Origin of the sequence: Coleofasciculus sp. H7-2, from assembly GCF_042747725.1 — a bacterium.
In the GTDB taxonomy this organism is placed as follows: Bacteria; Cyanobacteriota; Cyanobacteriia; order Cyanobacteriales; family FACHB-T130; genus FACHB-T130.
Genome location: NZ_JBHZGO010000018.1, coordinates 1 through 42,366 on the forward strand (window position 1 = coordinate 1; position 42,366 = coordinate 42,366).

A 42,366-nucleotide genomic window follows, 5' to 3' on the forward strand; every position below is an offset into this window, starting at 1 on the left:
TCACTCGCAAGACGATTTGTTTTTCCAAGTCCATTTGGCTACATGATGTGGTGATTGGACTGTTCATCAATCGCTATGAGTTTGGCTTGTTAATTTAACTATCGAGCCACACGTCTAGAACATTACCCCCACACTATGTGGTGATGTTGCCTAAGTCCTATTCATGTTTCAGGAGTTTTGGGAGTCAATCATCTGGGGAACTGTAACCGTAAGTCCTCCCTGTTGTAAAGATTCGCTCAGACATCTAAGAATCTGTACCAGCTGGGCACCCACCCATCCGGAAGAAATCTCTGAAGATTGGTTCTGGCGGATACAGCCCAAAAAGCGATCGCAAACTCGCCCTAAAGGTTCGCCCGGTTCTATGCTCAATACTTCCCGGCTTTGATTGACTGGCGTATAAGGGCCAGCACTGGTGTTTTCAAAGCGTCCATGCTGAATGGTTAGCGGTGCCTCTGCTTGTAACTCATCAAAAATCAAAGTTCCCTCACTCCCCACGACGCACAGGCGACGCTGTTTATCAGGATTCAACCAGCACAGGTGAATAAAGGCTTGAAAGCCACTGGGATAGGTGAGTGTCGCCCAAACAAGGTCTCTTAAAGGATGAAGAATCAGGGATGAGGGATGAGTGTGAGAATTTACTTCATCTTTCATCTTTCCGGCTTCTTCCGGCAAAAAGACGGTACCGCCCGCTTGCACCTGAGTTGGCGTTGCCTGAAGCCAATTGTTGAAAATATTAATGTCGTGGATGGCTAAGTCCCAGAGTGCATCTACATCCTGGCGCACAGGACCTAAATGGGTACGGGCGGCGTAGCCATAGCGCAAATCTCCGAGAATTCCTGATTGGATTGCGGTTTTGCCTCGTTCAACCGCTGGGTGAAACAAATAGGTGTGGTCTACGAAGAGTTGCCGGTGCTGTTGTTCTGCTAATCGGCACAGTTCCAAGGATTCAGACGGATCGAGGGTTAGTGGTTTTTCTGCTAAGACGTGATAGCCTTGCCGGAGGGCGTCGGCGATCAGGGTGTAGTGGGTAGTGGCTGGGGTAGCGATCGCAACTGCCTCGACTTCCGGCATCTGTCGCACCTGGGACCATTCGGTTGTTAGAAGCACGCACTCATCTAGCTTAAACCGCTCTCGAAGTGCCTCTAATCGCTCAAGGTTAGGGTCTAATACCGCGACTAGACGGGATTGAGGATGCTCTAGAAAATTCCGCACTAGGTGTACACCCCAGCGCCCAGCCCCCAACACAGCAATTCCAGTTTTCATCGTCGTTTGTTGTTCGTTGTTCATTGAAGACTGGCTAATTATTCTTTGTCATTCGCAATTAGCCAGCCTTCAATTAGCCATAAACTAGGCTAATTCCTAATCGCTAAAAAAGCTTCCCTAGCAGCAGCTTGTTCGGCAGCTTTTTTAGAATGTCCCTTGCCTTGACCCAATCGACGCCCTTGCAGCCAAACCTCGGCGGTGAAACGCTCTGGATCGCCGTGAAGTCGTCTGGTTTCCTTGACGCGATATTCTGGCAGTATTTGGTAATGACCTTGCGTCCATTCTTGGAGGGCGTCCTTGTAGTTTTGGTAGGCTGGGTCAGTCCGAATTTCGGACGCCAGTTGTTTAAAGTGAGAATCTAGCCAGGGGCGCACCAGTTCCAATGTATGCGTACTCAAGTATAAGGCACCCAACACCGCTTCAAAGGCGTCTGCCAACCGCGAGGTAAGACCTGCTTTGTCACCAGCGGCACTATCAGAAATTAACAGGTAGCGATCCAGTCCATAACTATCTGCAATCCGCGCCAGAGTGCGATCGCTCACCAGTACCTTCCGAATTGCCGAAAATTCACCCACGGAACAATCAGGATAAACTTCCCATAAAAATTCAGACGCCGCCATCCGCACTACCGCATCCCCCAAAAACTCCAATTGCTCATAGTTCGCCGTTGTCGAAATTGTGGAGTGGGTGAGCGCTAAGTCGAGGAGCGACCACTGCACTGGTACCTGCTGTGGAAGCCCTAACTTTTGGATCAGATTTTGCAGCTGATGCTGGCGAGGAGGATAGCTGAGATTCATTGAAATGTGCTGGGCTTAGGGGAACCCCAATCATTTTTGCCACATCACTGAACAGCGCCTCGACCTGGGGCATCAGGGGTTCCATCAAACCATTTTGGCGCACATCCTCAACATAAATCAATCTACTCTCACCGATTGCTTTGCCGATAACGTTCATCGTTGCGCTCGTGTGAATACCTCGCAATTCTTGGTATTGGTTCGCAATCGAGCGGAACAATGATCTGTCCACTAAGCCACCCTGATTAACAAGAGTTCAAAATCGTGTAAATATCGCTTCTGGCAGACAGATTATCGTTAAATGTTACGGGTGGCTATCCGAAATTTCTTGAAGTCTTGACTTTTGTGACTGCATCAAGAGAAAAACGAGTTCATTATTAGATGAACTCGCTGCACTGAATTTATAAATTAGATTGATTTATCCTTAGCAAATGATTACTTTTCCGGCTGCTCATCCTTGCAGAGAATGCTTTGCTCGTACTCTTTTGCCGGGGAGACTTGATAAGCGATCGCTCAATTTACACAATTTTTTCAGACGCCAGTTGAAGAGGGTTTCTCCACCTAGACTTACCCTCGCCTCTCTAGCTCCTGTTAACAACACTTAAGCAAATTAAGGGAGAGAGTCGGTCATAAGCCGGGTTCTGTTCTCCACAGCAGCAGTGCCGCTGGGAGGGCGGTTATCTATCTGGGACGCCTGTTACCAGACGCCTCAAGCGGTTTTAAAACGGAACCGGAAAAAGACCAACCATGATTCCCTACCTTGCTCCCAACCGGGGTTTACCGAGCCAGCGCCTCTCGACGCTGCTGGTGCGCTCTTACCGCACCTTTGCACCCTTACCGGGACAATTAAAAATTATTCATTTTGCATTTTTAATTTTTAATTGTCCCGGCGGTATCTTTCTGTGGCACTATCCTCACGGTCGCCCGCACTGGGCGTTACCCAGCAAGTTTGGTCTTTCGGGAGCCCGGACTTTCCTCAGACTCGCACGAACGGCAAATCTGCAACCACCTGCGCCTACTCTCTCCCGTTCTTTAGTGTGGCATATTCAAGAGCCGAAGAATAGCTAATTCTAGCTTTTGAATTCTCACTTTGCCGATGCGGTTTTTCAGGAAAAATTCGAGACCCAAGCTGAAAATTAGATTATCCTAAATATAAGGTAATGATTTACGTAACTTAATAATTCTGCTGGTTACTGGACTTATGAGATGCATCATCAACCGCCGCGCTCAGTTTTCGGCGAGCCACCGTTATTGGCTGCCAGAACTGAGTCAAGCGGAGAATATACAAGCGTTTGGTCGCTGCACTCAGTCGCCTGGACACGGACACAACTACGTTTTGTTTGTCTCCCTTGCCGGGGATTTGGATGAGTATGGCATGGTGCAAAACTTGTCTGAAGTCAAACGGGTGATTAAACAGGAAGTGACCAGCCAGCTAGACTTCGGTTATCTAAACGATGTTTGGTCAGAATTTCAACAAACCCTGCCTACCACAGAAAACATCGCGCGGGTGATTTGGCAGCGTCTAGCACCGCACTTACCGCTGGTAAATATTCAATTATTTGAACATCCCGAACTCTGGGCCGACTATCAAGGAAACGGAATGGAAGCGTATCTGACGATTAGTACCCACTTTAGCGCCGCTCACAGACTGGCTCATCCTAACCTCAGTTACGAAGAGAACTGCGAGATTTATGGTAAATGCGCTCGTCCCAACGGTCACGGGCACAACTACCACTTGGAAGTGACAGTTCAAGGCGAAATTGATCCGCGCACGGGCATGATTGTGGATTTAGGAGCTTTAAACAAGGTAGTGGAAGATTATGTGCTTGAGCCGTTTGACCATACTTTTCTGAACAAGGATATCGCCTATTTTGCCCAAGTTGTTCCCACGGCTGAGAATATTGCCATTCATATCCGGAATCTTCTGCAAGAGCCTATCCGGGAACTGGGAGCAAAGTTGCATAAGGTAAAACTGGTTGAAAGTCCGAATAATTCGTGTGAAGTATACTGTACCGAAACAGCTTTAAATGCAGTGGGAATTCAAGATAGCGATCGCGCTCTAACGCCTGTATCTACTTGAAGTTTTAGCCGGGAGGCGTGAATTTTCAGAAAATGTCGGGAACAAACCCGCTATCGATTTTCGTCTACCGAGTCCCAAGCAGCGTTAGTCAAGTGGCAAGCAGGGGTAGCATTCCAACGCTTGGATCGATAACTTGTAAAATTTTTTGAAAAATTTGTTCAAAGCATAGAAGGTTAACAAGCCGATCCGGGAACACTAAAAAGAGACGACCTAGCCTCATACTGCAAGTCGGTGCTAAGCGAATCAAGGTGTTGAGAAAAATATATGGATCGCCGCGTTAACCATCACAACAGCCAGCAAAAGGGCGACCTACCTGAGGAGGAACGCATCACTGTTGTTCCTCCCACAGAGATTAGCGCTCATAGCCAACATCTGCCGACAACCGATAATTACACGAAGAGAGAAGCTGACCGACTGCTGGAGCAAGGTGCCCAGCAGCACCAAAACGGTCAATTTGAGGCGTCACGAATATCTTTTCAACAAGCACTCACGGTCTACTACGAACTTCAAGACCAGCGAGGAGCAGGAAGAACTCTTGGCAATTTGGGGCTAGTTTACTATGCCTTGGGAAATTTTGCCAAAGCGGTAGAGTATTCTGGGCAAAGTTTAGCGATCGCCCAAAGTATCAAAGACCAGCGATTGCAAAGTCAGGCGCTGGGAAATATCGGCAATGCCTACCGTCACTTAGGCAACCATGCCAAAGCCATTGAGTTTCAGCAACAAAGTCTGCTAGTCGTGCGGGAACTGAAAGACTTGAGTGCAGAAGTGGCGGCGCTGAACAATCTCGGACTGGCTTACAAGGCACTGGGAGACTACTCAGCAGCGATTGAGTACCAGCATCAGAGTTTGATAGTAGCGCGGGATCTCCAAGACCGTGAGGCAGAAGGTCAGATCCTGAGAAATTTGGGAAATGCTTGCTACGCTCTGGGAGATTACTCAGCAGCGATTGACTACTATAAGCAGCGTTTAGCACTCGTGCAGCAGACTGGAGACCACCGCATTGAGGTACAGATTCTCAGAAATCTGGGGAATGCTTGCTACGCAGTCGGGGACTACTCTGCGGCGATTGACTACGGAGAGCAACGCCTAGCGATCGCTTCGGCAACTGATGACCTCCGCTCCCAAGAGCAGGCACTTTCGCATTTAGGAGTGGCTTCCGAGGCATTGGGCAACTATGCTAAAGCAATTGAGTATTACGAGCAACGCTTGAGGATAGCGCGAATCCTCCAAGACAGTCGAGTAGAAGGGCAGGCTTTGGGAAGTCTCCGAGTGGCTTGCTATGCTTTGGGCGATTACGCCAAAGTGATGGAGTACGACCAGTAGCGTTTAATTAAAAATAAAAATAAAAAATTCATTAAGGCAATCTATGGATTGCCGAAAGCTTATTGAGCTTAATTACTCCCGAAAGGCTTGCTAATTATGTTTTTCAGCTTTTGTTTCTAATCTATATCCGTATAGCGTAGATTCAGCTAAAAACTTTTTTAATTTTTAATTTTTAATTTTCTCTAGCTACGTCCCGCTTTTGGGAGATGCATAGAGACCGTTCGCCCGATTATCACTAAGTCTTAACAGAAAAATGCTGGACTCAATCAAGTCGTCTTGGGGTGTCTGATAATATGGGCAAGAGGAATTCACCCCGCAATTGTACCCAGCTATCTTGCCTAAACGATACACAATTGTACTAAAACAACGATATGGAGGATATGGACACCATGCAAACTGACTATTCCGCCCCAGACACCGAAAAAACCCAGGTAGAGGTGAGAGTTGACGCGCCAGGGGAATTGGCAGCGCTACCCCCAGCCACGGAATCAACGGAAAAGTGGCAGCAAATTGGAGAACAAATTTCCGCATTTTTCGCAGAACTGCCAGATTACTTGGGTGAGTTCTTCTCGGAGTACCAGCGCCCGCTGACCACTGTGGGTCTAATATTAGCTGGCATCATCACCGTGAAGGTGACGCTGGCGGTTCTGGATGCGCTCAATGATATTCCCCTGCTAGCGCCTACCTTTGAACTGGTGGGAATTGGTTACTCAGCCTGGTTTGTTTACCGTTACTTACTCCGAGCCTCTAATCGTCAGGAGTTGTCCGAGGAGTTTAAAACTCTCAAAGGGCAAGTTGTTGGTGGGGATTCGATCAACCCGTAAGTTTCTCATTCTCCTGTTTTCGTGACATTCTGACTTAGGGGTAGCACTTCGTGCCTGCCCCTATTGGTTTTCATTTGTTTACCTTGTGAATGCTGGGTAGACAGTGCGTGCGCCCCTAACTTGATATTTTCAAGCGAGTCGAATCCAAAATGATATTTTGGATTTTAGATTATGGAAGACTTGCGGTGATTGCGTCTCTACCACTTGGTTTGGTAGTTAAATATACCAGCAATGAGGGATCATTCAAGCTCGCTGGGTGTAAAGTGTTCCACCGACAAGATTGCCCCGCTCAAGTCGGCTCCACTTAAATCGGCTCCGCTCAAGTCGGTTTCACTTAAGTCAGCTTGAGTCAAATTCGCCTTAATCAAGTCGGTTCTATTCAGATTTACGCCAATGAGTAGGGCGCTACTTAGGTTAGCTTCACACAAGATTGCATCGCTGAGGTTGGCATAGCTCAGATTTGCCCTTCTCATATCTGCGCCAGTCAGATTTGCCCCAGTTAAGTTAGCTCCAGTCAGCTCAGCTCCAATCGGTTCAGTCTTAACTAGCCTTGTACCAATCAGTCTGGCTTTATCAAAATTCGTCCCGATCAAGTCAGCACCCGTTAGGTCAGCACCCGTCAGGTCAGCACGACTCAAGTTTGCCCCACTCAGGTCAGCACCTGATAGGTTTACCCCCCGCAGGTTGGCTCCTGCCAGGTTAACTCCTTCCAGAATCGTCTCGCTGAAATCGACCTGACCCAGGTTGGCTCCTTCCAGGTTTGCCGCCTTCAAATCTAACTTCCGGAAATCGCGTTCTCCAGCGGCATATCGTTTTAAAACCTCATCCCCATCCATTTCTATTGCCTCTAAATTGCTTCCGGTTAGCGTGGACTTAGGAATTTTGGATTTTAGATTTATTTTCGATGAATTGCCAATCTAAAATCTTGCTAGCGATCGCGAAGCGCTCCAAAAAGTCAGTTCGCTACTCGTGCGTGGCTGCATTTGGCATAATGGCACCAGTCATATCGGCGTCACGGAAATTGACTCGATTTAGGTTAGCGTCAATTAGAACTGCTTCAATGAGAATCGCCCCAGTCAGGTTTGACCAGCAGAGTTTTGACCTGTACAAGTTAGCTCCTGTGAGATTAGCTCCTCGCAGAGTCGCCCAACTCACATTTGCTCCCCTCAGATTGGCCTTAATCAAGATGACATTTGTCAGATTGGTTCCGCTCATCTTGGCTCGACTCAAATCTGCTTGAGTGAGATTCGCTCCAATTGCACTGGCTCCATTTAAAATAGCGTTTGCTAAGTTGGCTTTCTCCAGGTTGGCTCCAATTAGGATGGCATTCGTTAAGTTAGCACCTTCCAGCACAGCTCCAATCAAGGTAGCATTCGTCAAGTTGCTTCGACTCAGGGGTGCATCAATCAGTTTGGCTCCCGTCAGATTGGCATCGCGGAGAATTGCCTCGCTCAAAAGAGCGTGACTCAGGTTAGCTCCGGCGAGGTTGGCTCCGCTGAGATTGGCAGCGCGCAAACTCGCTTCAGTCAGAATCGCTTCGCTCAGGTTGGCGTCAATCAGGCTAGCGCCGATCAGATTTGCCTCACTGAGGTTAGCGCGGAGAATCGCTCCATTTAGATTTGCCTCGCGTAGGTTCACTCCCATTAGGTATGCCCCAATTAGATTTGCTTCGCGCAGGTCTGCTCCCCGCAGGTTCGCTTCGCTGAGGTCAATTCCCATCAGGTCTGCTTTCCGCAGATTTACCTCTCGAAAATCTCGTTCACCTGCTGCGTAGAGCCGTTTCAGTTCATCAGCATCCATCTCAGACCTCCCTTCAGGGTACTGCCGCTACAGTCGTTAGGGATGGGGTTCAAACCCTCTTTTAGAGAGGCAAGAAAATAGCGATCGCAGTCTATGCCAAGAGCTGCCCAATGGTGGGATGACAGACGCTCAAAGCCAAAAATAAAGGTTGTAATCGACGATTTGGCTCGACACAGAACCATGACACGTTGAGGCAGGAGGTTACACTCCCTAACCCTTGAGTGTGTAAAACCTCCTGGGTACACAGGTAGAGCGAACATTTGTTTAGATCCTTCACTTCGAGCGGGACTCAAAAACGGTGGAACTCGCGTTTGGAGCCTGGTTCAGCTAAATGGTTGGACATTCGGTGTAGATGCTTGAGCGAGTTTGCCTGTTAAATACTAGAACCAGTAGCCGTGAGGTTGAGAAAGCTTACACTATAACCGTAAGGTTAAGTGTGGGATAAAGTCACTAGGCTTCATCGCGCCTGGAATTTCCTCGGAGGCGTTGCGATCGCGAAGCGCTCCAAAAAATCAGTTCGCGCGTTTTCTATCAAAGATTTACAAGGCTGGAAACTCCTAGATCATCATTAGAGCTAGCGGTTAAAATCTAGCTACTGAATCTTATTCCTAACTTGAGGGATCAACTCCGCCCAATTAAATCTAATTGTTACAAAATAGCTGCCAGCTGGTAGCTGTCAGCAGGTAGCTCTTTGACAGGAAGATTCCTGTAATCTAGTTATATGGAGAGACCTTGTCTCAAACGCCAAACCTGCAAAGAGAATAGCCGATCCAAGGAAAAGCAATCTTAAGGACAGAGAATGCCGGAGAATTTGAGAAGCCAAGTCGTAACCCAAGGCGTACAGCGATCGCCCAACCGGGCTATGTTACGTGCTGTTGGTTTTGGAGATGAAGATTTTACGAAACCCATTGTGGGAATTGCCAATGGGTACAGCACCATTACCCCCTGCAATATGGGGTTAAATGAGTTGGCGAAACGGGCTGAAGCTGGGGCTAAGGTGGCTGGGGCGATGCCTCAGATGTTCGGCACGATTACCATCAGCGACGGCATTTCAATGGGCACCGAAGGAATGAAGTATTCCCTGGTGTCGCGGGAGGTGATTGCCGACTCGATTGAGACTGTCTGCAACGGGCAGAGTATGGATGGAGTGCTGGCCGTTGGAGGCTGCGATAAGAATATGCCGGGAGCGATGATTGCGATCGCTCGGATGAATATTCCGGCTATTTTCGTGTATGGCGGTACGATTAAACCCGGAAATCACAACGGGCGCGATTTGACGGTTGTGAGTGCCTTTGAAGCGGTGGGGCAACACAGCGCCGGGAAAATTGACACGAATGAGTTGCTGCAAGTAGAACGCAAGGCTTGTCCGGGTGCCGGTTCTTGCGGCGGGATGTATACCGCTAATACGATGTCTTCTGCTTTTGAAGCGATGGGAATGAGCTTGCCTTATTCTTCCACAATGGCAGCAGAAGATGCTGAAAAAGCAGAAAGTGCTGAGAAATCTGCTTTTGTGCTGGTAGAGGCAATTCAAAAACAACTTTTGCCGCGACAGATTGTTACCCGAAAAGCGTTTGAGAATGCGATTTCGGTGATTATGGCAGTGGGTGGTTCTACGAATGCTGTGCTGCACTTACTAGCGATCGCTCATTCCATTGGCGTCGAATTATGCTTGGATGATTTTGAAACAATTAGAGCCAGAGTGCCCGTTTTATGCGACCTGAAGCCTAGCGGTAAGTATGTCGCCACTGACCTACACAAAGCCGGTGGAATTCCCCAGGTGATGAAGATGCTCCTGGTACGCGATTTGCTACATGGGGACGCCCTGACCATCACCGGACAAACCATTGCTGAAGTCTTGGCAGATGTCCCAGAACAGCCCCGCGCTGACCAAGATGTTATCCGTCCCTGGAATAACCCGATGTATGCCCAAGGACACCTAGCCATCCTGAGAGGCAATCTGGCAACAGAAGGGGCTGTCGCCAAAATTACCGGCGTGAAAACCCCTTCAATCACAGGTCCAGCGCGGGTGTTTGAATCTGAAGAAGCTTCTTTAGCAGCAATTTTGGCTGGCAAGATCAACCGTGGAGATGTCTTGGTGATTCGCTACGAAGGTCCCAAGGGGGGTCCGGGAATGCGAGAAATGCTGGCTCCTACTTCTGCCCTGATTGGTGCAGGATTAGGGGATGCTGTCGGCTTGATTACCGATGGACGCTTCTCTGGCGGGACTTATGGGATGGTTGTCGGTCACGTAGCACCAGAGGCGGCTGTAGGAGGCGCGATCGCTCTCGTTGAAGAAGGCGATACGATTACAATTGATGCACGCGATCGTCTGTTACACCTTCATGTACCTGATGAAGAATTAGAACGTCGTCGCGCCGCTTGGCAACCGCCTAAACCCCGTTATACAACTGGCGTACTGGCAAAATATGCCAAGTTAGTCTCTTCTAGTAGTGTCGGAGCCGTGACGGATTTAGACTTGGGTTGACAACAGTCTTTAGCGGTTAGACAAACAAAAAAATGAAGTATAAAAGAAAGATAAAATTTCTATTTATACTTCATTTTTTATAACTTTTAACAAAGATTAACAATTAATGAACAGCGATAAACTTCCTCCTGGCAGGATGGGGTTGCCGATGCTGGGCGAAACACTCGCGTTTGTGTTCGACCCCAAATTTATCGAAAAGCGCTATCAGCAGTATGGCTCTATCTTTAAGAGTCATGTTATTGGCAAACCTACAGTTTTTATGGTGGGGCCAGAGGCAGCTGAATTTGTCCTCTCCAGCCACATGGATTGTTTCTCGTGGCGCGAGGGGTGGCCCAACAATTTTAAAATGCTGCTGGGCGAATCCCTGTTTGTGCAAGATGGCGAGGAGCATCGCAGAAATCGCCGCCTGATGATGCCAGCTTTGCATGGCGCAGCGCTAGGAAACTACGTCGCCACAATGGAGTCGATTACGCAAAGCTATCTCCAAAAATGGCAGCAGAAACAGGAATTTACCTGGTTTGATGAGTTCAAACAGCTAACATTTGATATTGCTAGTCAATTATTGCTGGGTACAAATCCGGGGCCAGAAGCGGTTCGTTTGAGCCTATTGTTTACAAGGCTAACAAATGGGCTGTTTGCCATCAACCCGCTGCCTTTACCGTTTACGCAGTTTGGGAAAGCGATCGCTGCTCGTAACGAAATTTTAGAACATTTGAGCAAAGTGGTGCGCGATCGCCAGCAACATCCGACTAAAGACGTTCTCAGCCTTTTATTACAAGCCAAGGATGAAGACGGTAACGGCATGAGCGAGAAAGAAATTCGCGCCCAAGCGATGCTGTTACTATTCGCTGGGCATGAAACGACCACTTCAATGCTGACTTGGTTGTGCCTGGAGTTAGCCCGTCACCCAGAGGTGCTGCAACGCGCCAGGGAAGAACAGCAGCAGCTTGCCGCTACAGGAGGGGTGAATTTAGAACAATTGGGGCAAATGCCCTATCTAGACCAAATTCTCTCTGAGATTGAAAGACTACATCAGCCTGTCGGCGGCGGATTTCGCGGCGTCGTCAAACCATTTGAATTTAATGGCTTTCATGTTCCAACTGGATGGCAGGTGGTGTATTCGATTATCGGGACTCACCGACTACCAACGGTTTACCCCGAACCAGAGCGTTTCGATCCAGACCGCTTCAGCCCCCAACGGCAAGAACACAAGCAACGTCCCTTTAGTTTAATTGGTTTCGGCGGTGGGCCGCGAATTTGTATTGGGATAGCATTTGCGAAAATGGAGATGAAAATTGTAGCCGCCCACTTACTACGCAGTTATCAGTGGGAACTCTTGCCGAATCAACGCCTTGATTCAGTAGAAATTCCCACCAGCCACCCAAGAGATAGGCTGCGCGTGCGGTTTCAAGCCTTGCAAGTGCTGTGTGAAAAATAGGTATGAGAGAGCGATCGCGCTGGTTCGGGAAAGCGATAATATCACGATTGAGGAACCAAAGACTATATAAGAACAAACGTAGCAAAAAGCGTTTTCCTCTAGTAGTGCTATGTCTAATCCCATTCAAACAGCGATCGCTTCTTCTATCAATGAGTGGCTGCAAGCTCACCCCTCCGTCTTGCGGCTACTTCAGATATTCATCTGGGCGACGAATCACCCAATTGTCAGCTTAGTTATTTTATTGTTTGCAGTAGCGATCGCTGGGAGCTTAATCAAAGCTGTCGGTCGCTTAATTGAAACAACTAGCTTATCAATATTAAAAGCTCCTTTTAAGTTAATTCAGCTCTTGTTTGGAGTTAGTTTTCAATCAATGGGCAAATTTGGGGGCTTAGCATTTAAACATCTGACAAGTGCTAAAAATGCCGAACTTCCAGCTTTACCAGATTCAATTTCTCAACCTACTCAGAAGGATAAACAGCAAAGGCTGGCAGAGATTTCTTCTAGGCTAGAAACAATTCAAAAAGAGCAGAACGAGCTTTTACAAGAAGTGGCAGCAATCCTCACTTCAGACAAAATTGATATAGAAGTTTGAAAAGTGAAGGGATATCAAGTAATTTATGAGCGCAACTCTAATCGAGACAAAATTAATCTCCTCTATAAAAATATGTTTTTGACTACATGACTCTCTTTAAAAATAAGTATCGGATTGAATCTACTCGTTTGAAAGGTTGGGATTATGCTAATGATGGATGGTATTTTGTCACCATCTGTATTCGCGATCGCAAATGTTTTTTCGGTGATCTAGCGGCTGGGGAAATGCAACTATCAGCAGAAGGTAAAGTTGCAAAAAATAATTGGTGTGAAATTACTAATTATTTCCCAAATTTCCAATTAGACGAATTTATTATAATGCCAAATCACATTCATGGCATTCTGGTTGTTCATCAAAATAGAGACGCGATTAATCGTAGAGACGCGATTAATCGCGTCTCTACAGATGACAATATGGGCGGAAGAGGTGGAGTTACCAAACAACATAATCCAATGTTGTCGAAAGATTCACTTTCCAGAGTTATCCGGTGGTACAAAGGACGATGCAAATACGAAATTGGAAAAATTAACCCAGCCTTTTCTTGGCAACCGCGATTTGATGACCGCATTATCCGTGATGAAAATTCTTTGAGTCAGGTGAGACATTATATCGTCAACAACCCTCTGAGATGGCAAGATGACTCTGAAAACCCAGCAAATTTACCGCCCAAAGAATCTAAAAACAGATTTTAAACCATGTCATAAATCTCTGTAGAGACGCGATTAATCGCGTCTCTACAGAGATTTGGCGATCGCGCATATTCTTTGAAGGAATATTTAAAACTATGCCATGTAAAGTAAGAGCGCGTTTTTCCTATCTAGTGCATGTCCAAGATAATTCAAGAATTACTTAAAAAAATTTATAAAATTATCTTTACCTGAATCTGGAAGCTCAAATGTATCTACAAGAGACCCGATATCTTTTCAACTTTCCGAGTACGTGAGGCGATATCTCAGGACTTACGCAAAGCTTATACATATAGCGTTTTTGTAGGGGCAATCCCCTGTGGTTGCCCTCAGATGTCGCGCAAGTTGCGTAAGTCCTGATCTGATGAATCCAGCAGTCTATAGACATACTTCACTTTCCTATCTACTAGACTGTCAAGACAATTTTGATGGTTTGTTCTAGACGCGATCAATCGTAGAGACGCGATTAATCGCGTCTCTACCCTCTTATCTAAAGCCAGAATAGTAAAGCTGTGCTACTCCTAAAAAAATGGGAGCAGTTTGCAAGCTGCTCCCAAAGTTTACTCAATAACTATGGCGATTAGTAGTCGAAATCGCCGCCCATGCCAGCGCCAGCGCCAGCAGGAGCGCCATCCTTCGGCTCAGGCTTGTCAACCACAATGCACTCAGTTGTCAGCACCATGCCAGCGATAGAAGCGGCATTTTGCAGAGCGGAACGAGTCACCTTAGCGGGGTCAACGATACCAGCTTCAAACATATCGACGAACTCATTCGTCGCCGCGTTGAAACCAACGTTGAAGGGCTTCTCTTTGACACGCTCGGCGATGACAGCGCCATTCTGACCAGCATTTTCAGCAATCCGCTTCAGAGGAGCAGCCAAAGCACGAGCGACAATCATCGCACCCGTCAACTCTTCATTCTTCAGGTTGGCGCTAGCCCACTCTTCCAACTGAGGAGTTAGGTGAGCCAGAGTTGTACCGCCGCCAGGAACGATACCTTCTTCCACAGCAGCTTTGGTAGCGTTGATGGCATCTTCCAGACGCAGCTTCTTGTCCTTCATTTCGGTTTCGGTAGCAGCGCCCACTTTGACGACGGCGACGCCACCAGCCAGCTTAGCTAGACGCTCTTGCAGCTTCTCGCGGTCGTAGGAAGAATCGGTTTCGTCCATTTGACGGCGGATTTGTTCGCAACGAGACTTCACAGCGGCTTCGTTGCCTTCGGCGACAATTGTGGTGTTGTCCTTGGTGATGTTGACGCGGCGAGCTTTGCCCAGCATCTCTAAGCGGGTGCTTTCCAGCTTCAGACCAGCGTCTTCGGTGATCAGCTGACCGCCAGTGAGAACGGCAATGTCTTCCAGCATTGCTTTACGGCGATCGCCAAAACCAGGAGCCTTGACAGCAGCCACATTCAGCACGCCCCGCAGGCGGTTAACCACCAGGGTTGCCAGAGCTTCTTTCTCGATGTCCTCAGCGATAATGATCAGAGGACGACCGGCACGAGCGACTTGCTCTAGAACGGGCACTAAGTCTTGGACAAGCGTGATTTTCTTGTCGGTCAGCAGGATGAAAGGCTCTTCTAGAACTGCTTCCATCCGCTCCATGTCGGTAGCGAAGTAGGGAGAGATGTAGCCTTTGTCAAAGCGCATCCCTTCGGTGATTTCCAGTTCGGTGGTCATGGACTTCCCTTCTTCCAGGGAAATGACGCCTTCTTTACCCACCTTATCCATCGCTTCGGCGATCATCCGACCAACTTCTTCGTCGTTACCAGCAGAGATAGTACCAACTTGAGCGATCGCTTTGGAATCTTCTACTTGTTTGGCGTGTTCGGCAATCTTTTCCACCAGGAAGCCGGTGGCTTTGTCAATCCCGCGCTTCAGAGAAATTGCATTCGCACCTGCAGCAACGTTTCTCAAGCCCTCTTTCACGATTGCGTGAGCGAGAACGGTTGCAGTCGTGGTGCCATCACCAGCAGCATCATTGGTCTTAGAGGCGGCTTGACGAATTAAGGCGACACCCGTGTTTTCAACGTGATCTTCTAATTCAATTTCTTTGGCAATGGTGACACCATCATTCACGATTTGTGGTGCGCCAAACTTCTTCTCTAGTACCACGTTGCGGCCTTTAGGACCGAGAGTAACAGCCACAGCTTCAGCTAGGATGTCCATCCCTTTTTCCAGGGCGCGACGAGCGTTTTCGTTGTAAATAATGCGCTTAGCCATAGTTCCTCAGTTGTTTTGAGTTTTGAGTTTTGAGTTTTGAATGAGTGTTGAGCGTTGAGTTTTGAGTGTTGAGTTAAGCAGATGTTTTAACTCGGAACTCTCAACTCAGAACTCAGAACTTTATGAAACGACTGCTAAAATGTCCTTCTCTGAGAGCAGAACGTACTCTTCTGTGCCGAGTTTGATGTCTGTGCCAGCGTACTTGGAGTAGAGAACCTTGTCGCCAACAGCGACTTCTAACTCAACACGAGTGCCTTTGTCATCGCGCTTGCCAGGTCCCACAGCGACGACTTCGCCTACTTGAGGCTTTTCTTTAGCATTATCAGGAAGAAGAATTCCACCAGCGGTTTTCTCTTCAGCAGCGCTCACTTTCACAAATACGCGCTCGCCCAGCGGCTTAACAGTGGATACGCTTAGAGATACAGCTGCCATACAAACTTCGCTCCTATTACAGGTTTGACTCAAGAGACACAATTAGTTCGTTGAGAATTAGCACTCTCAACCTCTGAGTGCTAATTTAGCCCAACCAGTGTGCGATCGCAACCAAATTCTTTGTACGGGTTCCCGAACTTGTCCGGTTGCAGCAGTACTTTAGTAGAAATACTCAAGACAAAGGATGGCTAAAGCCATTGGGATGGCATAGCGCGATCGCACTCTATCTGCTAAAAAAAAATTGGAACCGCTAAAATCTCGTAAAAACGGGATATCTCGCCTCTTCCCAGGAAATAAAATAAATAATGACTGAAAACCCAGTGGCTGAGTCTAGCCCTGAAATTCCGGAAACTTGTCAAGCACCAGACCAAGATGCTCTCTTTGCTTGCGTGCAGACCTTAGGACTCAATCAAATTCAGCGCCACATCTTCATCTGTGCCGATCCAACCCTACCCCAGTGCTGCTCCAAGGAAACCAGTTTAGAATCTTGGAACTACTTGAAAAAGCGACTTAAAGAGTTAAAACTAGACAAGCCTTCCGACAAAAGCCCCTTTTGCATTTTCCGCACCAAAGCTAACTGTCTGCGAGTTTGCTCCTCTGGCCCAATTCTAGTAGTTTACCCAGATGGCGTTTGGTATCGTGGAGCGACTCCTGAAGTCATTGAGCGGATTATCCAAGAACATCTGATTGGCAACAGAATTGTTCAAGAATACGCTTTCTTAGTTCATCCACTACCAAAACCCTATACAGTAACATAGTAGCTACGTTATATTCTTCCGTGTACCTACTAGATTTTCGTCGTTGTGACCCATGTCAGTGACTATAATTTCTAAAAACAGATTATAGTAATTGCCTAGACTTAGTAGGAATCGGTGCAGCAGGGTGCTGAAAAAAACGTAAACTATACGTAGAAAACGGTTTAAATTTTCACAATTCCAGGTTTGGCGAGTGGCACAGCATGAAAGACACCAGTATCAGAGATAACAAACGACTGTTGCTGATTGATGACGACCCCAACCTGATTTTGCTGGTCAAGGACTACCTGGAATTTCGGGGGTACGAAGTCATCACCGCTGAAAATGGTCGGGAAGCACTGGAAGTTCTAGAGCATGATATTCCAGACATGATTATCTGTGATGTCATGATGCCAGAGATGGACGGCATTGCCCTCGTCCAACACGTGAGAGAAGATCCCCGCATCAGCTGGATTCCAGTTCTGTTCCTCTCAGCGAAAGGTCAAAGCCAAGACCGGGTGAAGGGTCTCAATACTGGGGCAGATGTCTACATGGTCAAGCCCTTTGAGCCAGAAGAACTGGTGGCGCAAGTGGAATCCTCCCTCAAGCAGGCCACTCGCCTAATTCATCATCCAGCCAGAGGAACCGAAGGAGGATCGAAACTCCAGGTACCCGACTCTGTAGAATTAACCCCGACCGAGCTGAAAGTGGTTCAGTTTGTGGCAAGAGGTATGGCAAATCGAGAAATTGCCGAGCAGATGAATGTCTCTCAGCGCACAATTGAAAGCCACGTTTCCAATATGTTAGGTAAAACGAATCTCCATAACCGCACGGAGTTAGCTCGTTGGGCGATTGAGAGTAATATGGCTTAACAATTAAAAATGCAAAATTAAAAATTAAAAATGAATAATTTCTATTTTTAATTTTGCATTTTTAACTCTTCGTTACCACCCATCTTGTTCGCTGTCTGATTTGCTCCAGAGTTCTAGATCCAGTTCATTCAAATAAGTTAAGGCGCTTTGAAGTTGGCGAGTCGATCCTGAGAGTTCCAGGTCAAACCAGCCATCGTCTCTGGCGTTGGCTCCCAGTAGGGCAGCGGCGATATTGACTGTGACACCGTGGTGAGAGACCAGTCGCGAGATGATTGGCTCTTCCTGGTACTCTTTGGGAATGCGGATTCTGACACGCATTTTAGTGGTTCTATTATCTTCTTGCCCAGTCGTAGATTGGGCTAGTTGAGCTGAATTCACAGGCAAGTTATTTGTACTGTACATAGCCCTCAATTCCTCCTATTCAACATCTTTAATACGGGTTTTACGCTCTAGAATTTCTTTCAAAACGAGGGTGACTAACGCGAGTGCCCCAAGCAAAACGGCGGCTGAGAAAGATGCTTGAGTCTGGTATTGCTTATAAGCTTCCTCCACAAACAACGGCAGGGTTTGAGTTTTGCCCGCAATATTGCCAGATACAACCGAGACGGCACCAAACTCGCCCATGACTCTGGCGTTGGTCAAAATGACGCCGTAGAGGAGACCCCAACGAATATTCGGCAGGGTGACGCGCCAGAAGATTTGCCAGTCATTAGCACCCAAAGTTTTAGCCGCTTCTTCTTGATCTGAACCGGCTTCTTCCAAAACGGGAATCACTTCACGGGCGACAAAGGGCATCGTAATAAATGCACTCGCCAATATCATTGCAGGGGTGGCGAAAATAATTTTTATGTTTGCTGCCGCTAGCAGTGGACCAAACCAGCCATTGCGTCCATAGAGCAGCACGATCATCAGTCCAGCGACGACCGGGGATACGGCAAAGGGGATGTCTAAAAGGCTGATGAGAAAGGTTCGACCCCGAAATCGATGCCGTGCGACCACCCAGGCTGCACATAGCCCAAACACGACATTCAGCGGTACGACAATTAGGGCGATCAAGATAGTCAGCTTTACGGCATGGAGAAAATTGGGTTCCGTCAGATTTTGTATAAAAGGACCAACCCCTCCCTTAAATGCTTGCACAAAGACGTTGATGGCTGGAATGAACAGAATCACAGCCAAGTAAGCGATCGCTACCCCAATTAAAGCAACTTTTACCCAGCTTTTTTCCTTCTCGATTGAGGAGACTTGAGGAGTTTTTGACTCTGGATTAAAAGACTTCCCTGCTAAATTAGAGTTCATACCGTCGTCCCCACGCTTGCAAGAGATTAATTACTATTAGAACTAACAGCGAAATTGCTAATAAAACGGTGCCAATCACCGTTGCTCCTGAATAGTCATACTGTTCCAATCGCTGAATAATCAACACTGATGCGATTAAGTCTTTAAAGGGTACGTTGGCAGCCACAATTACGATCGAGCCATATTCTCCAACAGCACGCGCAAACCCCAACGCTACACCCGTTAAAATTGCTGGCATTAAAGGTGGCAAAACAACTCGCCAAAACGTCTGAAATTTAGAGGCTCCCAAAGACCAAGCAGCTTCTTCGATTTCATGCTCCATTTCTTGCAATACAGGCTGCAAGGTTCGCACGACAAAGGGCAAGGAGATAAACACCATCGCTACCCCCACCCCCAAGCGCGTGAATGCCACTTTAATTCCCAAAGGTGCTAGCAGGGAACCAATCCAGCCGTTATCGCTGTAGACCGTTGCCAGTGTCAAACCCGCGACTGAGGTAGGCAGTGCAAAAGGCAAATCAATGGCGGCATCAATCAACCGTTTGAATGGGAACTCATAGCGAACCAAAACCCAAGCAATTAAAACGCCAAACACCCCATTGAGCAGTGCCGCAATAAAGGCTGTGATAAAGGTGACATCATAGGTGGCAAGAGCGATGGGACTGGTGGCAATTCTCCAGAAATCAATCGGTTTCTCTGTACTTGCTTTCAACAGAAGCGCAGACACGGGCAGGAGGAGCATGATGGTCATATACCCCAAAGTAATCCGCCAAGGCCACGACATACTGCTTATCTTGAGAAAGGGGTTTTTCCAAACAGAAGTTCGTTGAGGAGGAGCCGATACAGCCATAGGAAAGTATCCAGTATTAAAGGATGAAGAATTTCGGGAATCGTTCTTGGTTTTTACTGGTGGCTAATTGCTAATGAGTCTTGGTCTTTTGTTGGTTGATAATGACGCAATTAGCAATTAGTAAGTCTTTATGTGCTGCCAGCCTGAATTTTGTCAAAAATTGCTCCGTCATCAAAAAACTTCTTCTGGATCTCGTCCCAACCCCCCAAATCTTGAGCGGTGAAGAGAGTTTTTACTGGGGTATACTGCTTCGCTACTTCTTCCCCCACTGTAGGATCAACGGGTCGGAATCCCACCTTGGCAAATTCTCGTTGGGCTTCTGGGGTATACAGAAACTTGACAAACGCTTCGGCAATTTCTCTAGTGCCGTGTTTGTCAACGTTTTTGTCTACAACGGCGACAGGGCTGTCGATGGAGATGTTCGCATCGGGCACGACATAAGGAAGTTTCTGACCGTTTTGCCCAGCCAATACTACTTCGTTTTCATAGTTGATTAAGACATCTCCCTGCCCTTGCTTGAAAAAGACATCACTGGCTTCGCGGGCGTCTTTAGGTAGCACGGGGACATTCTTGTAAACTTTGGTGACTAATTCTTGGGCTTTGGCATCGTCACCGCCCGTTCTGGTCACCGATCCCCATAAACCTAAGAAATTCCAGCGAGCGCCACCAGAAGTTTTGGGGTTAGCTGTAATGACTTTCACGTCATCTTTCGCTAAGTCTGCCCAGGTTTTAATTCCTTTGGGATTGCCGTCGCGAGTAACCAGTGCTGCAACAGATTTGCTGACAATTGCACCATTAGGAGCTTCTTTCTCCCAACCGGCTTCAATCAACCCCGCTTTCTCAATCTTCTCGGTATCAAGAGCGAGAGCCAGGTTTACAACGTCCGCATCTAGACCATCGATTACGGCACGGGTTTGGGAGCCAGAGCCACCATAGCTTTGGTTGAAGGTAACGTTTTGGTTGTGTTCCTGTTTCCACTTAGCGGTGAACTGGGGAATAATTTTTTCGTAGGCGGCGCGAGTCACCGCGTAGGAGACGAGGGTTACTTGTGCATCGCCGGTTTTCGCCGCTGGACTGGAACCACCTGAGGCAGTCGTTGTCGGGGAATTAGAGTTATTGGGGGCGCAAGATGCGATCGCTACACTTAAACTCATCCCCAATAGGAACAGAGACACAAAACCCTTCCGGGAAGTGACCTTCAGCCATCTGGCTGTCTGTTGTTTCCACGGATGAAATGCCTTAAGCCGAGTAATTTGCCACAAACGCATGAACGCTCTCCTTTAATCCCCGGTACATCGATCGGGATACCGTAATTTTGAGTACGAACATAAATTTTACAGCAACTAAGAACGTTTGTGTCTGGTTCCGCGAAATTTCAGCCAGAGGTTTGGTGGAGAGGAAGGCGAGGGCGATCTCTACTCCAACCCAAATTAGCTTGATGATTTGGCTCAGTTTCCTGGGAAAAAATTAAGTATTAATACTGGAAGGACTGGATATTTAATTCAAAAATTGCTATTCTATACGTTGGTTGCTGGTGTAGCTCAGGGGTAGAGCAGCTGATTTGTAATCAGCCGGTCGCAAGTTCAAATCTTGTCACCAGCTTTTTTGGTGAGGTTGTGTCTTTTAGAAAAACGCGGATCTAACGAAGGCGTTATGAGTGTTGGGTTTAAAAGACTTTTTAACTAACCTAACCCCACGGCGTGAAACACAAACGAAAGATTTCTACTTTTCGTAGTTTTACTATCCGTCGTTTAGACTAACACTTCATAAAAGCTTCACATTTTTAGCGAAAACCGGCTGCTAATTAAAGAATTGGTAAAGATAGACTGTGACGGAAAACTGTAGTGATAGTTCCTCCGTACAACACACAGTCATAGTCAATTACCAGTTAAAACTAAGCATATTTGCGTAGTTTTACATAGTTGTTGAATTTGGCTGATAAAACTAGAAAAAATTAGCAGTCGGAGAACTACCCATGAAACTAAATAAGCTCGGTACAGCGATCGCTGCATTAGCCGTAATTACGACGTTCGATCTGTTCGGCGTTGCCAAATCTGTAGATGCAGCTACCATCAAGCTGATTGGTCTGAATGACGATAACAGTCTGGTTTTCTTTAACCGCAAACTTTCCAAGATTTCTAGCACAGTGAAGATCGCAGGGGTTGATGGTACTTTGCTAGGTATTGACTTTCGACCAGCCAATGGTCTGCTCTACGGTGTCACAGACAAGAACGGCATTTATACCATTGACACCACCACAGGTGCTGCGACTTTGGTAAGTAACCTCAGCGTTCCTTTCACTGGAGGAGTCATGTCAGGATTTGACTTCAACCCGGTACCTGACCGCCTGCGGCTTGTCGGTAGCAACGACCAAAACCTTCGTACCAACGTGAATAGTGGTGCGGTGATTACTGATGGAACCTTAGCCTATGCGGCTGGCGATCCCAACTTCGGAACTAACCCCAATATTACCGCTGCGGCCTACACTAATTCGTTTGCTGGGGCGATCGCAACTACACTATACGGCATCGACTCCGCTCTCGACATATTAGTTACGCAGGCTCCGCCTAATGCTGGCACCCTGAACACCGTAGGTTCCCTCGGCATCGATTTCGGCGAGACAGGAGGGTTTGACATCTTCACGACTAAACAGGGAGGTAGCATCGTCAATACTGCCTTCGCAGCTTCCGACTCGAAACTCTACAGCATCAACTTAGGCACGGGTGCTGCTACGACACTGAGCAGTTTCAGTAGCGGGAGCGGTAATATTATCGGTCTTGCTGCCACTTCCGTCCCTGAGCCTGGTACTGTAGGTTCTTTGATCGGTTTCGGTGCGCTTGCCCTACTAAGTCGCCGCCGTCGCGTCAAGTCGGCTAATTAATTATAGTTTTGAGAGTTCATACTGTGCCCTTGTGCTTTTTGGGCTTTCAGTAGGGTGGGCATTGCCACTCTACTAGCTAACTCGCCCCTAAATTGCCAGAGATTTTTTGTTTGAAGGGGAAAATTTCAGACTGTGTGAAGCAGATTGCCCCTCCACTAACCAGATCGGGAATGGGCGATCGCTTCCCCAATTTGCTTTAGCACCCGCAGTACATCGTACAATTCATTGCGACGACGGTAGAGTGAAAAATCGTCAGATAAAGCATATTCAGGAAAGTTACCTTTGACCAGCTTAATGAACATGAAGTAACTGCCATTGGTCACCATACCAAAGGTAGGTTTATCTGGGTTAGGATTAGCCATCATATAAGTCAAAGCTTGTGGAATGGCAATATCTACGTTGAAGTTTGTACGCTTTGACTCAACTACCAAAATCCAAAATTGGTCTTGCAATACCAGAACATCAATGCGTCCCCGATAGATTTCATCTCTGTCTTCAACGGCAATTTGTACGGTTGGTTCAGCACTAATTTTAAAGGGAAAATCGTAGAAACCTGCTAGTTCCAATAGTGGAGATAATACCACCAAATTAACCGCACCTTCCGCCAAAAGACCATCTTCCCTATGATAGTGGTATCTTCTTTTAATCCGATCCAAAGTTTCTTTTTCCCGATCGGTAATTTCAGGCAAACCCTCGAACCATTCATTGAAGAAGTGGTCGTCTGCGGCAAGTATGAGATTGAATTTATCCCGCACTTGACGCAGTGTGCTGATGTTCTCGGCAATAGGAATTATCTTTACCATCGCTTAAAAATCCACGGTCAACGGCGCACGAGGGAAAGGAATAACATCTCGAATATTACCCATTCCAGTCATAAATTGCACTAAGCGCTCAAACCCCAAGCCAAAGCCAGCGTGAGGAACGGTGCCATAGCGCCGTAAATCTAGATACCACCAATAATCCGCTGGATTTAGCCCTTGAGCTTGAATGCGTCTTTCTAGCACATCCAGACGTTCTTCCCGCTGCGATCCCCCAATAATTTCGCCAATTTTAGGAGCGAGGATATCCATTGCGCGGACGGTTTTTTCATCGTCGCTTAAGCGCATATAGAAGGCTTTAATTTCTGTTGGGTAGTCGGTGAGGATGACGGGTTTTTTGAAGACTTCTTCAGCCAGATAGCGTTCGTGTTCTGACTGCAAATCCAAGCCCCATTTGACGGGATACTCGAATTGTTTATCGGCTTTTTCCAAAAGCGCGATCGCATCCGTATAAGTCAAGCGTTCAAACTGGTTGTTAATGATATTGTCTGCTGTAGCGAGAACGGAGTTATCAATTCGCTGGTTAAAAAACTCCATATCTTCAGGACAAGTATCTAGCACATACTTGAAGATATGCTTCAGGAAGGCTTCGGCTAAGTCCATATTGCCTTCTAAATCGCAGAAAGCCATTTCTGGTTCTACCATCCAAAATTCTGCCAAGTGGCGAGAAGTATTGGAATTTTCGGCTCGGAAGGTGGGACCAAAAGTATAAACGTTACTGAATGCCATCGCCATGACTTCAGCTTCCAGTTGTCCGCTGACGGTGAGGTAGGCAGGGCGTCCAAAAAAGTCTTTGCTGTAATCAATCTCCTGGGCGTTTGTGCGGGGGATGTCCTTCAGGTTGAGGCTGGTGACGGTAAACATCTCTCCCGCTCCTTCACAGTCACTAGCGCTGATAATGGGGGTATGAACCCAGAGGAATCCCCGCTCTTGAAAGAACTGGTGGATCGCATAGGAACAGGCATTGCGGACGCGGAAAACGGCACCAAAGGAATTGGTGCGCGATCGCAAATGCCCAATTGTTCGCAAAAACTCAAATGAGTGACGTTTCTTTTGCAGCGGATAGGTTTCGGGATCGGCTTCCCCGTAGACTTTCACCGTTTCCGCCTTCAGCTCAATTCGTTGTCCTTTTGCCGGAGACTCTACCAGCACACCCGCAACTTCTACAGAAGCACCTGTGTTCAGCTGTTTGATGATGTTCCCATAATCTGACAAATCTGGATTGAGTACAACTTGGAGGTTAGCCATTGATGAGCCATCGTTGACTTCAACAAAGGCACATTCTTTCAATTCTCGCTTCGTTCGTACCCAGCCTTTGATCGTCAGCTGCTCATCTGGCTGACTATTTCGCAATATGTCTGCAATCCGTCGAGTCACCATGTTGTTATCTGTTGTTATCTGCTAAGTGAAGGTTTTCGATAGTTAAAGGGTTGAAAGTTGAAGGTTGAAGGTTTATCTTTCAACTTGCCACCTTTTCAACCTGCTAACCCCTACCCAGCGCAGGACTTCAAGATCCAGCCTACAACAATGCCAAGTCCTGCAAAGCGGACAGCTTGCCAAAAAGGTTCTTTTAAACTGTCCCAAGAAAATAGACGGCTTTCTAAGTTAAGTTCTATAGTATCCAGCTGTTCTTTGATGCGCCGCAGCTCTACTTGCAGTTGTCGCTGCTGGGAAAGCCTTTGTTCCTTTTTTATCTCGTCTAATCGCTGCTGGAGTTCGGCTTGCCGCTGCTTGTCTTGCTGCACTTGGGCATAGCGTTCTTTGATCTCGGCAAGCGAAGTCTCAACTTCCAAGAGCGAAGTCTCAAATTGCTCTTGATCCCCAAGTGGGGAAGGCGATGGATCTGACCCTTTGGGACGGCGCGGCATACAGTAGAGTAGGATAAATGCGAGTCTATCTTCAGTATGTCTCAACCGACCCAGCTTTCTAAAACCTCTGACTTGAACGAACTGAGTACCCTGGAACTCGCTCAAGCTCTGGCAGAACGCTTGAGTATTCACCCGAATGATTGGCATCGGCTCAAGTCTAACCGCAAAGTTCGCGCTGGCGAACAAGCCATCGCCGCACTGGTATTTCTCCTGAAAGATCAACCGGAAGAAGCGTTGGTGCGCTTTCAGCAGGCTTCCGGCTGGCTGGACAAATCTATCTCAGCACCGCCTTGCCCAACTCATGGACACAGCCGTTAGAAAAGCAGGGGTTGCCGGAAACGACTTTTGACTTGCTTGCAGAGTCTGAGTTCCGTTCCCTGGTGGTTCCAGTGGACTTGATCGAAGATTTGGTGGAGGATACACATCCCTCTGCCGCTTTCTGCTTCGTCGTCAGGAAGATGTTGTTCGGGGTCAGAATGGCAATCACAGGGAGGAGAAAAGCCCGTTCCTTCGTCTGAAATCACCCACCAGTATTGTCCTTCTACCATCGAAAAGCGGACGGACACGGTCTTACCGGGATCTAGCTTATTGCCGTGTTTTGCCGCATTGACTAGCGCTTCTTGCAGTCCTAGTCGAATTTCCGCTTGCCACCGGACTGGAATCTGAGCTAACAGAAGATCCAGAACGGGACAAAGGTAGAGGGTAGAAGCGAAGCTAATCGTGCCCCAGGTTCGCCTCACCGGACGCTGTGAGATAGCAATCACTCAAAAAACCTCTAGACTTTCATTCAATAGAATTAACAGTCAGATGCCGAAGGGTATGCGCGTAGCGCTATACAGCTTTGATACGAGTAGTTTTGGACTCATCTTTTGCGTACATTTATGCGTACAATCGGGGGAATCACAGGTAGATTCGAGATGATGTCCAGGCTTAATACACCTATCCACAAGCGTTAATCATTGCGAATTGCGCGCGGTACTCTCTTTTTTAATAGAGGATACCAACTGCATTTTTCCGTTAGATTACTTGGCAAATTGCTAGCTTTCTGACGGATACGAATAATTTGCTAACTTCTGACCTCTAGAGGAGTGCTTTCTATCCCAAAATTTGTAGGATAAACCACTTTCTCTATTGTAACAAAATCTTCTAAAAAAGCCACCCCAAAGCTCAGCCAAGTACGCTACAAAGGGCTGTTATTGGCGGGCTGTTATTGGCGCACAAGAACGGCGGCACATTCAACGTGAGGCGTTTGGGGAAAGAAGTCAGCGGGTTGTACGCGGGTTAACTCATAGCTGCCCGATTGACACAAGAATTTCAGATCGCGGGCTAGGGTAGCGGGTTTACAACTAACGTAGACAATCCGACTCGGCTGAATTTCTAAGAGGGTTTCTAAGACAGCGCGACCGTCCTTCGGATGCCCTGCGCTAACGCATCCCTGACGCGGGGGATCGAGCAATACAATATCCGGCTTCACCTCCAGAGTGGGCAGCAACGTCTCCACCGTTCCCTCATAAAACTTTACATTTGTGATGTTATTCAATTGGGCATTGAGATTCGCTTGCTCTACTGCTTCTGGCTGCATCTCCAAACCAATCGCCTGCTTTACCTTCTGCGCCAACGGCAAGGTTAACGTGCCAATGCCGCAGTAGGCATCTACTAGCACCTCGTTGCCTTGCAGATTTAGTTCATCAGCGATCGCCTGTAACAACGCTTCAGCTTGCTCTGTATAGACTTGAAAAAAGGTGTCGGGACGCACTTGGAACTGTAAACCCGCGAATTCCTCGCGCAAGTAAGGTTGTCCGGCGATACAGCGGGTTTCCGTGCCAAAAATTGCATTAGTGCGATCGGGATTGCAGTTAAGCGAGACGCCCACTAGCTGGGGGTAGCGAGTTAACCACTCTTGAGCTTGAGCATCGATCCCGACGAGATTCCAATCTTTGACGACCAAGGTCAGCAATATTTCGCCCGTGCGTCGCCCAATCCGCAGCCCTAGGTGACGGACTTTCCCTCGGTAAAGTTTTTCGTCGTAAATTCCCCAACCCCGCTTCTGGATGTCTTGCTTGACTTCTGCCAGCAAGGGATTCAAACGCGAGTCTTGAACCGGGCATTGATTCAAGTTAATCAGGTGGTGGCTGCCTTTTTGGTAGTAACCTGCTTGTACTTGACCTGTTGATGACCGTTTTACTGGATAGGTCGCTTTGTTGCGATAGCCCAAAGGATCGGCAGCTGCCAGGACGGGATCGACGGTTGGCTGAGCGATCCCGCCAATGCGTTCTAAGGCTTGGATCACCTGGTTTCTCTTAGCTTCTAGCTGGTACTGGTAGTCAATATGCTGCCACTGACAGCCGCCGCACTTATCTGCCACGATGCAGGATGGACGGATGCGATTGCTAGATGCTTCTAATATCTCTTGCAATTTGCCGTGGGCATATTGAGGTTTGACTCGCACTAAGCGCACGAGAACGCGATCGCCCGGAACCGTATCTGGGACAAAAACCACCCGACCCCCCAAACGACCGACTCCGTCACCGCTGTCACTGAGATCGCTGATGAGCGCTTCCACCAGTTGACCTTGTTGCCAAAAGTCTTCACCCGCCTCGCTAGAACCTGTATTCAGTAATTTTGTTAGTGACATATTATCTCTGTCCCTTTATTTGTGTCCCACCGACTCGTTAAACTACGAATGATATTCTGAATCATCCCGATAATCATGAGTGTAGTTAGCCAAGTTATTCTCAAAGCAGACGACGAACTTCGTTACCCCAGTAGTGGCGAACTCAAGAGCATCAAAGATTATTTGCAAACTGGCGAACAGCGGGTGCGTATCGCCAACACGCTGGCTGAAAATGAGAAAAAAATTGTTCAAGAAGCCAGTAAGCAGCTCTGGCAGAAACGCCCTGACTTCATCGCGCCAGGGGGCAATGCCTACGGGGAGCGGCAACGGGCGCTGTGCCTGCGGGATTACGGCTGGTACTTGCGTCTAATTACCTACGGAGTTCTTTCCGGTGACAAGGAACCGATTGAAAAAATTGGTTTGATTGGCGTGCGGGAAATGTACAACTCTCTCGGCGTTCCTGTCCCAGGTATGGCTGAATCCATCCGTTGCTTGAAAAAAGCCTCCCTCGACTTACTCAGCGAGGACGATGCAATAGCAGCGGCTCCTTATTTCGACTACATCATTCAATCCATGTCCTGATTCTATCGCTATCAGTCAGAACACGCGATCGCAGGTGAAGAAGAGTCATTCTTCTTCACTTGCTGCCTTGATGCTTGCACCAAGCAACAAAAAACCGACAGTCTCTCTACAGAATCTGTCGGCTGGTCGTGTGTTCCCTATTGATGACTCGGCTAGAGTTCAGTCGTCTCTTAGTATGACCACTCAGCCACGGAGGGAGAGCGATATCGATCGTCATCTTCTGTGATTCCGATCACAGTGAAGAGCGCTTACGAATGAGTAGGACAAAGTTGCAGGCGAAGCAGTAGTATCTTGAGCGATAGTATCCTGAGCGATAGTATCCTGAGCGATAGTATCCTGAGCGATAGTATCCTGAGCGATCGCTTACAAGACTATAAACTGACATCTTGCACCAGTCGCATTACCCGCCTGGGGTTTAAACCCCAGGCTAACAGAATCAAGTCTTCTGAAGAAGACTGAGTAAGAATTTCAGTCCATTTCAATGGACTTGAGCTATGAGCCAAGAAAATTGAGTTCAAGGCGGACTTGGGGCAAACTTGAGAATGGTGCAAGATGTCAGTATAAAGCTCCCCAGCCTAGAAAAACCCGAAAAAAGATGCCGACAGTTTGCTAGCTCAGTGTAGACTCGTGGTACAAGATTTATACGCCAAAGGGAGCGCAATTAATGGAATGTCTTTCCTGAAAAGATTGCCTAGAGCCACCCTGGCGCTGCTTCTGGGTACTTATTGCGTATACGGCTGGTTGTTTTCCTCTAAATATACCTGGGAGATTTTGCTGTTAGAGATAGGAGTAGCCTTTTTGATAGCTTTGGTTTTAACGGCTCCGATCAGGCTTCTGAGAATCTTTTTTGCCCGTTGGATGAATTCCGATACCAGAGCGTTTATTTCAGTCATAAGCGCAGCTTTGGCTGGAGTCTTCATCCTGACCTGGATTAATATTTTTGCCAATATTTTTGTTTTACTCTCAGCAGGTGCCCTAGCTAGACTAGACCTTCAAACTGCTAAATTCAATGCAGTGCAAGCTTTTTGGATTCTCGTTGTCGTCTCGCTGAGTGGGATTGGTGTAGGTTTGACACTACATCATTTGATGCTGAATCAGCATTTTTAGCCAACGGCATGGTTAGCCTATCTTTTGAGTTTGATGAGCGCAACGGCGTACAATTGCAGCCTATTGCGTCTTTATTTTGTCTTAAGGGACACTGTAAATACCGTCACATAGAGCGAGTCGATGGGTGCTAGATTTCTGGAAACTAGAGTAAGCGTTTAACTGTCCTCTTGCTCTACAGCAGTTTTGCTGTGGGGCAATTTTGTTTTTAGCAGCAGAGGTACAAACAGAGCGATCGCTCCCTGCTATAAAATCTTAGATATTGCATCTGGAGACAACAACCGCCCGGAACTCAAGTTCCGGGCTAATAGCTTAAGTCCACTAAAGTGGACTCAATACTAATCTTTAGTCCACTTTAGTGGACTTGGGCTATTAGCCAGCTGGCTGGCTGGCGGATTATGAGGCTGGTGCAAGATGTGAGAAATCTACCCAATTATCCCCTTAATCTTTCTCCGGCAGCTTAACCTTCACCTCTCCTTCCGGCGTAACAACAACTTTGCCACCCAACGCTTCAATCCGACTGACGGCAATCTTGCGCGTGCGATCGTCAACTGCATTCTGTAAAACCATCGTCCAAGCACCCACCTGAGCAAACTTACTATTAGGGTTGCGGGCTAGAAATTGTGCAGTTTGACGAGAAATAGCTGCTACATTTTGGCTTTCTGGATCGGAATAAATACTTGCCCATTCTGCCGCCTTCTCAAAGGATTGCCTTGCCGCTTGAGCATCTCCTAGAAACAACAATTCATCAGTTCCTTTATAGCGCCAGACATAATAAGACTTTGGAAGCGGATTCTTGGCAATCGACTTTAGCCCTTTCTCCATAAGCGCAACAGACTTTTCTGGCATTCCTGCGTACATAGAAATACTGTTAGAAAGAAACAGATATGAATTTAAAAAATGCGGATCTCTGTCCACAATTATCTCGAAATATTCTGGACTGAGGCTATAACCAGTTTCTCCGCGTGCTGAATCATCACCGTAATACGTCAGAAATCCGAGAAATACCCAGTCTGCTAAAAGATTAGCAAAACCCAAAGAGGGAGTTTTTTGAAGTAGATTAAGGCGTAGTCTTTCTGACTCTTCTTCTCTTTCAAGATTTTGCATCGACGTGCTTTTAGCTCCGGTACGCAGTCGGTTTAAATGGGGTACCTGTAAAACTCCAATTACTAAAACACACATCAGAGCTACACAAAAGGTAACTATCGAACGACTTAAGTTTTTATGAAATTGGGAAAGCATTTGTATTCGCTGCCTCTCAAGCAAGATAAAGCCTATGAACGGTCAGCCTCTCAAACACCAGTTGTTTTTTTTGCTCCTGGCTGAGTTATAGTTGATGCTGTTGAAGTCGGTGATTGAGCGCTTGATGGGTTTTAGCCTCACTCATGCCTTCTAGACTGAAGGTTATACCCTTGAGAATCCTCATAGTTTGTTAAGTCTTGTTAAATTTTCTTAAAAACATCTGGTTGCCAAGTGAGAAAGTTTGAGCAGAGGCGATCGTTACCATAAAATGATTTAGTAACTACTACATAGCTCCTCTTCTACTTTTAGTCAGTACCCTTCAAGAAGAAGCTAAGAAAGACCTCTTTAACTAGGGTTTAGAGAACACTACTTCTTAACGAATCTTAAATTAATCTTGACTTTAGCTTAATTTAAAATAATTTGTCCCTCTCTAAGCATCCAGTGTAGACTAATCGAGAACATTACAATTATAATTATTAATTTGTAAGGTTAATACCTCAAAGAGTAAAAATTTTATTATGTCATTTTTTCTTTCCAGCTTAAAAAGCAGCGGTCATTTAGAGCAAGTTCATATGACTGTTGGGATTGTTGGCTCTCGCAAAATAGTAAGGGAGGATGATTATGCAAGTCAAGGTTGGCATATATTTGCGCCTCACCTTACTATTTATGGATTTGATGCTGATGCAGAAAGTTGTGATGCAATGAACTCGGAGCTTGAAGTTCGACAAGTAAATTGGACTGAAAAACATATTCCACAAGTGCTTTGGAATTCAGTTGGAGAGGCTACTCTTTACGTCACTAATTTTACTGGTAGTAGCTCATTATATCCTCCGAACGAATCTTACCTAAAGCGGTTTGCTGGCTATCTAGAGTGGCACCAATTAGTTACTACAGTGGAAGTTGACACAACCACTTTAGATGCTTTTTGCGAATCCGAACAAATTGAGGAAATTGATTTTTTGCAGGTTGATGTTCAGGGAGCCGATCTTCAGGTTTTAGAAGGAGCCAGTAGAATTATAGAAAGCAGCATATTGGGTATTTTAACTGAGGTTGAATTTATTCCTTTGTATAGGAATCAGCCTCTTTTTAGTGATATAGATATTTATTTAAAAAATAAAGATTTTACACTTTTCGATTTGGTTATTAGCACTGGACGTGGAGTTCGGACGGATTCACCAATTGTATCAGAAACTCATCCCGGTTCTTTGATTTGGGCAGATGCTTTTTACTTCCGTGACTTAATTCGAGAAGACTTGAATACACACTTAAAGACACCTGAGCGAATTTTAAAACTAGCTTGTATTGCTGATATTATGAATTTTGGTGATTATGCTTTAGAACTATTGGAGTATCTGACACTGAATTACGGCGAGGACGAAAAATATAACTTTGCTGACAATATCATAGAGAGTCTGGCTCAAGTTCCAGAGCTGGTAGCACAAGGACTAGATTCCCTGCCTCTTGTTGCTAGAATTAGAAAATATGCTAGTGGTAAACATCTTTAAAATAAAGAAATCTCGTTGTTTTAAAGAAAAATCAGTTTCATGATTTTATGAAATGCAAAATCTGTGAATCAGACTCAATAAATATCGCCAATACTAAAATCATGCAAAAGTATGACATTGATTATTTTCAATGTTCAAATTGCAGTTTTATTCAAACGGAGGAACCTTATTGGCTTGAGGAAGCATATTCTGAAGCTATAGCTAGTAGTGATGTTGGGCTGTTATTCAGAAACATCAACTTGTCCCAAGTATCAAGTAATATAATTATTAACCATTTTAACCATGAGAATAAATTTCTAGATTACGGAGGCGGATATGGTGTATTTGTTCGGTTAATGAGAGACTTAGGCATTGATTTTTATTGGTATGATAAATTTTGCCAGAATATATTTGCTCAAGGCTTTGAAGCTGAAGATAAAGAAAACACTCGCTATGAATTAGTCACAGCATTTGAAGTATTTGAGCATTTGGTAGAGCCTATTGCTGAAATAGAGCATATATTGAAATTCTCTAGAAATATTTTATTTAGCACTGAATTGTTGCCAGCAAGTAATCCTAAGCCTAACGAATGGTGGTACTATTCGCTTGACGAAGGTCAGCATATTTCTCTATACACGAGTAAAGCACTGTCTATAATTGCTGATAATTTCGGTTTGAATTTATATTCCGATGGCTCATCCTTGCATCTGCTAACTGAAAAAAGCTTGAGCCATAATTGGCTTAATAGCTTGGGCGGTGATGGGCAAGAAAATCTTCAAAAAACCTCCCTACTTCAGAGAGATTATTTAAAATCTATTGGTAAATTGGATGATGATAATAATGAGGTTAAAACTACTGAGGAAGACAATAATAATGCTGATTTTGCAGCAGGTACAAAAAAAGTAAAAGTTGCTATTGACGGGGTATTTTTCCAGTTGTATCAAACGGGGATTGCTCGCGTCTGGAAATCTTTGCTTGAAGAATGGGCAAAAAACGGTTTTGCAGAATATATTGTAGTTATTGACAGAGCTGGAACTGCTCCTAAAATTCCTGGTGTTCTATATCGCTCTGTACCAGCTTATAACTACAGTACAACGGATGCTGACCGGGCAATGTTGCAGCAAGTATGTGATGAGGAGGGTGCCGACTTATTTATTTCAACCTACTACACAACCCCATTGTCAACGCCCTCTGTCTTTATGGCGTATGACATGATTCCGGAAGTTATGGAATGGGATTTCAACAATCCCATGTGGCAAGAAAAGCATTATGCCATTCAACAGGCTTCTGCCTATATAGCTATTTCAGAAAATACAGCGCGTGACTTGGTAAAGTTTTTCCCGCATATTGCTAGAGAATCGATAACGGTAGCTCATTGTGGAGTTAATAAGACTTTTTTACCAGCAAGCATTGCAGAAGTTAATATTTTTAGAACAAAGTACGGCATCTCCAAGCCATACTTTATTCTGGTCGGTATAGGCGGTTATAAGAATACAATTTTGTTCTTAAAGGCTTTTGCTCTACTTTATAGTAAACAAGGCTTTGATATTGTTTGTACGGGTAGTGGAGCTTTACTGGACGATCAGTTTAGAGCCTATACTTCAGGCAGCGTTGTTCATATGCTGCAACTTAGTGATGAAGAGTTGATGGCGGCTTATTCCGGAGCTATTGCATTGGTTTATCCGTCGAAGTATGAAGGGTTCGGGCTACCTGTTGTGGAAGCAATGGCTTGTGGTTGTCCAGTTATTACTTGTGCCAATGCCTCTATTCCTGAAGTGGCTGGGAAAGCGGCATTATACGTAAATGATGAGGATATTAATGGGCTGGCGAATGCCCTTTGTGAGGTTCAAAAACCGGAAGTGCGCCGCTCATTAATGTCAGCGGGAATGGAACAAGCGAAAAAGTTTTCTTGGGAAACAATGGGGAGAACAGTTAGTTCTGCCTTAATTGAGGCTACGCTCTTGCTTTTAAAGCTGAAAGAGATCAATTTAATTGTTTTTCCAGATTGGTCTCAACCAGAAGAATCTCTAAGCATAGACTTAGAAAGAGTTATAAAGGCGATCGCAACCCACCCGCAAAAAAGTCAGATGGCGTTACTTGTAGAAACTGCGAATATTTCTGAGGAGGATGCCAATCTGGTTTTATCCAGTGTGGCGATGAATCTTATTATGCAAGAAGATTTAGATGTGACTGAGGGACCGGAAATTTCTCTAACTAGAAAATTAGAGGAAATACACTGGAAAGCTCTGTTGCCTCGCATTTATGCTCGAATTGTTATGCAAAACGAAAATCAACAGGCGATCGCAGTAGTGAAAGCAGAAAACATTCCCACCTGCAATCTCGATAGCTTCAGCGAGAAGCGAGTGGTTCAGCTCGAAATGGGCGAATGGAGCCTCCAGTAGAAAGCTTTGTGCTTTGTTGTCTTCAGACTATCGACCAGCTTCAACATATATTTGCCACATCTGCTCATATGCCTTCTCCATTTCGCGGGTAAACTGTTTGGCATTCCACAGGGGGGATGTCTGCCTTGATTGCCGCAGTTTCCAGGCGATTTGTTGCCGCAAAGCGGGGTCTTTACCCAAGCGAACACCCCACTCGACATACTCTTCATCAGTCCAAGCAATCCCTTCTGTCACACCCACATTCATCATCATGGTATAGCTGTTACGAGCCGCGAATTGCTGCCCAACTCGCGTTACCAAAGGAATACCCATCCACAGAGTTTCTAGAGTCGTGGTGGCTCCATTGTATGGATAAGTATCTAGAACCACATCAGCAATCCCCAGATTAGCTCGGTGAACAGATTCTAATGCCACTTCTGGTAAAAATCGCAGGCGATCGCTATCCACCCCCTCTTCTTCTGCAATCTGGTTAAAGAAGTTTTTAATTGACTCTTGGTCAGCCAAGCCTTTAATCAAGAAGTAGCTGTTTGGCACCTCTTTGATAATCTTCATTTGCAGTCGGGCTGTATCACGATGACGCTTATATCCACCTTGGGCCGTGAGATACACCACCGCATCGCTGGGAATATCTAGCTCTTCGCGGCGCAGAGTCGGCACACCCACCTCAAAACCATCTACTGCTATATATGTCTGTGGCAGCCGCCAGATTTTTTCAGTGTAGTAATCCTGAGCCGAGTCTGGTAAAACGTAGGGATCAGCAATAAAGTAATCAATAGCTGGTAAACCTGAAGCATCCCAGCCCAGCCAAGTGACTTGAACTGGTGCAGGCTTTAGTGCCATGACTTCACAGCTGATATCTAAGGTAATGCTATCAAGATCCACTAGGATATCTATTTCATCTTGATAAATTTGCTCAGCAATCTCTAGACCATCCATCCCTAATTTGTGAGCATGGGAAACCTGTTCGACGTACCATTCTTGTAAAAAGTCGTTTATCTGTCTATAGTTAACAAAATAAGCATTAATTTCAAAGCGATCGCGGTCGTGATGCTCAAAGAGCCATCGTGCCAGCCAACCAACTGAGTGCCTTCCTAAGCAATGAGATAAGTAGCCAATCTTAAGAGGTTTGTTAGTCGTACACCCCCCCCAGTTACGTAAGCGTTGTTGACCAAATTGCTCGGCTTGCTCTTTTGCATAATGTTGAACGTTAGACTGAAAAATCTGAGAAACTTGATTTTGAATCCAGCGATTATTTTTTAGAGCATCTCTGTAATAGGGCAGAAAAAAAGTGGGTGTAGACAGACGAAGGGTGGTGATTTGATCGAGCTGAATGGGTTGTTCTTTTATCAGTTCCAAAAGCAAGGATTCCTGCTGCTGGAATACAGAAATGGCTTCTTTCCAATATCCGCCTGCACCCATCAACCCTTGCAAAATCAGCTGGATGGCAAAAATTTTATCGGGCAACGTTTGCATTAAAGAGTAACAAAGTTTAGCAGTTTTTATACACTCATCATATTTACCAGCCTTATTATAAAAAGCGGTCAGATGCCTTAAAACCTCTTGATTTTCTCCATCTAAACGTAAACATAATTCTGCAAAGCGTGCTGCCAGTGCAGGTTGCTTTGTAGAGTAAGCAATTTTGATAGATGCAGGCAGTATTATATTGATAAAAGCATGAGACTCATGAATATAAAGAAGACTTGCTTCCGCAAATTCCAGTAATGATGGTTCCAGCGGCGCGTAATCTAAGGAATTTTGCAATACTTGTAGCAATAAATCCGGGTTAACTTCTACTTCTTGACCTGACTTGAGTACATCAATGACTCTTAGGGAAGTTAAGTCTTCTCCAGTAAACCTCTCAATTTCAATAGAAAGTTGAATAATCTGCAACAGATTATTTACATCACCGGGACTTATTTCTTGTATATGCTGCCGGATTGCCCAAGCAGCAGGGTAGTCTGCAAAAGCTTCCCGTCGCTCAGCTTCTGATTGCAGAACTTGTATTAGTTCCCCTGTCCACAGCTCGACTTGTTCCGGCTCACCTTCTGCCATTGCTAGCAGCCAGGTCATTTGAGCTTCTGCTTCCTGCCCCTGCAACAGCAACAGCATACCTAAATACCAGTAATGCGACTTGATATCAGGTTCTATTTCAATTGCATCTTCGTATAAGCTTGCAGCTTTAGTATATTTTCCTTGAATTAAATACTGACAGGCTTGCTGCTGCCAGTTAGCCTGATTAAGAAAAGAGCCTTCAGTAGTCATAGGAAATGATTTTTGGTGTTATTTTAGGGCTAAAACCCATTCTTTCAGGCGTAGGTAGCTTAAAAAACAAAGTGGGTAGAATGCTCTACCCACTTTAGCCAAATGTTTAACTTGGCTCTATTAAAACCGCTACGACAAGAATTTCTTTTCTATTTAACCTAGAATTTACCTAAGTTGTCATAACCAGCACCGGGGCAGATTGGTTGAACGCCAGCAGCTACAGCAGCGACTACATCAGCAGGAGCAGCAGTAGGACCACCTTGGATAGCAGCCTTTTTGCCTTCGCACAATATTGCAAGCGTGGTTGCCTCACCTGTACCTTGCGTGGTTCCTACAACTACGCCACCTACATACGCTTTGATCGGAGCACCAGCTCCCACTACCTGGGCTGCTTGGTTCGTAACAGCTTTAGTTCCAACACCACCACCTTTAATTCGGTATATATAATTTGTCGTCTGAGTGGCGATGCCAAGACCTAAGTTAGCAAATTCTGTTGCCTGTTCACCAACAAAAGCATTTTTCTCCAGGTAGTAGGCTTGCTGAGACCGATTCATCGAACCAATATACTGCTTGGCTTCCGACTGCTTAGCTTTGTTAGCTTGGTTTAGGAAGGAAGGTAGGGCGATCGCAGCCAGAATACCAATGATGATGATAACAACGAGTAGTTCAATCAGGGTGAAACCTTCGTCCTGTCTTTTTTGGTTCAGGTGTTGCAGGAACTTAGCTTTTAGTTCAGTCTTCATGAGGGGTTTCTCCTTAAGGTGCGGGATGCTTAACTTCTATCTGTTGGATTTAACTTACCCACTTCCGCTTATTTTCATATCACCCTCCGCAAAAAAAATTTTAGGGATACATCCCAGCACTTTTAGGCACAGCACTCCAGCAGCACGTACCCAAGGCTCTCCAGCCGAGTCAGTAGCTGTTGGACTATCTCAAAAGCCTCTCCCTCATCTGTAGGCTCTAAGGTTACAGGATGAACAGGTCTGACTTGCTTCCAGCGCTCCACCAGAGACATCATCGACTGAGACTCGTCCAACAAAGGTAGCAGGCACACTGCACTTGAGCTATCTATATTGACAAACCCCTCATGAATGGGGAGATGCCGACTGATTTCAAACATTCTTAGCTCTGAAATACAGGCTACAAGGTCTTCTCTAAATTTCGGGGTTCTCAGTTGAGGATGCAGATACACCCGCGCTTCTTGCCAGTCAGCAGTTCTCCACTCAGAAATTGGTACAAAAGGCTTGGCTTGGTTTAAATGACCGCACCAGAGGTCAAGCAGACGATGGACAGGATGTAAAAGTTCAAACAGATGCAGTTGCTCTTCCACAGAAGTTTCCGGGAGAGCTAGTGCCAAAAATGCAGGCAAATCGTCTGGATTTTTAAACAAACTCATTAAGTCCCACTGTCGCCACTGCACCATACTGATGAACTCTAAATCCGTAGCTTTCAAAGCCGAGAACATTTCAGGAATAGTAGAGCCTTTATCACCCAGAAGTAAGTGATTTGCTAGAATCAGTTCGTCTTCTGTTTCATACTTAGGATGCCAGGTCTGCGACTTGAGAAGAACTTGATCTTTCAAAGCCCCCATAGTTTCTCGAACAAACCCGATCTCCATATCTTGGGGGTTTTCATCCATAAAACCCATCATTTGAAAGACTTCTTGAGACCGGAAAAAAATGCTCCGCTGTAGTGAACTATGGAGATTGGTACGGATGATTCCATCTGGTTTCAAAACTGCCTTCATTGCCTGCAATCCTGCAACTGGATCGGGTAGGAGATAAAGGACTTCATCATTGTTAATGTAGTCAAACTCTATACCTAAAGTTGGTAAATCCTCAATCAAGAGAGTATAGAATTCTGCATTCTCAAATCCGTGGTGTTGCAAGCGTTGACGGGATAGTTTTACAGACTCTTCTGATAAATCAATCCCTACAATTTTTGCGCCAGGATTGGCTTCTGCCAAAATTAAAGATTTGTAGCCACTGCCACATCCGGCATCTAAAATTATTTTTCCTTTAGTCTCTATAAATCTTTGGTTTCTCTTGTAGTAAGATGTTGCCAAGTTGTGAATATGAAGTACACTGGCGTTATCTTTTGGAGATTCATCTAGTGGGTTTCTAGGATAAGGAGAAGTATCAAATTGCTGGCGAATTTTTTCAAGTAATTCAGATGATTGGTCGTTCATAGGGAATACTTCCTGATACTGGAGTTTTGCACATCTGGGAAGTGGGGCAAAATTTAGTTAATGCCAGCACTCCCCTTCAAGGGTTCCCATTTTTAGGGCAAAACTATACTAGCGAGCAAAAGTTTCTGGCGCTCATCGCCTCCCTCACCAGCAGCTATACTATACTAAACGTAGTCGTTATGAGTTTGTATATAAAGCCATGACCAACCCAATCGTAGAAAACTTGGTGATTATCGGTTCTGGCCCTGCTGGATATACCGCTGCTATCTATGCGGCACGGGCGAACCTGAAACCATTTGTGTTTGAAGGCTTTGAAGCTGGAGGGCTACCTGGTGGGCAGCTGATGACCACGACAGAAGTGGAGAACTTTCCGGGGTTTCCAGAGGGGATTACGGGGCCGGAATTGATGGACAGGATGAAGGCGCAGGCTGAGAGATGGGGGGCTGAGTTAGTTACCGAGGATGTAATATCGGTGGATTTGAGTCAGCGTCCTTTTTCTGTGCATTCTGAGGAACGGGAAGTTAGAACTCATAGTATTGTAATTGCTACTGGGGCGACGGCGAAAAGGTTAGGACTGCCTAGCGAGCATGAATTTTGGAGTCGAGGGATCTCGGCTTGTGCTATCTGTGATGGTGCCACGCCTATCTTTCACGGTGCGGAACTGGCTGTGGTTGGGGGTGGTGATTCTGCTGCTGAGGAATCAGTTTACCTGACTAAGTATGGCGATCGCGTTCATATGTTGGTTCGTGGCGACAAGATGCGCGCAAGTAAAGCGATGCAGGATCGGGTGCTGAATAACCCCAGAATTACCGTTCACTGGAACTCTCAGCCAGTGGATGTTGTCGGTGAAGAGGGTCGGATGACAGGGATTAAGCTGAAACATACTCAGACTGGGGAAGAGAGTGTTCTCCCTGTTAAAGGATTGTTCTACGCGGTTGGACATAAGCCCAACACATCCCTATTTAAGGGGCAGATGGAATTGGATGAGGTTGGTTACGTTGTGACGAAGCCTGGTTCCGTGGAGACGAGTGTAGAGGGCGTCTTTGCTGCGGGTGATGTCCAGGATCGTGAATATCGTCAGGCGATTACTGCGGCGGGTACTGGCTGTATGGCGGCAATGTTGGCTGAACGATGGCTATCTGTTAATGGTTTACTCCACGAGTATCGTCAGCAGATACATACGTCTGAAGAGCCAGATACGCCAGCAGATGAGCCTGGTGATAAAGTAGCTGAACTGAATCCAGAGGAGGCGTTTAACCCTCAGGCGACGAGACATGAGGGTAGCTATGCGCTGCGGAAGCTATTCCATAATAGCGATCGCCTGCTGATGGTCAAATATGTCTCGCCCAATTGCGGTCCTTGCCATACGCTGAAGCCGATCTTAAATAAGGTGGTGGATGAGTTCGATGGCAAAATTCACTTTGTAGAAATTGACATCGCGGAAGATAGAGACATTGCCGAGAATGCTGGTGTTACCGGAACGCCTACGGTGCAGTTCTTCAAAAATAAGGAATTAGTGGGTGAGATGAAGGGCGTGAAGCAAAAGAGCCAGTTCCGCCAAATGATTGAGCAATATCTGTAATGCCCGCAGGCTCTCATCCTGGGGCTACACAAACAAAGATCGCCTTCGCGGACTAATAACGTCAGGACTCGCCGCACATCACCACATCTGAGGGCAACCACAGAGGGATTGCCCCTACAAAACGCTATATGTATAAGCTTTGCGTAAGTCCTGAACGTTTTTCGAGTGTCAGACAACAAATTCCTACCTTAGGGGATGTGCAACTTTAAATTTCCGGTTCCCCCTTTTTAAGGGGGTTAGGGGGATCTAACGAACAGAGCAATTCACGATTTGATCCCTGCTGGTATCTCTGCTTTTGCTGGTATCTCTACTGGATCTAACGAACAGAGCAATATCACAATTTGATCCCCCCAACCCCCCTTTTTAAGGGGGGCTTTCTAAAAGGTGCAGCGTTGCGTAACCTTCTGTTTTTATGCTCTGTTGGGGGAGTAAATAGTTAGGATTGTAGGGCAAATTGGTATAACTTCTTGTTTGGGAGCCTGTGCGTTGGCAGGCTTCGTCTGTGTAGCCCCAGGATGAGAGCCTGCGGGCGTTGATATGCCAAGTTGAACAAGAAACCATGACCCTTACCAAACTTCCTTTTTTGCGTTTATCTGGGCGTCCCAGTCTCTCCATGCAGATGATGCGGGTGGGAATTGTTATCACCTTGATGTTCGTGCTGATAGCCTTCCTCACTCCCGCATTTCAGGCTTGGGGATGGCTGCAAAATCCTTTGGAATCCCTGGCTAACCCCATTCACGAGCCGCCCTCGTGGCGTCATTGGTTTGGTACCAGTCGCCAAGGGTACGATGTTTTCTCGCGCACGCTGTTTGGGAGTCAAGCGGCGCTGCAAGTGGTTATCTTGGCAACCGTCTTGAGCCTTGTCATCGGGGTGCCGTTGGGTTTAGTCAGCGGTTATTTGGGCGGCAGGTTGGATCGGGTGCTGCTATTTTTGATGGATACAATTTATACGTTGCCGGGGCTGCTGCTGTCGGTGACGCTGGCGTTTGTGGTGGGACGAGGGGTGTTAAATGCCGCGATCGCGCTCAGCATATCTTACATTCCCCAATATTATCGAGTCGTTCGCAACCATACAGTTAGTGTTAAAACAGAACTGTTTATTGAAGCCGCTCAAGCAATGGGGGCGGATACTTGGAGGGTTCTCTCTCGCTACCTGTTTCTCAACGTGATTCAGAGCGTGCCTGTATTATTCACCCTGAATGCTGCCGATGCGATTTTGATTTTGGGCAGTTTGGGATTTCTAGGATTAGGGCTTGCCGATCAGGTTCCAGAATGGGGCTACGATCTCCGTCAGGCGCTGGATGCTCTGCCTACTGGAATTTGGTGGACAGCGCTTTTCCCTGGCTTAGCGATGACGCTGATGGTGGTAGGGTTGTCTTTAGTGGGAGAAGGATTAAGCGAGTTTGTCAATCCCCGGTTGCGGAGAGAAAATTGGAACCAAAAATCCCCTGAGTAGAGTCAAATACTCATGAGTAATCGGTAATCGGAACCCTGTTACGCAACGACTAATTAGCAACTTTGGTGAGGTAATGTTCTAGACGTGTGGCTCGATAGTTAAATTAACAAGCCAAACTCATAGCGATTGATGAACAGTCCAATCACCACATCATGTAGCCAAATGGACTTGGAAAAACAAATCGTCTTGCGAGTGA

The 42,366-nt window shown here is 46.3% G+C and carries 40 protein-coding genes, 1 tRNA gene and 1 other RNA gene; 20 read left to right on the forward strand and 22 right to left on the reverse strand.

Annotated features, from left to right (window positions below; all coding sequences use genetic code 11):
• Window positions 1-14: 14 nt before the first annotated feature.
• Window positions 15-98 (forward strand): hypothetical protein, encoded by an 84-nt coding sequence (locus ACFW2W_RS03065; protein WP_378173273.1) that lies wholly within the window; start codon window positions 15-17, stop codon window positions 96-98.
• A 70-nt stretch (window positions 99-168) separates the two neighbouring features.
• On the opposite strand, the gene ACFW2W_RS03070 is transcribed toward ACFW2W_RS03065, so the two are convergent.
• The 3 genes from ACFW2W_RS03070 to rnpB all read right to left on the reverse strand — a co-directional run bounded on the left by ACFW2W_RS03070 (window position 169) and on the right by rnpB (window position 3,080).
• Complete coding sequence (locus ACFW2W_RS03070; RefSeq protein ID WP_378173172.1) at window positions 169-1,287, reverse strand: Gfo/Idh/MocA family protein; 1,119 nt, start codon at window positions 1,285-1,287, stop codon at window positions 169-171.
• A 65-nt stretch (window positions 1,288-1,352) separates the two neighbouring features.
• Entirely contained in the window at window positions 1,353-2,060 is a 708-nt protein-coding gene (rnc, locus tag ACFW2W_RS03075; RefSeq protein ID WP_378173175.1) for a ribonuclease III, read from the reverse strand.
• A gap of 611 nt (window positions 2,061-2,671) precedes the next feature.
• Window positions 2,672-3,080, reverse strand: an RNA gene (gene rnpB / locus ACFW2W_RS03080) — RNase P RNA component class A.
• 178 nt (window positions 3,081-3,258) lie between these two features.
• Here rnpB and ACFW2W_RS03085 point away from each other — a divergent pair.
• From ACFW2W_RS03085 to ACFW2W_RS03095, 3 genes are all read left to right on the forward strand, one after another.
• Window positions 3,259-4,137 carry a 6-carboxytetrahydropterin synthase gene (locus ACFW2W_RS03085; RefSeq protein ID WP_378173178.1) on the forward strand — a complete coding sequence of 293 codons (879 nt, stop codon included), beginning with the start codon at window positions 3,259-3,261 and terminating at the stop codon, window positions 4,135-4,137.
• 264 nt (window positions 4,138-4,401) lie between these two features.
• Entirely contained in the window at window positions 4,402-5,460 is a 1,059-nt protein-coding gene (locus ACFW2W_RS03090) for a tetratricopeptide repeat protein (RefSeq protein ID WP_378173181.1), read from the forward strand.
• 389 nt (window positions 5,461-5,849) lie between these two features.
• Window positions 5,850-6,284, forward strand: a complete 435-nt coding sequence (locus tag ACFW2W_RS03095) for a CAAD domain-containing protein (RefSeq protein WP_378173183.1) — start codon at window positions 5,850-5,852, stop codon at window positions 6,282-6,284.
• A 239-nt stretch (window positions 6,285-6,523) separates the two neighbouring features.
• On the opposite strand, the gene ACFW2W_RS03100 is transcribed toward ACFW2W_RS03095, so the two are convergent.
• The 3 genes from ACFW2W_RS03100 to ACFW2W_RS03110 form a co-directional block, all read right to left on the reverse strand.
• Complete coding sequence (locus ACFW2W_RS03100; RefSeq protein ID WP_378173186.1) at window positions 6,524-7,120, reverse strand: pentapeptide repeat-containing protein; 597 nt, start codon at window positions 7,118-7,120, stop codon at window positions 6,524-6,526.
• Between the two features lie 127 nt (window positions 7,121-7,247).
• Window positions 7,248-8,084 carry a pentapeptide repeat-containing protein gene (locus tag ACFW2W_RS03105; RefSeq protein WP_378173189.1) on the reverse strand — a complete coding sequence of 279 codons (837 nt, stop codon included), beginning with the start codon at window positions 8,082-8,084 and terminating at the stop codon, window positions 7,248-7,250.
• On the reverse strand, window positions 8,066-8,266 hold the full coding sequence (locus ACFW2W_RS03110) for a hypothetical protein (RefSeq protein ID WP_378173192.1): 201 nt from the start codon (window positions 8,264-8,266) through the stop codon (window positions 8,066-8,068). Before ACFW2W_RS03110 ends, ACFW2W_RS03105 begins: the two co-directional genes overlap by 19 nt.
• A gap of 617 nt (window positions 8,267-8,883) precedes the next feature.
• Here ACFW2W_RS03110 and ilvD point away from each other — a divergent pair.
• The 4 genes from ilvD to ACFW2W_RS03130 all read left to right on the forward strand — a co-directional run bounded on the left by ilvD (window position 8,884) and on the right by ACFW2W_RS03130 (window position 13,291).
• Window positions 8,884-10,569: a dihydroxy-acid dehydratase gene (gene ilvD / locus ACFW2W_RS03115; protein ID WP_378173195.1), complete on the forward strand. Its 1,686-nt coding sequence runs from the start codon at window positions 8,884-8,886 to the stop codon at window positions 10,567-10,569.
• Window positions 10,570-10,675: 106 nt separating this feature from the next.
• Window positions 10,676-12,007: a cytochrome P450 gene (locus tag ACFW2W_RS03120; RefSeq protein WP_378173198.1), complete on the forward strand. Its 1,332-nt coding sequence runs from the start codon at window positions 10,676-10,678 to the stop codon at window positions 12,005-12,007.
• A 109-nt stretch (window positions 12,008-12,116) separates the two neighbouring features.
• Window positions 12,117-12,599, forward strand: coding sequence for a hypothetical protein (locus tag ACFW2W_RS03125; RefSeq protein ID WP_378173201.1), 483 nt, complete (start codon window positions 12,117-12,119; stop codon window positions 12,597-12,599).
• An 86-nt stretch (window positions 12,600-12,685) separates the two neighbouring features.
• Window positions 12,686-13,291, forward strand: a complete 606-nt coding sequence (locus tag ACFW2W_RS03130; RefSeq protein ID WP_378173203.1) for a transposase — start codon at window positions 12,686-12,688, stop codon at window positions 13,289-13,291.
• 574 nt (window positions 13,292-13,865) lie between these two features.
• Here the strand turns inward: ACFW2W_RS03130 and groL are convergent.
• Complete coding sequence (gene groL / locus ACFW2W_RS03135; protein ID WP_378173206.1) at window positions 13,866-15,503, reverse strand: chaperonin GroEL; 1,638 nt, start codon at window positions 15,501-15,503, stop codon at window positions 13,866-13,868.
• Between the two features lie 120 nt (window positions 15,504-15,623).
• Entirely contained in the window at window positions 15,624-15,935 is a 312-nt protein-coding gene (groES, locus tag ACFW2W_RS03140) for a co-chaperone GroES (RefSeq protein ID WP_378173209.1), read from the reverse strand.
• A gap of 305 nt (window positions 15,936-16,240) precedes the next feature.
• Here groES and ACFW2W_RS03145 point away from each other — a divergent pair, with 305 nt between their 5' ends.
• Complete coding sequence (locus ACFW2W_RS03145) at window positions 16,241-16,693, forward strand: ferredoxin (protein ID WP_378173212.1); 453 nt, start codon at window positions 16,241-16,243, stop codon at window positions 16,691-16,693.
• Window positions 16,694-16,893: 200 nt separating this feature from the next.
• Entirely contained in the window at window positions 16,894-17,541 is a 648-nt protein-coding gene (locus tag ACFW2W_RS03150; RefSeq protein ID WP_378173214.1) for a response regulator transcription factor, read from the forward strand.
• 72 nt (window positions 17,542-17,613) lie between these two features.
• Here the strand turns inward: ACFW2W_RS03150 and ACFW2W_RS03155 are convergent, their stop codons facing one another.
• The 4 genes from ACFW2W_RS03155 to ACFW2W_RS03170 all read right to left on the reverse strand — a co-directional run bounded on the left by ACFW2W_RS03155 (window position 17,614) and on the right by ACFW2W_RS03170 (window position 20,955).
• Window positions 17,614-17,943, reverse strand: a complete 330-nt coding sequence (locus ACFW2W_RS03155) for an NIL domain-containing protein (RefSeq protein WP_378173217.1) — start codon at window positions 17,941-17,943, stop codon at window positions 17,614-17,616.
• A gap of 15 nt (window positions 17,944-17,958) precedes the next feature.
• On the reverse strand, window positions 17,959-18,840 hold the full coding sequence (cysW, locus tag ACFW2W_RS03160; RefSeq protein WP_378173219.1) for a sulfate ABC transporter permease subunit CysW: 882 nt from the start codon (window positions 18,838-18,840) through the stop codon (window positions 17,959-17,961).
• On the reverse strand, window positions 18,830-19,687 hold the full coding sequence (gene cysT, locus ACFW2W_RS03165) for a sulfate ABC transporter permease subunit CysT (RefSeq protein WP_378173222.1): 858 nt from the start codon (window positions 19,685-19,687) through the stop codon (window positions 18,830-18,832). Before cysT ends, cysW begins: the two co-directional genes overlap by 11 nt.
• Before the next feature lie 128 nt (window positions 19,688-19,815).
• The gene (locus tag ACFW2W_RS03170) at window positions 19,816-20,955 is read right to left on the reverse strand and encodes a sulfate ABC transporter substrate-binding protein (protein ID WP_378173225.1); all 1,140 of its coding nucleotides are present in this window, start codon (window positions 20,953-20,955) and stop codon (window positions 19,816-19,818) included.
• A 262-nt stretch (window positions 20,956-21,217) separates the two neighbouring features.
• On the opposite strand from ACFW2W_RS03170, the gene ACFW2W_RS03175 reads away from it, so the two are divergent.
• Window positions 21,218-21,289 (forward strand) — tRNA-Thr (locus tag ACFW2W_RS03175).
• 373 nt (window positions 21,290-21,662) lie between these two features.
• Window positions 21,663-22,568 carry a DUF4394 domain-containing protein gene (locus tag ACFW2W_RS03180; RefSeq protein ID WP_378173227.1) on the forward strand — a complete coding sequence of 302 codons (906 nt, stop codon included), beginning with the start codon at window positions 21,663-21,665 and terminating at the stop codon, window positions 22,566-22,568.
• A gap of 155 nt (window positions 22,569-22,723) precedes the next feature.
• On the opposite strand, the gene ACFW2W_RS03185 is transcribed toward ACFW2W_RS03180, so the two are convergent.
• The 3 genes from ACFW2W_RS03185 to ACFW2W_RS03195 form a co-directional block, all read right to left on the reverse strand.
• Window positions 22,724-23,371, reverse strand: a complete 648-nt coding sequence (locus ACFW2W_RS03185) for a type I restriction endonuclease (RefSeq protein WP_378173230.1) — start codon at window positions 23,369-23,371, stop codon at window positions 22,724-22,726.
• A gap of 3 nt (window positions 23,372-23,374) precedes the next feature.
• Window positions 23,375-24,766: an asparagine--tRNA ligase gene (gene asnS, locus ACFW2W_RS03190; RefSeq protein WP_378173233.1), complete on the reverse strand. Its 1,392-nt coding sequence runs from the start codon at window positions 24,764-24,766 to the stop codon at window positions 23,375-23,377.
• Between the two features lie 110 nt (window positions 24,767-24,876).
• Window positions 24,877-25,254: a DUF2203 domain-containing protein gene (locus tag ACFW2W_RS03195; protein WP_378173235.1), complete on the reverse strand. Its 378-nt coding sequence runs from the start codon at window positions 25,252-25,254 to the stop codon at window positions 24,877-24,879.
• Between the two features lie 36 nt (window positions 25,255-25,290).
• Between ACFW2W_RS03195 and ACFW2W_RS03200 the strand changes: the two genes are divergently transcribed.
• On the forward strand, window positions 25,291-25,572 hold the full coding sequence (locus ACFW2W_RS03200) for a DUF6439 family protein (RefSeq protein WP_190536186.1): 282 nt from the start codon (window positions 25,291-25,293) through the stop codon (window positions 25,570-25,572).
• On the opposite strand, the gene ACFW2W_RS03205 is transcribed toward ACFW2W_RS03200, so the two are convergent.
• Together ACFW2W_RS03205 and rlmD are read right to left on the reverse strand one after the other, a co-directional pair.
• Window positions 25,569-26,018 carry an ATP-binding protein gene (locus ACFW2W_RS03205; RefSeq protein WP_378173238.1) on the reverse strand — a complete coding sequence of 150 codons (450 nt, stop codon included), beginning with the start codon at window positions 26,016-26,018 and terminating at the stop codon, window positions 25,569-25,571. The two genes, ACFW2W_RS03200 and ACFW2W_RS03205, sit on opposite strands and share 4 nt — an antisense overlap.
• Window positions 26,019-26,461: 443 nt before the next feature.
• Window positions 26,462-27,889 (reverse strand): 23S rRNA (uracil(1939)-C(5))-methyltransferase RlmD, encoded by a 1,428-nt coding sequence (rlmD, locus tag ACFW2W_RS03210; RefSeq protein ID WP_378173241.1) that lies wholly within the window; start codon window positions 27,887-27,889, stop codon window positions 26,462-26,464.
• Window positions 27,890-27,964: 75 nt separating this feature from the next.
• On the opposite strand from rlmD, the gene ACFW2W_RS03215 reads away from it, so the two are divergent.
• The 3 genes from ACFW2W_RS03215 to ACFW2W_RS03225 all read left to right on the forward strand — a co-directional run bounded on the left by ACFW2W_RS03215 (window position 27,965) and on the right by ACFW2W_RS03225 (window position 29,557).
• On the forward strand, window positions 27,965-28,450 hold the full coding sequence (locus ACFW2W_RS03215) for an allophycocyanin (protein WP_378173244.1): 486 nt from the start codon (window positions 27,965-27,967) through the stop codon (window positions 28,448-28,450).
• Window positions 28,451-28,741: 291 nt separating this feature from the next.
• Window positions 28,742-28,909, forward strand: a complete 168-nt coding sequence (locus ACFW2W_RS03220; protein WP_378173246.1) for a hypothetical protein — start codon at window positions 28,742-28,744, stop codon at window positions 28,907-28,909.
• Between the two features lie 168 nt (window positions 28,910-29,077).
• A complete protein-coding gene (locus ACFW2W_RS03225) occupies window positions 29,078-29,557 on the forward strand; it encodes a hypothetical protein (RefSeq protein ID WP_378173249.1) in 480 nt (159 codons plus the stop codon).
• 438 nt (window positions 29,558-29,995) lie between these two features.
• Here ACFW2W_RS03225 and ACFW2W_RS03230 read toward each other — a convergent pair whose 3' ends face one another.
• The gene (locus tag ACFW2W_RS03230; protein WP_378173252.1) at window positions 29,996-30,661 is read right to left on the reverse strand and encodes a hypothetical protein; all 666 of its coding nucleotides are present in this window, start codon (window positions 30,659-30,661) and stop codon (window positions 29,996-29,998) included.
• Window positions 30,662-31,314: 653 nt separating this feature from the next.
• Here ACFW2W_RS03230 and ACFW2W_RS03235 point away from each other — a divergent pair.
• Both ACFW2W_RS03235 and ACFW2W_RS03240 read left to right on the forward strand, forming a co-directional pair.
• Window positions 31,315-32,301: an FkbM family methyltransferase gene (locus ACFW2W_RS03235; protein ID WP_378173255.1), complete on the forward strand. Its 987-nt coding sequence runs from the start codon at window positions 31,315-31,317 to the stop codon at window positions 32,299-32,301.
• A 47-nt stretch (window positions 32,302-32,348) separates the two neighbouring features.
• Window positions 32,349-34,682, forward strand: coding sequence for a methyltransferase domain-containing protein (locus ACFW2W_RS03240; RefSeq protein ID WP_378173257.1), 2,334 nt, complete (start codon window positions 32,349-32,351; stop codon window positions 34,680-34,682).
• Window positions 34,683-34,709: 27 nt separating this feature from the next.
• Here ACFW2W_RS03240 and ACFW2W_RS03245 read toward each other — a convergent pair whose 3' ends face one another.
• The 3 genes from ACFW2W_RS03245 to ACFW2W_RS03255 all read right to left on the reverse strand — a co-directional run bounded on the left by ACFW2W_RS03245 (window position 34,710) and on the right by ACFW2W_RS03255 (window position 39,132).
• Complete coding sequence (locus tag ACFW2W_RS03245) at window positions 34,710-36,944, reverse strand: O-linked N-acetylglucosamine transferase, SPINDLY family protein (RefSeq protein ID WP_378173260.1); 2,235 nt, start codon at window positions 36,942-36,944, stop codon at window positions 34,710-34,712.
• Window positions 36,945-37,102: 158 nt separating this feature from the next.
• Entirely contained in the window at window positions 37,103-37,687 is a 585-nt protein-coding gene (locus ACFW2W_RS03250; protein ID WP_378173262.1) for a type IV pilin-like G/H family protein, read from the reverse strand.
• Window positions 37,688-37,809: 122 nt separating this feature from the next.
• The gene (locus ACFW2W_RS03255) at window positions 37,810-39,132 is read right to left on the reverse strand and encodes a class I SAM-dependent methyltransferase (protein WP_378173265.1); all 1,323 of its coding nucleotides are present in this window, start codon (window positions 39,130-39,132) and stop codon (window positions 37,810-37,812) included.
• Window positions 39,133-39,331: 199 nt separating this feature from the next.
• Here ACFW2W_RS03255 and trxB point away from each other — a divergent pair, with 199 nt between their 5' ends.
• Window positions 39,332-40,714 carry a thioredoxin-disulfide reductase gene (gene trxB / locus ACFW2W_RS03260; protein ID WP_378173268.1) on the forward strand — a complete coding sequence of 461 codons (1,383 nt, stop codon included), beginning with the start codon at window positions 39,332-39,334 and terminating at the stop codon, window positions 40,712-40,714.
• A gap of 559 nt (window positions 40,715-41,273) precedes the next feature.
• On the forward strand, window positions 41,274-42,170 hold the full coding sequence (locus ACFW2W_RS03265; protein WP_378173270.1) for an ABC transporter permease: 897 nt from the start codon (window positions 41,274-41,276) through the stop codon (window positions 42,168-42,170).
• Between the two features lie 98 nt (window positions 42,171-42,268).
• Here the strand turns inward: ACFW2W_RS03265 and ACFW2W_RS03270 are convergent, their stop codons facing one another.
• Entirely contained in the window at window positions 42,269-42,352 is an 84-nt protein-coding gene (locus ACFW2W_RS03270; RefSeq protein WP_378173273.1) for a hypothetical protein, read from the reverse strand.
• Between the last annotated feature and the right edge of the window lie 14 nt (window positions 42,353-42,366).

Excerpts from the sequence above, each read along its gene's own strand:
- ACFW2W_RS03070 (WP_378173172.1), bottom strand. The coding sequence starts at position 1,287 with ATGAACAACGAACAACAAACGACGATGAAAACTGGAATTGCTGTGTTG.
- rnc (WP_378173175.1), bottom strand. The coding sequence starts at position 2,060 with ATGAATCTCAGCTATCCTCCTCGCCAGCATCAGCTGCAAAATCTGATC.
- ACFW2W_RS03085 (WP_378173178.1), top strand. The coding sequence starts at position 3,259 with ATGAGATGCATCATCAACCGCCGCGCTCAGTTTTCGGCGAGCCACCGT.
- ACFW2W_RS03090 (WP_378173181.1), top strand. The coding sequence starts at position 4,402 with ATGGATCGCCGCGTTAACCATCACAACAGCCAGCAAAAGGGCGACCTA.
- ACFW2W_RS03095 (WP_378173183.1), top strand. The coding sequence starts at position 5,850 with ATGCAAACTGACTATTCCGCCCCAGACACCGAAAAAACCCAGGTAGAG.
- ACFW2W_RS03100 (WP_378173186.1), bottom strand. The coding sequence starts at position 7,120 with ATGGATGGGGATGAGGTTTTAAAACGATATGCCGCTGGAGAACGCGAT.
- ACFW2W_RS03105 (WP_378173189.1), bottom strand. The coding sequence starts at position 8,084 with ATGGATGCTGATGAACTGAAACGGCTCTACGCAGCAGGTGAACGAGAT.
- ACFW2W_RS03110 (WP_378173192.1), bottom strand. The coding sequence starts at position 8,266 with ATGGTTCTGTGTCGAGCCAAATCGTCGATTACAACCTTTATTTTTGGC.
- ilvD (WP_378173195.1), top strand. The coding sequence starts at position 8,884 with ATGCCGGAGAATTTGAGAAGCCAAGTCGTAACCCAAGGCGTACAGCGA.
- ACFW2W_RS03120 (WP_378173198.1), top strand. The coding sequence starts at position 10,676 with ATGAACAGCGATAAACTTCCTCCTGGCAGGATGGGGTTGCCGATGCTG.
- ACFW2W_RS03125 (WP_378173201.1), top strand. The coding sequence starts at position 12,117 with ATGTCTAATCCCATTCAAACAGCGATCGCTTCTTCTATCAATGAGTGG.
- ACFW2W_RS03130 (WP_378173203.1), top strand. The coding sequence starts at position 12,686 with ATGACTCTCTTTAAAAATAAGTATCGGATTGAATCTACTCGTTTGAAA.
- groL (WP_378173206.1), bottom strand. The coding sequence starts at position 15,503 with ATGGCTAAGCGCATTATTTACAACGAAAACGCTCGTCGCGCCCTGGAA.
- groES (WP_378173209.1), bottom strand. The coding sequence starts at position 15,935 with ATGGCAGCTGTATCTCTAAGCGTATCCACTGTTAAGCCGCTGGGCGAG.
- ACFW2W_RS03145 (WP_378173212.1), top strand. The coding sequence starts at position 16,241 with ATGACTGAAAACCCAGTGGCTGAGTCTAGCCCTGAAATTCCGGAAACT.
- ACFW2W_RS03150 (WP_378173214.1), top strand. The coding sequence starts at position 16,894 with ATGAAAGACACCAGTATCAGAGATAACAAACGACTGTTGCTGATTGAT.
- ACFW2W_RS03155 (WP_378173217.1), bottom strand. The coding sequence starts at position 17,943 with ATGTACAGTACAAATAACTTGCCTGTGAATTCAGCTCAACTAGCCCAA.
- cysW (WP_378173219.1), bottom strand. The coding sequence starts at position 18,840 with ATGAACTCTAATTTAGCAGGGAAGTCTTTTAATCCAGAGTCAAAAACT.
- cysT (WP_378173222.1), bottom strand. The coding sequence starts at position 19,687 with ATGGCTGTATCGGCTCCTCCTCAACGAACTTCTGTTTGGAAAAACCCC.
- ACFW2W_RS03170 (WP_378173225.1), bottom strand. The coding sequence starts at position 20,955 with ATGCGTTTGTGGCAAATTACTCGGCTTAAGGCATTTCATCCGTGGAAA.
- ACFW2W_RS03180 (WP_378173227.1), top strand. The coding sequence starts at position 21,663 with ATGAAACTAAATAAGCTCGGTACAGCGATCGCTGCATTAGCCGTAATT.
- ACFW2W_RS03185 (WP_378173230.1), bottom strand. The coding sequence starts at position 23,371 with ATGGTAAAGATAATTCCTATTGCCGAGAACATCAGCACACTGCGTCAA.
- asnS (WP_378173233.1), bottom strand. The coding sequence starts at position 24,766 with ATGGTGACTCGACGGATTGCAGACATATTGCGAAATAGTCAGCCAGAT.
- ACFW2W_RS03195 (WP_378173235.1), bottom strand. The coding sequence starts at position 25,254 with ATGCCGCGCCGTCCCAAAGGGTCAGATCCATCGCCTTCCCCACTTGGG.
- ACFW2W_RS03200 (WP_190536186.1), top strand. The coding sequence starts at position 25,291 with ATGTCTCAACCGACCCAGCTTTCTAAAACCTCTGACTTGAACGAACTG.
- rlmD (WP_378173241.1), bottom strand. The coding sequence starts at position 27,889 with ATGTCACTAACAAAATTACTGAATACAGGTTCTAGCGAGGCGGGTGAA.
- ACFW2W_RS03215 (WP_378173244.1), top strand. The coding sequence starts at position 27,965 with ATGAGTGTAGTTAGCCAAGTTATTCTCAAAGCAGACGACGAACTTCGT.
- ACFW2W_RS03230 (WP_378173252.1), bottom strand. The coding sequence starts at position 30,661 with ATGCAAAATCTTGAAAGAGAAGAAGAGTCAGAAAGACTACGCCTTAAT.
- ACFW2W_RS03235 (WP_378173255.1), top strand. The coding sequence starts at position 31,315 with ATGTCATTTTTTCTTTCCAGCTTAAAAAGCAGCGGTCATTTAGAGCAA.
- ACFW2W_RS03240 (WP_378173257.1), top strand. The coding sequence starts at position 32,349 with ATGAAATGCAAAATCTGTGAATCAGACTCAATAAATATCGCCAATACT.
- ACFW2W_RS03245 (WP_378173260.1), bottom strand. The coding sequence starts at position 36,944 with ATGACTACTGAAGGCTCTTTTCTTAATCAGGCTAACTGGCAGCAGCAA.
- ACFW2W_RS03250 (WP_378173262.1), bottom strand. The coding sequence starts at position 37,687 with ATGAAGACTGAACTAAAAGCTAAGTTCCTGCAACACCTGAACCAAAAA.
- ACFW2W_RS03255 (WP_378173265.1), bottom strand. The coding sequence starts at position 39,132 with ATGAACGACCAATCATCTGAATTACTTGAAAAAATTCGCCAGCAATTT.
- trxB (WP_378173268.1), top strand. The coding sequence starts at position 39,332 with ATGACCAACCCAATCGTAGAAAACTTGGTGATTATCGGTTCTGGCCCT.
- ACFW2W_RS03265 (WP_378173270.1), top strand. The coding sequence starts at position 41,274 with ATGACCCTTACCAAACTTCCTTTTTTGCGTTTATCTGGGCGTCCCAGT.